Source organism: Sphingomonas sp. (assembly GCF_026460985.1).
Taxonomy (GTDB): Bacteria; Pseudomonadota; Alphaproteobacteria; order Sphingomonadales; family Sphingomonadaceae; genus Sphingomonas.
Window position 1 is genome coordinate 1 of sequence record NZ_JAPKNM010000039.1, and the last position, 53,045, is coordinate 53,045.

33 protein-coding genes are annotated in these 53,045 nt (G+C 68.8%); 20 read left to right on the plus strand and 13 right to left on the minus strand.

Annotated features, from left to right (window positions below):
- Positions 1 to 162: 162 nt before the first annotated feature.
- A complete protein-coding gene (locus MT490_RS06820; RefSeq protein WP_297385463.1) occupies positions 163 to 1,302 on the minus strand; it encodes an endo-1,4-beta-xylanase in 1,140 nt (379 codons plus the stop codon).
- Positions 1,303 to 1,407: 105 nt separating this feature from the next.
- Positions 1,408 to 2,631, minus strand: a complete 1,224-nt coding sequence (manD, locus tag MT490_RS06825; protein WP_297385465.1) for a D-mannonate dehydratase ManD — start codon at positions 2,629 to 2,631, stop codon at positions 1,408 to 1,410.
- A gap of 115 nt (positions 2,632 to 2,746) precedes the next feature.
- Between manD and MT490_RS06830 the strand changes: the two genes are divergently transcribed.
- On the plus strand, positions 2,747 to 4,900 hold the full coding sequence (locus tag MT490_RS06830; RefSeq protein ID WP_297385466.1) for an alpha-glucuronidase family glycosyl hydrolase: 2,154 nt from the start codon (positions 2,747 to 2,749) through the stop codon (positions 4,898 to 4,900).
- A gap of 192 nt (positions 4,901 to 5,092) precedes the next feature.
- On the opposite strand, the gene MT490_RS06835 is transcribed toward MT490_RS06830, so the two are convergent.
- Positions 5,093 to 6,109 (minus strand): cupin-like domain-containing protein, encoded by a 1,017-nt coding sequence (locus MT490_RS06835; RefSeq protein WP_297385468.1) that lies wholly within the window; start codon positions 6,107 to 6,109, stop codon positions 5,093 to 5,095.
- Between the two features lie 389 nt (positions 6,110 to 6,498).
- Positions 6,499 to 9,873 carry a TonB-dependent receptor gene (locus MT490_RS06840; RefSeq protein WP_297385470.1) on the minus strand — a complete coding sequence of 1,125 codons (3,375 nt, stop codon included), beginning with the start codon at positions 9,871 to 9,873 and terminating at the stop codon, positions 6,499 to 6,501.
- A 270-nt stretch (positions 9,874 to 10,143) separates the two neighbouring features.
- On the opposite strand from MT490_RS06840, the gene MT490_RS06845 reads away from it, so the two are divergent.
- The 4 genes from MT490_RS06845 to MT490_RS06860 all read left to right on the plus strand — a co-directional run bounded on the left by MT490_RS06845 (position 10,144) and on the right by MT490_RS06860 (position 17,029).
- The gene (locus tag MT490_RS06845; protein WP_297385472.1) at positions 10,144 to 11,670 is read left to right on the plus strand and encodes a tryptophan halogenase family protein; all 1,527 of its coding nucleotides are present in this window, start codon (positions 10,144 to 10,146) and stop codon (positions 11,668 to 11,670) included.
- 8 nt (positions 11,671 to 11,678) lie between these two features.
- Positions 11,679 to 13,181: a tryptophan halogenase family protein gene (locus tag MT490_RS06850; RefSeq protein WP_297385474.1), complete on the plus strand. Its 1,503-nt coding sequence runs from the start codon at positions 11,679 to 11,681 to the stop codon at positions 13,179 to 13,181.
- Between the two features lie 185 nt (positions 13,182 to 13,366).
- Positions 13,367 to 15,058, plus strand: coding sequence for a glycoside hydrolase family 43 protein (locus tag MT490_RS06855; protein ID WP_297385476.1), 1,692 nt, complete (start codon positions 13,367 to 13,369; stop codon positions 15,056 to 15,058).
- Positions 15,059 to 15,217: 159 nt separating this feature from the next.
- A complete protein-coding gene (locus tag MT490_RS06860; RefSeq protein ID WP_297385478.1) occupies positions 15,218 to 17,029 on the plus strand; it encodes a glycoside hydrolase family 9 protein in 1,812 nt (603 codons plus the stop codon).
- Positions 17,030 to 17,073: 44 nt separating this feature from the next.
- On the opposite strand, the gene MT490_RS06865 is transcribed toward MT490_RS06860, so the two are convergent.
- On the minus strand, positions 17,074 to 19,497 hold the full coding sequence (locus MT490_RS06865; protein WP_297385480.1) for a glycoside hydrolase family 3 N-terminal domain-containing protein: 2,424 nt from the start codon (positions 19,495 to 19,497) through the stop codon (positions 17,074 to 17,076).
- Positions 19,498 to 19,660: 163 nt separating this feature from the next.
- Here MT490_RS06865 and MT490_RS06870 point away from each other — a divergent pair, with 163 nt between their 5' ends.
- The 5 genes from MT490_RS06870 (at position 19,661) to MT490_RS06890 (ending at position 25,901) form a co-directional block, all read left to right on the plus strand.
- Positions 19,661 to 20,788, plus strand: a complete 1,128-nt coding sequence (locus tag MT490_RS06870; protein WP_297385482.1) for a LacI family DNA-binding transcriptional regulator — start codon at positions 19,661 to 19,663, stop codon at positions 20,786 to 20,788.
- A gap of 267 nt (positions 20,789 to 21,055) precedes the next feature.
- Positions 21,056 to 22,474 (plus strand): sugar porter family MFS transporter, encoded by a 1,419-nt coding sequence (locus MT490_RS06875; protein WP_297385484.1) that lies wholly within the window; start codon positions 21,056 to 21,058, stop codon positions 22,472 to 22,474.
- Between the two features lie 134 nt (positions 22,475 to 22,608).
- Positions 22,609 to 24,387, plus strand: a complete 1,779-nt coding sequence (locus MT490_RS06880) for an IlvD/Edd family dehydratase (RefSeq protein ID WP_297385487.1) — start codon at positions 22,609 to 22,611, stop codon at positions 24,385 to 24,387.
- A gap of 20 nt (positions 24,388 to 24,407) precedes the next feature.
- A complete protein-coding gene (locus MT490_RS06885) occupies positions 24,408 to 25,019 on the plus strand; it encodes a GyrI-like domain-containing protein (protein ID WP_297385489.1) in 612 nt (203 codons plus the stop codon).
- 258 nt (positions 25,020 to 25,277) lie between these two features.
- Positions 25,278 to 25,901 (plus strand): hypothetical protein, encoded by a 624-nt coding sequence (locus tag MT490_RS06890; protein WP_297385491.1) that lies wholly within the window; start codon positions 25,278 to 25,280, stop codon positions 25,899 to 25,901.
- A gap of 2 nt (positions 25,902 to 25,903) precedes the next feature.
- Here the strand turns inward: MT490_RS06890 and MT490_RS06895 are convergent, their stop codons facing one another.
- Together MT490_RS06895 and MT490_RS06900 are read right to left on the minus strand one after the other, a co-directional pair.
- Positions 25,904 to 26,161, minus strand: coding sequence for a hypothetical protein (locus MT490_RS06895; protein ID WP_297385492.1), 258 nt, complete (start codon positions 26,159 to 26,161; stop codon positions 25,904 to 25,906).
- Positions 26,162 to 26,222: 61 nt separating this feature from the next.
- Positions 26,223 to 26,654 carry a nuclear transport factor 2 family protein gene (locus MT490_RS06900; RefSeq protein ID WP_297385494.1) on the minus strand — a complete coding sequence of 144 codons (432 nt, stop codon included), beginning with the start codon at positions 26,652 to 26,654 and terminating at the stop codon, positions 26,223 to 26,225.
- A 99-nt stretch (positions 26,655 to 26,753) separates the two neighbouring features.
- Between MT490_RS06900 and MT490_RS06905 the strand changes: the two genes are divergently transcribed.
- Positions 26,754 to 27,233 carry a GNAT family N-acetyltransferase gene (locus MT490_RS06905; protein ID WP_297385496.1) on the plus strand — a complete coding sequence of 160 codons (480 nt, stop codon included), beginning with the start codon at positions 26,754 to 26,756 and terminating at the stop codon, positions 27,231 to 27,233.
- A gap of 184 nt (positions 27,234 to 27,417) precedes the next feature.
- Here MT490_RS06905 and MT490_RS06910 read toward each other — a convergent pair whose 3' ends face one another.
- The 4 genes from MT490_RS06910 to MT490_RS06925 form a co-directional block, all read right to left on the minus strand.
- On the minus strand, positions 27,418 to 28,308 hold the full coding sequence (locus tag MT490_RS06910) for an SMP-30/gluconolactonase/LRE family protein (protein ID WP_297385498.1): 891 nt from the start codon (positions 28,306 to 28,308) through the stop codon (positions 27,418 to 27,420).
- A gap of 1 nt (position 28,309) precedes the next feature.
- Complete coding sequence (locus MT490_RS06915) at positions 28,310 to 29,107, minus strand: SDR family oxidoreductase (RefSeq protein WP_297385499.1); 798 nt, start codon at positions 29,105 to 29,107, stop codon at positions 28,310 to 28,312.
- 87 nt (positions 29,108 to 29,194) lie between these two features.
- Positions 29,195 to 30,322 carry a fumarylacetoacetate hydrolase family protein gene (locus tag MT490_RS06920; protein WP_297385500.1) on the minus strand — a complete coding sequence of 376 codons (1,128 nt, stop codon included), beginning with the start codon at positions 30,320 to 30,322 and terminating at the stop codon, positions 29,195 to 29,197.
- A 316-nt stretch (positions 30,323 to 30,638) separates the two neighbouring features.
- Positions 30,639 to 32,705: a bifunctional diguanylate cyclase/phosphodiesterase gene (locus tag MT490_RS06925; protein WP_297385501.1), complete on the minus strand. Its 2,067-nt coding sequence runs from the start codon at positions 32,703 to 32,705 to the stop codon at positions 30,639 to 30,641.
- 168 nt (positions 32,706 to 32,873) lie between these two features.
- Here MT490_RS06925 and MT490_RS06930 point away from each other — a divergent pair, with 168 nt between their 5' ends.
- The 3 genes from MT490_RS06930 (at position 32,874) to nagA (ending at position 35,853) form a co-directional block, all read left to right on the plus strand.
- The gene (locus MT490_RS06930) at positions 32,874 to 33,632 is read left to right on the plus strand and encodes a copper homeostasis protein CutC (RefSeq protein ID WP_297385502.1); all 759 of its coding nucleotides are present in this window, start codon (positions 32,874 to 32,876) and stop codon (positions 33,630 to 33,632) included.
- 83 nt (positions 33,633 to 33,715) lie between these two features.
- Entirely contained in the window at positions 33,716 to 34,723 is a 1,008-nt protein-coding gene (locus tag MT490_RS06935; protein WP_297385511.1) for an SIS domain-containing protein, read from the plus strand.
- On the plus strand, positions 34,720 to 35,853 hold the full coding sequence (nagA, locus tag MT490_RS06940; RefSeq protein WP_297385503.1) for an N-acetylglucosamine-6-phosphate deacetylase: 1,134 nt from the start codon (positions 34,720 to 34,722) through the stop codon (positions 35,851 to 35,853). The genes MT490_RS06935 and nagA overlap by 4 nt, the downstream gene beginning before the upstream one ends.
- Before the next feature lie 186 nt (positions 35,854 to 36,039).
- Here the strand turns inward: nagA and galA are convergent, their stop codons facing one another.
- Together galA and MT490_RS06950 are read right to left on the minus strand one after the other, a co-directional pair.
- On the minus strand, positions 36,040 to 38,949 hold the full coding sequence (galA, locus tag MT490_RS06945) for a beta-galactosidase GalA (RefSeq protein ID WP_297385504.1): 2,910 nt from the start codon (positions 38,947 to 38,949) through the stop codon (positions 36,040 to 36,042).
- Positions 38,950 to 39,197: 248 nt separating this feature from the next.
- A complete protein-coding gene (locus MT490_RS06950; protein WP_297385505.1) occupies positions 39,198 to 39,935 on the minus strand; it encodes a GntR family transcriptional regulator in 738 nt (245 codons plus the stop codon).
- 305 nt (positions 39,936 to 40,240) lie between these two features.
- Between MT490_RS06950 and MT490_RS06955 the strand changes: the two genes are divergently transcribed.
- The 6 genes from MT490_RS06955 to MT490_RS06980 all read left to right on the plus strand — a co-directional run.
- Entirely contained in the window at positions 40,241 to 42,526 is a 2,286-nt protein-coding gene (locus tag MT490_RS06955; RefSeq protein WP_297385506.1) for a family 20 glycosylhydrolase, read from the plus strand.
- A complete protein-coding gene (locus tag MT490_RS06960) occupies positions 42,523 to 45,111 on the plus strand; it encodes a glycoside hydrolase family 2 protein (protein ID WP_297385507.1) in 2,589 nt (862 codons plus the stop codon). The genes MT490_RS06955 and MT490_RS06960 overlap by 4 nt, the downstream gene beginning before the upstream one ends.
- The gene (locus tag MT490_RS06965; RefSeq protein WP_297385513.1) at positions 45,111 to 47,672 is read left to right on the plus strand and encodes a glycoside hydrolase family 3 C-terminal domain-containing protein; all 2,562 of its coding nucleotides are present in this window, start codon (positions 45,111 to 45,113) and stop codon (positions 47,670 to 47,672) included. Before MT490_RS06960 ends, MT490_RS06965 begins: the two co-directional genes overlap by 1 nt.
- Positions 47,669 to 49,093, plus strand: a complete 1,425-nt coding sequence (locus MT490_RS06970) for a glycoside hydrolase family 125 protein (RefSeq protein WP_297385508.1) — start codon at positions 47,669 to 47,671, stop codon at positions 49,091 to 49,093. Before MT490_RS06965 ends, MT490_RS06970 begins: the two co-directional genes overlap by 4 nt.
- On the plus strand, positions 49,090 to 51,408 hold the full coding sequence (locus tag MT490_RS06975) for a GH92 family glycosyl hydrolase (protein WP_297385509.1): 2,319 nt from the start codon (positions 49,090 to 49,092) through the stop codon (positions 51,406 to 51,408). Before MT490_RS06970 ends, MT490_RS06975 begins: the two co-directional genes overlap by 4 nt.
- A gap of 10 nt (positions 51,409 to 51,418) precedes the next feature.
- Positions 51,419 to 53,045 (plus strand): alpha-L-fucosidase (locus MT490_RS06980; RefSeq protein WP_297385510.1); only part of this gene is annotated, 1,627 nt, incomplete at its 3' end.

Genomic DNA, 53,045 nt, shown 5'->3' on the forward strand with positions numbered 1-53,045 from the left:
GATTCAGGCGTGCGAGCCTTTCAATCCTCCCCCGCCAGGGGGAGGGGGCGCCGAAGGCGTCGGAGGGGGAGGTAAGCTGCGTACCCTGCAATGGCTCCGCCCCCTCCGTCACGCGGCGCGCGCCACCTCCCCCTGGCGGGGGAGGATGAAGGCCCCCCCACCTCAAACCCGCACCGCCGCAGCGGCGAAGCGCTTGGCGAAGACGTCGCGCAGCGGCTTGGCGCGGAACTTGTCGTCAAAGGGCGTCGCGCGCTGATGGGTGCGGTCGGCGCGGGGGCTGAAGCCGTTCAGCCAGCCATATTTGTCGCACATCCCCCAGACGAGCACGTCGCGCAGCTGGGGATAGCCGAACATGATCTCGAGATAGGCGTCGGCATAAGCGGCGACGGCGGCGTCGCGGATCTTCGCGTCGCTCGGCAGCGCGCGATCGTTGACGTCGAACTCGGTGATGAGCAGCTTGTAGCCCATCGCGGTCACCGCATCGAGGAAGCGACGCCATTCGCCTTCCTGCCGGGCGGCGGCCTGACCGGGGCTGCCGCCGAAGATCCCGATATGCGATTGCACGCCGAGCGCGTCGACGGGCACGTTCCGCTTGCGGAAGCCCTCGAGCAGCCGGAGCACGCCGGCGCGGTGCTTCTCGTTGCCGGGCTCCCAGCTCATATAGTCGTTGTAGACCAATTCGGCCCTGGGCGCGTGCTGGCGCGCGGTGTGGAAGGCCAGGTCGACCATCGCGTCGGCATCGCCGAACGCCCTGGACAGCGAGGTCTCGCGTTGCAGCCCGGTCTTCTCGTCGATCGTCTCGTTGACCACGTCGAAACTGACGATCCGGTCGCCATAGAGGCGGCAGAGCGTGCGGATATGGCCGGTGAGCAGCTTCTCGCCTTTGGCGCGCGGGTTGGGGCCGAAGTCGTATTCGTTGAGCCATTTCGGGAAGAACTGGGACTTGTGCCACAACAGGGTGTGGCCGCGCATCGCCATGCCCTTGCCCTCGGCATAATCGAGCATGTCGGCGAAGCGCGTGACGTCGAACGTGGCCGGATCGGGCCGCACCCGCTGCCATTTGAACTCGTTCTCGGGGACGAGAATGCCGCAATCGCGCTCCAGCAAGGCGGCGTAGGCGGGGTTGGCGAAGGAGCCGGCATCGGCGCCCGGGGCGCTCCAGGCGAAGCACGAGCCGAAGCGCATGCCCTTGGCCTTGGCGAGCACGTGGAGCGAGGGCTCCGGTGTTTGGGCGAAGGCGGGCGCAGCGGCCGCGCAGGCGGCGGTGGCGGCCAGCATCTCGCGGCGTGTGAGTCCCGTCATGCTCCTCTCCTATTCTATCCCCGTCACCCCGGCGGAAGCCGGGGCCTCAGGCCGCGAGCGCAAGGCTCGCGGAGCGAGATCCCGGCTTTCGCCGGGACGACGGGATCACCAACTGAAGATCGTGCCGTCCTCGAGCCGGGCGACCGGAAGATAGGCGCGTTTGTATTCGTATTTGGCGGCGAGCTCCTCGTCGATCTCGACGCCGAGGCCAGGCGCCTCGCCCGGGTGCATCATGCCGTCGGCATAGCGATAGGCGTGCGGGAAGACCGCTTCCGTCTCCTCGGTATGCGGCATCAGCTCCTGGATGCCGAAATTGGGGACCGACAGGCCGAAGTGCAGCGCCGCCGCCATCGTCACCGGCGAAAGGTCGGTCGCGCCGTGGCAGCCGGTGCGGACCTGGTGGAGATCGGCGAGCGCGGCGATGCGGCGCAGATGCGTCAGGCCGCCGGCATGGACGACGGTGGCGCGGACATAGTCGATCAATTGCTCCTCGATCAGCTGCTTGGCGTCCCAGATCGAGTTGAAGATCTCGCCCACCGCGATCGGCGCGGTGGTGTGCTGGCGGATCAGGCGGAAGCCGGCCTGGTTCTCGGCCGGGGTGGGATCCTCGAGCCAGAAGGGGCGATAGGGCTCGAGCTCCTTGCCGAGCCGGCCCGCCTCGATGGGCGTGAGGCGGTGGTGGATGTCGTGGAGCAGGTGGACGTCCCAGCCGAGTGCGTCGCGGGCCTTCTCGAAGAGCGGCGCCACCGAGCGCATGTACTTCTCGGTCGACCAGAGGCTCTCGCTCGGGAGCGCGGCGTCGGCGGGTTCGTAGCGCTGGCCGGCCTTGCCGACGCCATAGGTCGCCGCGAGCCCGGGAACACCCGACTGGAGCCGGATCGCCTTGTAGCCCTGCTCGCGATGCGCGATGGCGCGCTCGATCGTCTCCTCGATCGTCGTGCCGTTGGCATGGCCGTAGACCATGCAGCCCTCGCGGCTGGCGCCGCCGAGGAGCTGGTAGACGGGGAGGCCGGCAATCTTGCCCTTGATGTCCCACAGGGCCATGTCGACCGCGGCGATGGCGCTCATCGTCACCGGCCCGCGGCGCCAGTACGCGCCCTTGTAGAGATATTGCCAGATATCCTCGATACGATGCGCGTCGCGGCCGATCAGGCAGGGGATGGCATGGTCCTCGAGATAGCTCGCCACCGCCAGCTCGCGGCCGTTGAGGGTCGCGTCGCCGAGGCCGTAGACGCCGTCGCGCGTCTCGATGCGCAGGGTGACGAAGTTGCGTCCGGGGCAGGTGACGATCACGCGCGCGGAAACGATCTCGGCGCGTTGCGCACCCATTTTGCTCTCCTAACCGGGCGCACCGGAGCGTGCGCGTGCTGGTAGCGCTACCATGGGCAAGCTGCTATCGCCTTGTCAACGCACGGCGAAAGATCGGGTCGATGAGAGGATGACGATGCGGCGGTTCCTTGCTTTCTTGCTGCTCCTGTTGAGCGCGATGCTGCCCGCGAGCGCGCGTGCCGAGACCGGGTACGACCTGTGGTTGCGCTACCAGCCGGTCGAGCCCGAATGGCGGGAGCGCTATGGGGCGGCGACGACGCACGTCACCGCGCCGAGCCTCAGCCCGACGATCGATGCGGCGCTCGACGAGCTGCGCCGCGGGCTGGAGGGCATGATCGGCTATGCGCCGGTGCGCCGCCATACGGTGATGCGCGACGGGGCGATCGTGCTCGGCACCGCCAAGTCGCCGCATATCGCCCCGCTCGGCCTGCCGCTCGCGCAGCTCGGGCCCGAGGGCTATCTCATCCGTAGCGCGACCATCGAGGGCAAGCGCGTGACGGTGATCGCGGCGAATCGGGATATCGGCGTGCTCTACGGCGTGTTCCGCTTCCTCAAGCTGATGCAGACGCGCCAGCCGATCGACAATCTCGACCTGGCCGACGCGCCCCGGCTCAAGGTCCGCGTGCTCAACCATTGGGACAATCTCGATCGCCACGTCGAGCGCGGCTATGCCGGCCAGTCGATCTGGGACTGGCAGAAGCTGCCCGACTACAAGGACCCGCGCTACACCGATTATGCCCGCGCCAACGCGTCGATCGGCATCAACGGCACGGTGCTCACCAACGTCAACGCCAATGCCGACGTGCTGCGGCCCGAATGGCTGCAGAAGGTGAAGGCGCTGGCGGACGTGTTCCGGCCCTATGGGATCAAGGTATACCTGACCGCGCGCTTCTCCGCGCCGATCGAGATAGGCGGGCTCAAGACCGCCGATCCGCTCGACCCCAAGGTCGCCGCTTGGTGGAAGGCCAAGACCGACGAGATCTACCGCGTGATCCCCGATTTCGGCGGCTTCCTGGTCAAGGCCAATTCCGAGGGCCAGCCCGGCCCCGCGGACTACAAGCGCAGCCATGCCGAGGGTGCCAACATGTTCGCCGACGCGCTCGCGCCGCACGGCGGCGTGCTGATGTGGCGCGCCTTCGTCTACGCCGCCGAGAATCCCGACGACCGCCACAAGCAGGCGTACACCGAGTTCCAGCCGCTGGACGGCAAGTTCCGCGACAATGTGCTCGTCCAGGTCAAGAACGGCGCGATCGACTTCCAGCCGCGCGAGCCCTTCCATCCGCTGTTCGGCGCGATGCCTCGCACGCCGCTGATGATGGAGTTCCAGATCACCAAGGAATATCTCGGCTTCGCGACGCACCTCGCCTATCTCGGCACGATGTGGGAGGAGGCGCTCCAGGCCGATACCTTCCGGCCGCGCAAGGGCTGGACCGTCGCCCGGGTGCTGGCCACCCCGGTCGAGGCGGGCGCGGCGACGGGGATGGCGGGAGTCGCCAATATCGGCAGCGACTTCAACTGGTCGGGATCGCAGTTCGACCAGGCGAACTGGTACGCCTTCGGCCGCTTCGCCTGGGACCCCGACGCCAAGGCAGAGCCGATCGCGCGCGACTGGGCGGCGATGACCTGGGGCAACGACCCCGCGGTCACCGGCCCGATCGTCGCCATGATGATGGGCTCGCGCGAGGCGGTGGTCGACTACATGACGCCGCTCGGGCTCGCACACCTGATGGCGACCGGGCATCACTATGGCCCGGGGCCCTGGATCGCCGATCTCGCGCGCCCCGAATGGAACCCGGTCTATTACCACAAGGCCGACGCCCGCGGGATCGGCTTCGACCGCACCGCCAAGGGCACCGACGCGGTGGGCCAGTACGCCCCGGAGGTCGCCGCGCAGTTCGGCGACCCGAAGCGCGTGCCCGAGAAGTTCCTGCTCTGGTTCCACCATCTGCCCTGGGACTATCGCACCCGCTCGGGCCGCAACCTGTGGGACGAACTGGTCGTCCGCTACGATCGCGGGGTCGACGCGGTGAGGGCGATGCAGGCTTCGTGGGATGGACTCAAGGGCAAGGTGGACGATGCCCGCTGGGCCGAGGTTCGCGACTTCCTCGCGATCCAGCGGCAGGAAGCGAAGTGGTGGCGCGATGCGTCTATCGCCTATTTCCAGTCGGTCTCGAAGCGGCCGCTTCCCGCGGGCCACGCCGCGCCGCCGCACGACCTCGACTGGTACAAGGCGATCCGGACGCCGTACGCGCCGGGGAGTGGGAAGTAACCGGTCCCCCTCCATGAAAAGGGGAGGTCGTGTCGATATACAAATCCTCCCCCGCCAGGGGGAGGTGGCGCCGAAGGCGTCGGAGGGGGAGGTAAGCAGCGTACTCTGCAATGGAGCGCAGTGATTCCGCCCCCTCCGTCACGCTGCGCGTGCCACCTCCCCCTGGCGGGGGAGGATTAGAGAAGCCGCGACCTAGGGCCGCTGGAGCCCGCGCGTCAGATAGGCCTTGATGTACTGGCGGAGCTGCGGCGTCGGCTCTCCGAGCACGTTGCGGTGCTCGGGCGTGAGATGCGCGGCGGGGTCGCCGTGGCGGCGGAAGACGAAGGTGTCGAACATCGCCGCCCAGGCATCGCGCCGCTCGGGCGGCAGATGGCTGATCATCAGCACGGCATGCACCATCGCGTCGAACCGCGCCGACGCGTCGGGCGAATCGTTCCACCAGTAATTGACCAGCAGGTTGAACGGCGCGAGCGCATCGACCTGGTGCCACCACAAGGCAGGGATGTAGATCGCGTCGCCGGGCTCGAGTTCGGCCGACTGCGCCGCCGCGAGCGCCTCGCGGAAGCGCGGGAAGCGCTCGAAATCCGGATCGTTCAGCTCGACCATGCTCGTCGGCTGCCCCGCCACGGTACGATCGAGCGGGCCGACATAGAGATTGTGGATATGATCGGGCGGGAAGAGCGTGAAGCGCCGCCGGCCGGCCGCGACGCAGGCGACATTATCCGACGCGTCGAAATGGGTGCTGATCGTCGAGCGGTTGCCCAGCCAGACCCGCGGCGGCGCATCGAGCCCTTCGAGCAGGGGCAGGGGATTGGCCTCGGCGAAGCCGGGCAGCATCGCCGCGGTCTCGAGCGCGCCGGCATAGACCGACGGTGCGGATTCCTTGCCGACGATGCCCTGCAGATAGCGCAGCAATTCGGCGAAGCTGCCGCGCCGCCGCTCGAAATTGAAGCCCGTCATGTCGGGCGAATAGAAGAACCGGCCGCCGATCCCGGGCGGCCCGATGAACGCCTCGGCCGCGGCGCCGCGATCGAAGCGCAGCAGATGCGCCGCCGCAGCCTCGACCGAGTCCATGCCCGCGGCGACCACCGGCCAGTCGCGCACCAGCCCGCGGATCACCACCGGCGCATAGCTGCCGACCACGTGGCGGCGGAAGTGCGCGCCGTCCGGGACGGCGATCTCGCGAATGGGGGCGGGGGAGGCGGTCATGGGTGAATCCTAGGACGTATCGACATTCAGGCGAGCGAGGACTTTCAATCCTCCCCCGCCAGGGGGAGGTGTCAGCCACAGGCTGACGGAGGGGGCGGAATCACTGCGCTCAATTGGAGAGTGCGCTGCTTACCTCCCCCTCCGTCACGCTGCGCGTGCCACCTCCCCCTGGCGGGGGAGGATTTGAATATCGGTACGACCTAGAACTTGATCGGGCCACCGCGCTACCCCGGCGAAGGCCGGGGCCCAGCAGCTGCGCAAATGAGGAGCCTCCAACCATCGCGGCCGTCCGGCGACCAGGTTCCCGCCTTCGCCGGGGCGGGAAGGGCAAAAAAATGGCGCCGCGGGTGAAACCAGCGGCGCCAGGGCAGGGTGTAAGCAGGAAACGATCAGAAGCTGAAGCGCATGATGCCCGCGATGCGCCGGTCGTTCATGTACCAGCCGCGCGGCACCTCGATATTCTCGCCGTCGAGGCCCCGGATCACGGCCTTGGTCTTCACCACTTCGTTGAGCAGGTTCGACCCCTGGATACCGATCTTCACATTGTCCGACAGGGCATAGAAGATCGAGGCGTCGAGCTGGCCGGTCGCCTTGTTGATGATCGGGTCGTTGGGCACGATCACGTCGCGGATGGTCAGCAGGAAGTCCGACCGCCACGAATAGGTCGCACGCAGCGAGAGCGGCCCGGCATCGAAGAACGGCGTGATGTTCACCGTGTGCTTCGAAAGCCCCTGCAGCGGCAGGCTGGTGAGATCCACCGTGGTCACGCGGCCGGCGCCGACGTCCGGATCGGTCTCCGAAAGGGTGCTCTGCGGAACGCCCTTGGAGTCGATATAGGTGTAGTTCGCCTGGAGGCCGAGGCCCTTGAGGAAGCCCGGCAGGAAGTCGAAGGTCTGCTGATAGGCGACCTCGACGCCCTTGATCGTCCCCGTCTCCGGAGCGTTGCCCGGCGCGGTGACCACCGCGTCGAAGGTCGCGCCGTTGTTGGTGTAGGCCGTGCGCGTGGTGGTGTTGGTCAGCACGTTCTTGAGCCGCTTGTAGAAGCCCGAGACGGTAAGCTGGCCGACATTGGAGAAATACCATTCCGCGGTCAGGTCGAAATTGTCGGCCTCGACCGGCAGCAGGAAGGGATTGCCGCGGTTGACGGTCGCCTGCAGCCGGTAGCTGTTCGGGATGATGGTGCCGTCGGCGTTGGTGTTCTGCACCGCGTTCACTGCGACCGCGCCATAGTTGCGGATGAGGCCGGTGGCGGGCGGCGCGACGCCCTTGAAATAGGCAGCGCGGAACTGGAGGCCGCCGCCCACTTCGAGCTTCAGGTTAACGCTCGGCAGCCAATAGTCATAATTGGTCTCGCCGGGCGACTCCACGAGCGCGCCGTTCTGGAAGTTCCGCACCGCCGTTCGCGTCGCGAGCGGGAAGGAGCAGAAGCCCTGCACCGCCTGCGAGGCATCGGCCGGCGGCGCGAGGCAGGTCGCCTCGGTGGGCAGATAGGTGGTGCCGTAGGTATATTGCTGCACGCCCTGCGAGTTGCGCTTGGTCGACGTGTAGCGGACGCCGACATTGCCCGTGAGGCGCATGCCGTTGCCGAGCTCGCTGTCGAACCGCGCCATGATGTAGGCGGCCTTGTTGGTCTCGTTGATCGGGTTGATCTCGCCCGGCAGGAACCAGGTGCCCGCGACCACGCCGCAGCGATTGGCCAGCGGGTTCCAGCCGCCGTTGCGCACCACGCTGTCGCTCGGGCAGTTGGCGACCGCCGCCTCCCATTCGCGGTTGGCCAGCGTCGCATAGGCGACGTACTGCGCATAGTTCTTGACCGTGTCCGGGCCGTAGAACAGGCGACCCTGTCCGCCGAGCGGATTGGGCGCCTGGCCCTGGAAGAAATTGTCGAAATAATAGGGTACGTTGTAGCCCGTGAGCTGCGGCGTCCCGCCGCTGCCGCCGGCCACGCCGTCGACATTCTCGTCGAGCCAGACCGGACCGTTATTGCCCCACTGCTCGGAGATGCGCCCCCAATTGTAGGTCGAGAATCGCGCCGTCTGATCGCGATCGGCATAGCGCACGCCCGCGCGGATCGACTTCAGGAAGCCGCTCTCGGGGAAGGCATATTCGAGATCGAGCCGGGCCGCGTCCGAATTGCCGTCGCTGTCCTCGACATGGTCCATCGCGGCGCGCGGGAAGCTGTTGTACGGATCGGTGAAGCTGTTGTGACCCGCACCGAAATAGCTCGGCGCGTATCGCTGTCCCGGGGTGATGCTTTCCGCGGCGCGGCTGCCGAAGCCGGCGCAATCGAAATCGGCGCCCGGCGGGTCTTGCGAATTGGCCGCGGGCCCGTTGCAGACCTGCGGCGCCAGGAACTGGATCGTCGGATAATCGTCGCCGTTCAGCTGGATCGACGCGTTCTGGTAGGTCGAGTTCCACAGCGTGTTGTCGAGGACATAGGTGCTCGACTGGACGTGCTGATAGTCGACCGTGACGCCGAGCCGCTCGTTCACGTCCCATTTGAAGTTGAAGCCGTAATCGTCGGTGACCAGCTTCTCGGTATGGCTGCGCTGGATGTTGTTGCTCTGCAGGCCCATCATCGGCACGCGCGCGGCGCCCGTGAACTGGTCCGCACGCCAGCCTGTCGGGCCGGTGATCGTCCCGCTGGTGAACAGGCCGTCATCGTCGAATTCCAGCGTCGTGCCCGGCACGCGGCGCGAATCGCCGTTGCCGGAGACGTTGTCGGTCGCGATCTCGACGGTGTGCTCGTTCCACGCCTGTCGCGCATCCGAGCGCAGGAACTGGAACACCGCCTCCATCGAGCCGTCGTTGCTGCGCCACTGCGCCGCGGCCGAATAGCCGTAGCGGGTGCGGTCGAACTCCTGGCTGCCGAGCACGGCGCCGCGCGGGAAGACCACGCGGCCGACCTGGGTGGCACCGGGATTCTGGACGACGTCGCCGTCCGAATAGAGGTTGCGGATGCGGAAGCTCGACACCTGCAGTCGGTCGGCGCGGCTCTTGAGGTTCGAATAGGACGCGCTGGCGAGAAGGCCGAACTCGCCGATCCCCGTTTCCCAGCGATTGCTGATCACCACGTTGAGATTGGCGCTCGGATCCTTCTGGAAGTCGCCATAGTTCATCTCGGCCGAGGCGGCGAGGACGAGGCCCTTGGCGTCGAACGGCTTGCGCGTGCGCAGATTGACCACGCCGGCGATGCCGCCTTCGATGCGATCGGCCGAGGGCGACTTGAACACGTCGACGCCGCCCATCAGCTCGGAGGGCACGTCGGCGAAACTCAGGGCGCGGCCGTTATTGGCGCTGAACGCCTCGCGGCCGTTGAATTCGGAGCGGACATAGGTGAGGCCGCGGACGACCACGCCCGAGCCCTCGACCGAGAAGTGGTCCGGATCGACGCCGGCGGCGAAGCGGTTGATCGCGACGCCCGGGATGCGCTGGAGGGTCTCGGTGATCGAGCGGTCGGGAAGGGCGCCGATATCCTCGGCGGTGACCGAGTCGACGATGACGTCGGAGTTCTTCTTGATCTGCTGCGCGCTCTGCAGCGACTGGCGATAGCCCTGGACGACGATCTCTTCCTCGGTCTGGGCAGTCGCTTCGGTGTCCTGGGCCGCGGCGGGCGTGGTCTGGGCCGACGCGCCTTCGGTCTGCGCCCAGGCAGAGCCGGCGCCGAACAGGCACAAGGCCGCGGCGGACACCCCCGCGCGGAGCAGCCCGGCCCTCAGTTTCGCAGCTTCATGAGATGCATCAATAGCGTAATGCTTGCGCATTCAGCGTCCCCCCTCTTAGTGTTACCGCTACCATTGGCTGGCGCGAATTGTTGTAGTTATTTGACAGGGGTAACGGAGATCGGCGGCAAAGATCAAGAGAGATAGTGACAATGCCGTGCTTATGTGCTGATTTTGCAACGGTTTTGCTGCGATGCAACGTGACAAGGGTCCCGGCCTCCGCCGCTGCGGTTCAGGAAGTGGGAGCGCTAACATCGTGGAAGGGGAGGGAAATTTGTTCGTTTTGACCCGTCGCGTCGGCGTCCCCCGCGGATGACGACGCCCCCGATCCGGAGCATCGTCATCGTCGGCGGCGGCACCGCCGGCTGGATGGCGGCCGCCGCGCTCGCCCGCATGGTGCGCGCGGGCGTGCAGGTGACCTTGGTCGAATCGGAAGCGATCGGCATCGTCGGGGTCGGCGAGGCGACGATCCCGCCGATCCGCACCTTCAACGCGATGCTCGGCATCGACGAGAACCATTTCCTCGCCCACACCCAGGGCTCGATGAAGCTCGGCATCGAGTTCGTCGGCTGGGGGCGCCCCGGCGAGCGCTACATGCACCCCTTCGGCGAGTTCGGCTTCGACGTCGAGGGCGTGCGCTTCCACCAGATCTGGCAGAAGCTCCACGCGCTCGGCCTGGCGGCGCCGCTCGAGGAATACAGCCTCTGCGCGACCGCGGCATATCGCAACCGCTACGCCGCCCCGAGCGGCGACCAGGGCTCGCCGCTCGCCTCGATGGTGCAGGCCTATCATTTCGACGCCTCGCTCTACGCCGCCTATCTGCGCGCTTATTCCGAGCAGCGCGGCGTCGTCCGCCGCGAGGGGCGGATAACGCATGTCGCGCTGCGCGGCGAGGACGGCTTCATCGAGGCGGTGACGCTCGAGAGCGGCGAGCGGATCGAGGGCGAATTGTTCGTCGACTGCTCGGGCTTTCGCGGGCTGCTGATCGAGGAAGCGCTCCACACCGGCTATGAGGATTGGACGCACTGGCTGCCGTGCGACCGCGCGGTGGCCGTGCCTTCGGCCAATGTCGGCGCGCTCACCCCCTATACGCGCGCCACCGCGCGCGAGGCGGGCTGGCAATGGCGCATCCCGCTCCAGCACCGCACCGGCAACGGCTATGTCTATTCGAGCGCGCATCTCTCCGACGACGAGGCGGCGGCGACCCTGCTCGGCAACCTCGAGGGCGAGGCGCTCGCCGATCCGCGCCCGCTGCGCTTCACCACGGGGCGCCGCAAGCTCGCCTGGAACCGCAATTGCGTCGCGCTCGGGCTCTCCTCGGGCTTCCTCGAGCCGCTCGAATCGACGAGCATCCACTTGATCCAGTCGGGCATCTCGCGCCTGCTCGCCTTGCTGCCCGACCGCGGCTGGGGCGATGCCGAGCGCGACATGTATAACGACCTCACCCGGACCCAGTACGAGCAAGTCCGCGACTTCGTCATCTTCCACTACAAGGCGAACGAACGCCCGGGTGAACTGTGGCGCCACGTCCGCGAGATGGAGGTGCCCGAGAGCCTGGCGCAGCGCATCGCTTTGTTCCGCAACCGCGGCCGGATCTTCCGCCGCGACGACGAACTGTTCGCCGAGACGAGCTGGATCGCGGTGATGCGCGGGCAGGGCGTCACGCCGCAGGGCTGGGATCCGGTGGCCGACGCGCTCGACGTCAACCAATTGCGCCCGATGATCGAGCGCATCCGCGGCATCTTCGCCCGCGCCGCCGACGCCATGCCCGGCCACGCAGACTATCTCGCCCGCCACTGCCGCGCCGCACCGCCGCCGGCGATGGCGGCCGCCCGTTGAGGACAGGAATGACCGACAATCGCATCCGCAACATCGTCATCGTCGGCGGCGGCACCGCCGGATGGATGACCGCCGCCACGCTCGCGCGCATCCTGGGCCCCGAATACGCCAGCATCACCCTGGTCGAATCGGACGAGATCGGCATCATCGGCGTGGGCGAGGCGACCATCCCGCAGATGGCGACCTTCAACCGCATGCTCGGGCTCGACGAGAACGAGTTCGTCGCCAAGACCAAGGGCAGCTTCAAGCTCGGCATCCAGTTCGTGAACTGGGGGCGGCAGGGGCACACCTATTTCCACCCCTTCGGCAAGTACGGCGTCGACATGCAGGGGGTGTCGTTCCACGCCTATTTCCTGCGGCTGCACCAGCTCGGCGAGGCGCCGGATATCGACGAATGGTCGCTCCAGGCCAAGGCCGGGCAGATGGGCAAGTTCATGCGCTCGATCGACGCGGGGCGCTCGCCGCTTTCCGACATCGCTTATGCCTTCCACTTCGACGCCGGCCTCTATGCGCGCTTCCTGCGCGGCTATGCGGAGGAGCGCGGGGTGGTCCGCCGCGAGGGCAAAATCGTCGACGTGAAGCTGCGCGGCGCGGACGGCTTCGTCCAGTCGGTGGTGCTGCAGGGCGGCAGCGAGATCGAGGGCGACCTGTTCGTCGACTGCTCGGGCTTCCGCGGGCTGATCATCGAGCGGGCGCTGACGGCCGGGTTCACCGACTGGTCGCGCTACCTGCCCTGCAACCGCGCGATCGCGGTGCCGTGCGAGAGTGTCGACGAATGGACACCCTATACCCGCTCGACCGCACACACGGCCGGCTGGCAATGGCGAATCCCGCTCCAGCACCGGATCGGCAACGGCCATGTCTTCTGCTCGGACTACATGTCCGACGACGAGGCGACGTCGATCCTGCTCGGCAACCTCGACGGCAAGCCGCTCGCCGATCCGCGCGTAGTCCCGTTCGTCACTGGGCACCGCAACAAGTTCTGGATCAAGAACTGCGTGGCGATGGGGCTCGCCGGCGGCTTCCTCGAGCCGCTCGAATCCACGTCGATATGGCTGATCCAGAGCGGCCTCTCGCGCTTCCTGACGATGTTCCCGGACCGCAACTTCAACCAGGCCGATGTCGACCGGTACAACCGGATCATGACCACCGATTACGAGGAGATCCGCGACTTCCTCGTGCTCCACTACCACGCCACCGAGCGGACCGATTCGCCCTTCTGGGACTATTGCCGCAACATGGAGATCCCCGAGCGGCTGGCCGAGAAGATGCGCGTCTTCAAGAGCCACGGCCGCTGCTTCCGCGAGAATGAGGAACTGTTCAACGACACCAGCTGGTTCGCGGTGATGCACGGCCAGCTGATGGGCGCGCAGAGCTTCGACCCGGTCGCCGAGGTGATGAGCCTCGAAGAGACGCGCGCGCGGCTCGCGCATATCCGCGAGGCCGTCACCAATTCGGCCGACTACATGCCGAAGCACCGCGACTTCATCCGGGAGAATTGTGCGGCATGAAACTTCCAGCGCGTGCGAAAGCGTCCTTTCCCCTCCCTTCCAGGGAGGGGATCAAGGGGTGGGTTAGCGCCGGGCGGGGCTCGATGCCCCGGCAGGCGCTGTTTTCCGGCCGGCGGGTGAGTCTTTTTGGCGCGCAGACGCGCGCACCCACCCCCAGCCCCTCCCTGCAAGCAGGGAGGGGAGCAATGATTGCGGCCATGCTGGCCTTCGCAACCCCCGCCGTCGCCCAGCCCGTGGCCAGCTTCGACTGGTTCGAATATCGCGGCGAGGATCCGGTCGACCGCGCCAACAAGCCGGGACCCGACCAGTATCGCAATCCGATCCTCCAGGGCTTCTACCCGGACCCCAGCGTCACCCGCGTCGGCAGCGATTTCTACCTCGTCACGTCGACCTTCAGCTATTTCCCCGGCATTCCGGTCTTCCACAGCCGTGACCTCGTCAGCTGGACCCAGATCGGCAATGCGATCGACCGGCCGGAACAGCTCGACTTCAAGCAGCTCGGCCTGTCGCGCGGGGTGTTCGCGCCGACGATCCAGGCGAAGGGCGGGACCTTCTACATCCTCAACACCTGCGTCGATTGCGGCGGCAATTTCGTGATCACCGCGAAGAATCCGGCGGGCCCCTGGTCCGATCCGGTGTGGCTGCCCGATCTGGTGGGCGGTATCGACCCCTCATTGTTCTTCGACGCCGACGGCAAGACCTGGATCCTCAACAACGGCCCGCCCGAGGGGGAGCCGCAATATCAGGGCCATCGCGCGATCTGGATCCAGCAGTTCGATCTCAAGGCGCTCAAGACGATCGGCCCGCGGAAGGTGCTGGTCAACGGCGGGGTCGATTTCTCGAAGAAGCCGATCTGGATCGAGGGGCCGCACATCTTCAAGAAGGACGGGTGGTATTATCTGAGCTGTGCCGAGGGCGGCACCGCAGAAGGCCATAGCCAGGTGATCCTGCGCTCGAAGAGCGTCACCGGGCCGTACGAGGCCAATCCCGACAATCCGATCCTCACCCAGCGGGGCCTGCCGCGCGACCGCGCGAATCCGATCACCTCGGCGGGGCACGCGCAGCTCGTCACCACGCCCGACGGCAAATGGTGGGCGACGTTTCTTGCGGTGCGGCCCTATGCCGACGACTTCTACACGATCGGGCGCGAGACCTTCCTGATGCCGGTGCGCTGGGAGAATGGCTGGCCGCGGATCACCGATCCGGGGCAGGCGATTCCCTGGATCCATGCCCGGCCCGCGCTGCCGGCGCAGCCCGCGCCTTTGGTGCCGACCAATGGCGGCTTCACGGTGCGCGACGAGTTCGACGGCACGAAGCTGCCGCCTTACTGGATGATGCTGCGCAATCCGCGCAGCAACTGGTTCGCGCTCGCGGGCGGCGCGCTCGCGCTCACCGCGCGGCCGGTGGGGCTGGGCGACAATGCCAATCCCTCCTTCCTGGCGCGGCGTCAGCAGCACCAGAATGCGGTCGCCGAGACGGTGGTACGCTTCGCGCCGGGCAAGGACGGCGACCGCGCCGGGATCGCGGTGCTCCAGAACGACGATTACTGGTTCTTCCTCGGATTGAAGCAGGTCGGCGGCAAGCTGGTCGTCGCGCTCGACCGGCGCGAGGGGCCAAAGGCGAGCGCCGCCGGCGAGACGGTCGCCGCGGTCGACGCCGCCACCTTCGGCATCGCGCCCGGCAAGCCGCTGGCGCTGCGCATCGAAGTGCAGGGCAATCGCTACGCCTTCTCCTATGCCCGCGTCCTCGGCAGCCCCGACGTGACGATGCTGGCATGGCGGCCGCTGACGCAGCTGACGACCGACGCGCTGACGACCAAGACCGCGGGCGGTTTCGTCGGCTCGACGTTCGGGGTGTTCGCGGGGAGTGGGGAGTGATGGCTGGCCAAGCCTCAACCACTCAACCGTCACCCCCGCGAAAGCGGGGGCCCATCTCCTACGCCATCCACCAACGCGCCGGCGCGGTTTGTTGCGCCTCCGGGAGATGGGCCCCCGCTTTCGCGGGGGTGACGAAGTAAGGACGGGATGAGGATTTCCATGCGTACAACCTTAGTGGCCGCCACCGCCCTCCTGCTGGGTGCGGCGATCCCGCCGCCATTGCCGATCCATCTCAACCAGATCGGATTCGAGCCCGGCGACGCCAAGACCGCGATCGTCTGGGGCGGATCGGGATCGCTGAGCTGGACACTGGTCGACGCGAGCGATCGCGTGGTGGGGCAGGGCAAGGCGAAGGTCCTGGGCAAGGATGCGGCGTCGGGCGCTGAGCTGCAGCGCATCGATTTCAGCGACTTCCGCGTGCCGGGCGAGGGCTATCGCCTCGTCGTGGGGGGCTCGCCGAGCGATGCGTTCGCGATCCGCGAGGGGATCTATGCGCCGCTCGCCAAGGACGCGCTCGCCTTCTTCTATCATCAGCGCGCGGGCGTGCCGATCGAGGCGCGGCTGGTCGGCGCGGCCTGGGCGCGGCCGGCGGGGCATCCGAAGGAAGTCGCGAAATGCTTCGCCGGGCGCGACGAGCGCGGGACCGACTGGAAGGGCTGCGCCACTGCGCTCGACCTGACCGGCGGCTGGTACGACGCGGGCGACCACGGCAAATATGTCGTCAATGGCGGCATCTCGTTGTGGACCTTGCTAAACGCCTATGAGCGCCGGCCCGGGGCCTTTGCCGATGGCAGCCTGAAGGTCCCCGAAGCCGGCAATGGCGTGAGCGACCTGCTCGACGAGGCGCGCTTCGAGATGGAGTTCCTGCTGCGGATGCAGATCGCCGACGGCACGCGGATGCGCGTTCCGGCAGGGCCGCCCAAGCCCGCCAAGGCCGGCAAGCCCGCCTGGGAGACCGAGCCCGCCGACTTCGCCGAGATCGATGCCGGCGGGATGGCGCACCAGAAGGTCGCCGACCGCAACTGGACCGCCCTGCCCATGCCGCCGCAGGACGATCGCGAGGAGCGGCTGGTCTATCCGCCGACCACTGCGGCGACGCTCAACCTCGCCGCCGCCGCTGCGCAGTGCGCGCGGCTCTGGCGCGGGGTGGACGACGCGTTCGCCGCGCGCTGCCTCGCCGCCGCGACGCGCGCCTGGGAGGCGGCGAAGCGCAACCCGGAAGTCTATGCCACCAACAGCTTCACCGGCAGCGGCGGCTATGGCGACGGCGACGTGTCGGACGAGTTCTACTGGGCGGCGGCCGAGCTGTTCGCCACCACTGGCGGCGGCGAGTATCGCTATGTGGTGACGCACATGCCGCACTTCACCGCGGCGCTGCGCGAGCCCGGCTGGCCGAGCACGGCGCCTTTGGGGACGATCACCCTGGCGACGGTGCGGAACGGCCTGCCCAAGGCCGATATCGATCGCCTGCGCGCGGCGATCGTGGCGGCGGCCGACCGCTTCCTCGCCGACGAGAAGGGCAATGGCTATGGCATTCCCTATGTCGCGCGCGACTATCCTTGGGGTTCGAACGCCGCGTTGCTCAACCGGGCGATGCTGCTCGGGCTGGCGCACGACTTCACCGGCGCGCCGAAGTATCGCGAGGGCGTGGTCGCGGCGATGGACTATGTGCTGGGCCGCAACCCGCTCGGCCAATCCTATGTCAGCGGTTACGGCGTGCGGCCGATGCTGAACCCGCACCATCGCTTCTGGGCGCCCAGCCTGAACCCGAAGCTGCCCGGGCCACCGCCGGGGGTGCTCTCGGGCGGGCCCAATTCGACGGCGATGAGCGACGACGTCGCCAAGACGATGCGCGGCAAATGCGCCCCGCAGCGCTGCTGGGTCGACGACATCCACGCCTTCTCGATGAACGAGGTGGCGATCAACTGGAACGCGCCGCTGTTCTGGGTGGCGGCGTGGCTGGATAGCTAGCCCGCACTCCCCTCCCTGCATGCAGGGAGGGGAGTTTGTGCGGGTTACTTCACCGTCAGCGTGGTGCTCTTGAGCTTCACCGAGTCCGGGCCGGACGAGATGGTGAAGGTGCCGGGCTCGACGACGCGCTTCATGTCGACGTTCCACAGCGACAGGTCGCGCGGGGTGAGCGTGAAGGTGACGGTCTTCTTCTCGCCGGGCTGGAGGCTGACGCGCTCGAAGCGCTTCAGTTCCTTGACCGGCCGGGTGACGCTGGCGAGGTCGTCGCGGACATAGAGCTGGACCACTTCGTCGCCGGCGCGGCTGCCGGTGTTGGTCACGTCGACGCTGACGTGCACGCTGTTGTACCGCCCGATCGTCGGCGTCGCGAGCACAGGGGCGGCGATGTCGAAGCTGGTGTAGGAGAGGCCGTAGCCGAAGGGATAGAGCGGGCTGGTCTCGGCGAAGAGATAGCCGCGCCGCGCGCTCGGCTTGTGGTTGTAGAACATCGGCAGCTGGCCGACGTCGCGCGCGATCGTCACCGGCAGCTTGCCGCCCGGATTGGACCGGCCGAACAGGACGTCGGCGACGGCGTTGCCGGTCTCCTGGCCGAGATACCAGCCCTCGATCAGCGCGGGGGCGTTCTCCGAGAGATACTTGACCGAGAGCGGCCGGCCGTTGAGGAGCAGCACCACCACCGGCTTGCCGAGCGCCAGGATCTCCTTCGCGAGCTGGTTCTGCGGGCCGATCAGCTCGAGGCTGTTGCGGTCGCCGAGATGGTTGTCGGCCCAGGCCTCGCGGCTGAGCTGTTCGTTGTCGCCGAGCACCAGCACGATCGTGTCGGCCTGCTTCGCGGTCTCGATCGCCTCGGCGCGGAGGCGGTCGTTGGTCGCGTCGTCGACCAGCTCGACCGCGTCGGCGGCCCAGGCGCGGCTCTTGGTGAGCTTCACGCCCTCGGCGAAATCGACTTCGAACTTGCCCTTGCCCTCGGCCTTCAGCCCCTCGAGCACGCTGACGACGTGGCGGGGCACGTCGCTGTAGCCGCCGATCGGGGTGTCGCTGGCATGCGTGCCGATCACCGCCAGGCGCTTGATCCTGCCCGCGTCGAGCGGGAGCAGGTTCTTGTCGTTCTTGAGCAGCACCATCGCCTGGCGCGCCGTCTCGCGGGCGAGGGCGATCGCGTCGGGCGTCTCGGTCTTGGCCGCCGCCGCCTTGGCGTCGACATAGGGGTTCTCGAACAGTCCGGCGTTGAACTTGAGCTTGAGGATGCGGCGCACCGATTCGTCGATCTGCGCCTCGCTCACCCGGCCCTCGCGAACCAGCTGGGGCAGCAGCGCATAGGCTTCGGCGTCGGGGGTCTCGAAATCGACCGTGGCGTCGAGCGCGCGGACGGCGGCGTCGCCGAGATTGTCGAACATCTTGTGGCGCGTCATCAGCTCGCGGATCGCGAAATAGTCGCTGAGCACCACGCCGTTGAAGCCCCATTCCTGGCGCAGCACGTCGTGGAGCAGCCAGCGATTGGCGTGGCTCGGGATGCCGTCGATCTCGTTGTACGAAGGCATCACCGACATGACCGGCAGCTCGGTCACCGCGCGTTCGAAGGGCGGGAAGAAGACCTCGCGCAGCGTGCGCTCGGAGACCGTCGCGGGGCCGATATTGGTGCCGCTCTCGGGTTGGCCGTGGCCGGTCATGTGCTTGAGCGTGACATAGACCTTGTCCTTGGCGAGCGGCAGCGTGGTGCCCTGGAAGCCGCGGATCGCCGCGAGGCCCATCTCGCCGACGAGGTACGGATCCTCGCCATAGGTCTCCTCGATGCGGCCCCAGCGCGGATCGCGCGCGACGTCGACCACGGGGGCGAGCGCGAGGTTGGCGCCGCGGGCGCGCATCTCGCGGGCGGCGACCGAGAAGACCTGCTCCTGTAGCTTGGGGTTCCAGGTGCTGGCGAGCGCGATCGCCTGGGGGAAGGCAGTCGCGCCGGGGGCGACATAGCCGTGCAGCGCCTCCTCGTGCATGATCAGTGGGATGCCGAGCCGGGTCTTCTCGACCGCCCAGCGCTGCGCGGCGTTGATGTAGCGCGCGGTGTCCTCGGCGTTGCGGTTGACCGTGCCCGCGGCGGCGCCGGCCGCCGGGCCCTGGGTGATCGCGCGGCGGTCATAGGGGCGCGAGATCTGGCCGAGGCCGGCGGGGAAGTTGCGGCTCGCCTTCACGGGATCGAACTCGCCCTCGGGGGTCTGGATCTTCTCCTTGTGGAGCCAGATCGCGACCATCTGCTGGACCTTCTCCTCGAGCGTCATCCGCTTGAGCAGGTCCTCGACGCGCGCGTCGATCGGCTGCGAGGCGTCCTTGTAGAGCGGCTTGTCGGCGCGGGCGGTCTGGGCATGCGCGACCAGGGCGGGCGCCGGCGTCAGCGCGGTCGCGGCCAGCACGGCGAGCGCGGCCAGGCGGAACCGGCGGGCGGGCATGCCCGGCAAGCGGCGGGAAACGATCATCGGGCTCTCCTGAGTCCGGCGCTGACGGCGCGCCTTTTGTATGGGTTTTGGTAGCGCTATCAGCTATCGTCGCGCGGCGGCGGGGTCAACCGGGCCGCAACCGGTTTCATGTCGATTGCATTCCAAGAAACCGCACCCTATGCCTCGGGAACAAAGGACGGGGATGAGCAAACCTAGCCGAAGAAGCCGCGGTACGGTAACCGTGCAGGACGTCGCACGCGCCGCTGGCGTGTCGGCGATGACGGTGTCGCGCGTCGTCAACGGGGGCACCAATGTGCGCGAGACCACGCGCGCCGCGGTGCTCGCCGCGATCGAGCAGCTCAATTATTCGCCGAACAGCGCCGCGCGCAGCCTCGCCGCGGGCGACGCGACGCAGATCGGTCTGCTCTATTCGAACCCGTCGGCCGCCTATCTCTCGCAATTCCTGATCGGCGCGCTCGCCGCCGCGCGCCGCGCGGGATGCCATCTCGTGCTCGAGGCGTGCGAGAGCGAGCGGCCGGACGAGCAGGCCGAGGCGACGCGCAGCTTCGCCTCGACCAGCGTCGAGGGCGTGATCCTGCCGCCGCCGCTTTCCGAGGCCGCGCCCGTGCGCGCCGAGCTGGAGGCGGCGGGCATCCCCTGGGTCTCGGTCGCGATGGGGCTGCCGCCCGCGCGCAGCCTCAACGTCCGCATCGACGATTTCGAGGGCGCCGCGGCGATGACCCGGCATTTGCTCGACCTCGGCCACCGCAGGATCGGCTTCATCCGCGGCAATCCCAACCAGACCTCGAGCGCCGAGCGCTATCGCGGCTTCGCGGCGGCGCTCGAAGAGGCGGGGATCGACGTCAAGTCGGTGCCGGTGGAGCAGGGCTATTTCACCTTCCGCTCGGGGATCGTCGCGGCCGAGCGGCTGCTCGACCGGCCCGAGCCGCCGACCGCGATCTTCGCCAGCAACGACGACATGGCCGCCGCCGCGGTGGGCGTCGCGCACCGCCGCGGCCTCCATGTGCCGCAGGATCTGAGCGTGGTCGGGTTCGACGACACCTCGCTCGCCACCACCGTGTGGCCCGAGCTCACCACCGTGCGCCAGCCGATCTCCACCATGGCCGAGGAAGCGCTGACTTTGCTCCTCGCGCGCATCCGTGCGCATCGGTCGTCGGAGACGGACAAGCTCGAGGAGCAGGTGCTCGACCACGAGTTGATCGTCCGCGAGTCCTCCGCGCCGCCCGGAGCGGCGCATGCGGCGGCTCCGGGACGCGGCGCGGGGGCCGGGCGCCGGAGTTCCGGCACGACCGGTCCGGGACTGCGCTAGGGTGGATCGGCGTTCAGGCGCGCGAAGCCTTTCAATCCTCCGCCGCCAGGGGGAGGTGGCACGCGCAGCGTGACGGAGGGGGCGGAATCACGGCGCTCCATTGGAGAGTGCGCCGTTTACCTCCCCCTCCGACGCCTTCGGCGCCACCTCCCCCTGGCGGGGGAGGATTTGAATTAGAGGCGCTTGCATTTGCCCGGCGTCCGGGCCACCGTTACCGCTAACACGCCGTGCCGGGTCGCGCACGGGTGACCAGGAGAGGAAGTGGGGATGAATCAGACCGCCGAGAGGGCCAATATCGGCCTGATCAGCGCCATCGTCGCGGTCGCGACGATCGGCGGATTGCTTTTCGGATATGACAGCGGCGCCGTGAACGGCACCCAGCCGGGCCTCAAGGCGGCGTTCGCGCTCGACGAGGCCGGGCTCGGCTTCACCGTCGGCTCGCTGCTGATCGGCTGCTTCATCGGCGCCTTCTTCGCCGGCACCCTCGCGGACCGCATGGGCCGCCGCAACGTGATGCGGCTCGCCGCGGTGCTCTTCCTCGTCGGCGCGCTGATCCAGGGCCTGTCGCACGACCACAACATCTTCGTCATCGCCCGTATCCTGGGCGGCATGGCGGTGGGCGCCGCATCGGTGCTGTCGCCGGCCTACATCTCCGAAGTCGCCCCCGCGAACATCCGCGGGCGGATGACGACGGTGCAGCAGATCATGATCATCTCCGGCCTCACCGCCGCGTTCGTGGTCAATTACTACCTCGCCGGGGCGGCCGGTGCCTCGACCAACAAGTTCTGGCTGGGCATCGAAGCGTGGCGCTGGATGTACCTGATGCAGGCGATCCCGGCCGCGGTGTTCCTCGTCGCTTTGTTCTTCATTCCGGAGAGCCCGCGCTATCTCGTCTCCAAGGGGCGCAACCCCGAAGCGCTCACCGTGCTGACGTCGCTGTTCGGCACCACGCAGGGCGCGCTCAAGCTCGCCGAGATCCAGGCGAGCTTCTCGACCGACCACCGTCCGCAGCTCTCGGACGTGCTGACCCCGAAGGGCGGCCGCGGCTTCCTCGGCATCCGTGCGATCGTCTGGGCGGGCCTGCTGCTCGCGGTGTTCCAGCAGCTCGTCGGCATCAACGTGATCTTCTATTACGGCGCGACCCTGTGGCAGCTCGCCGGCTTCACCGAGGGCGACGCGCTGCTGATCAACATCGTCTCGGGCGCGGTCTCGATCGCGGCCTGTTTCGTCACCATCGCGGTGATCGACAAGATCGGCCGCAAGCCACTGCTGCTGATCGGTTCGGCGGGCATGGCGCTGACCTTGTTCGTGATGGTCTACGCCTTCAGCCAGGGCTCGCTCGACGCCGAGGGCAAGCTGGTGCTCTCGGTCCAGCTCGGCACGATCGCGGTGATCGCCGCCAATCTCTACGTGATCTTCTTCAACGTCTCCTGGGGCCCGGTGATGTGGGTGATGCTCGGCGAGATGTTCCCGAACCAAATCCGCGGTTCGGCGTTGGCGGTGTGCGGCTTCGCGCAGTGGTTCGCCAACTATCTCATCGCGCAGAGCTTCCCGGTGATGGCCTCGGGGATCGGCCTTGCCGCGAGCTATACGTTCTATGGGCTGTGCGCGGTGATCAGCTTCTTCCTCGTCCAGCGTTTCATCCATGAGACCAAGGGCAAGGAACTGGAGGCGATGGAAGGATAAGGGAGGGGAGGGCCTACTCCTCCCTTCTTTCGTCATCCCCGCGCAGGCGGGGATCCAGAGCCAAGGGCGATATCGCTTGTGACCCTGGATCCCCGCCTGCGCGGGGATGACGCGTATTTTGTTTGGAGTGACCGATGACGACCCGTACGCCTGCCCGCCCGTTCCGTTCGCGCGAATGGTTCGCCGCGCCCGGCCGCAGCGACATGGCGGCGCTCTATCTCGAGCGCTTCATGAACTACGGCATCACGCCCGACGAGCTGCGCTCGGGCAAGCCGATCATCGGCATCGCGCAGTCGGGCAGCGATATCGCGCCGTGCAACCGTATCCATCTGGAGACGGTCAAGCGGGCGCGGGAGGGCATCCTGGCGGCGGGCGGCGTGCCGATGGAATTCCCGCTCCATCCGATCTTCGAGAATTGCCGCCGCCCCACCGCGGCGCTCGACCGCAATCTCGCCTATCTGGGGCTGGTCGAGATCCTCAACGGCTATCCGATCGACGCGGTGATCCTCACCACCGGCTGCGACAAGACCACGCCGAGCTCGCTGATGGCGGCCTCGACGGTCGACATCCCGGCGATCGTGCTCTCGGGCGGGCCGATGCTCGACGGGTGGCACGAAGGCGAGCTGGTCGGTTCCGGTACCGTCATCTGGCGGAGCCGGCGGAAAATGGCGGCGGGCGAGATCGACGAGGAGGAGTTCCTCAAGCGCGCGATGGAGAGCGCGCCGTCGCCCGGCCATTGCAACACCATGGGCACCGCATCGACGATGAACTCGATCGCCGAGGGGCTGGGGATGAGCCTGCCCGGCTGCGCGATGATCCCGGCGCCGTATCGCGAGCGCGGGCAGATCGCGTACGAGACCGGCAAGCGCATCGTCGAGATGGCCTATGAGGACCTTCGCCCCTCGAAGATCCTGACCAAGGCGAGCTTCCTCAACGCGATCAAGCTGCTGACCGCGATCGGCGGCTCGACCAACGCCCAGCCGCACCTCGTCGCGATGGCGGCGCATGCGGGGATCGAGATCACGCCGGACGACTGGCGTTCGGGCTACGACCTGCCGCTGATCGTCAACATGCAGCCCGCGGGCGAATTCCTCTCCGAGCGCTTCCACCGCGCGGGCGGCATTCCCGCGGTGCTGACCGAGATGCTTGCCAATGGCGCGCTCGACGGCAGCGTGATGACCTGCACCGGCAAGACGCTGGCCGAGAATGTCACCGGCCGCGCGGCGAGCGATGCGGCGGTAATCTTCCCGTGGGACAAGCCGCTCAAGGAGAAAGCGGGCTTCCTCGTGCTCTCGGGCAATCTCTTCGACATGGCGATCATGAAGACCAGCGTGATCGGGCCCGACTTCGCGGCGCGCTATCTTTCGCGGCCGGGGCAGGAGGGCGTGTTCGAAGGCCGGGCGATCATCTTCGACGGATCGGACGACTATCACCACCGGATCAACGATCCGGCACTGGGCATCGACGCGAACTGCATCCTGGTGATCCGCGGCGCGGGCCCGATCGGCTGGCCCGGCTCGGCCGAGGTGGTCAACATGCAGCCGCCCGATCACTTGATCCAGCAGGGCATCATGAGCCTGCCGACGCTCGGCGACGGGCGGCAATCGGGAACGTCGGACAGCCCGTCGATCCTCAACGCCTCGCCCGAGAGCGCGGCGGGCGGGGGGCTTTCCTGGCTGCGGACCGGCGATGTGATCCGCGTCGATCTCAACGCGGGTACCTGCGACGCGCTGGTCGCGCCGGACGAGATCGCGCGCCGGAAGGCCGAGCCGGTGCCGCCGGTCCCCGAGAGCAACACGCCCTGGGAGGAACTGTACCGCGAGAAGGTGGGGCAATTGGGCGAGGGCGGGGTGCTCGACTTCGCGCTGAAGTACCGGCGGACCAGCGAGAAGGCGCCGCGGCACAATCATTGATCCGGGGGACGGCGGGGCGGATGGAGAAGCTGGACCTGAAGAAGACCCGGAAGGCGCTCTTCACCGCGCCGCGCGGCCGCTTCGTGCCGATCGACGTGCCGCGGGTCTCCTATCTGATGGCGGACGGCCATGGCGACCCGAACACCGCCCCGGCCTATCGGCTGGCGGTCGAGAGCCTCTATGCGACGGCCTATACGATCAAGTTCGCCTGCAAGGCGGAGGAGAGGGACTTCGTCGTGGCGCCGCTGGAGGGGCTCTGGTCGGCGCCTGACCCGGAAAGCTTCACTGCGCGGCGCAAGCACGAATGGGATTGGACCATGATGATCATGGTGCCGGACTTCGTGGACGAGACGGCGTTCCTGGCTGCGAGGGAGAAGGCACGGGAGAAGCGTGGCGCCCTCGCCGAGACCTTGCGGCTGGAGAGCCTGGAGGAAGGCCTTTGCCTCCAGGCGTTGCATGTGGGCAGCTATGACGACGAAGGGCCGCTGCTCGCGACGCTGCACCGGGAGGTCATGCCCGCGGGCGGCTACGACTTCGCGGGCCGGCACCACGAGGTCTATCTCGGCGACCCGCGCAAGGTGGCGCCCGGGAAGCTCAGGACGGTGATCCGGCAGCCGGTGCGGAAGGGGTGAGGGTTCGCATCCTACTCCCTCTTCCCTTGTGGGAGAGGGAGGGAGCCGACGAAGTCGGCGGAAGGGTGAGGGGGGAGTGAGACTCAGTCCCCCTCATCCTTCCCACTCGCTTCGCGAGCGGGCCCCTTCCTTCTCCCACAAGGGGAGAAGGAGATTGTTCGAGGGACGCGTAGGGACATCGATAGCCAATCGCCACGATCCGTCGGTTCCCTAAGCCGCTGGAGCCGGATATTGCAGGGTGAACCGGAGGAGGCGCTGATGCTGGGGCATGGACATGATCGTCGCGAACGATTCGGTGGGGCGGTTCGGCCAAAGTGGGCCGCCGCGGCGGGCGCGCTCGCTCTGGCAGCCGTCCTCCTGGCCTGTCCCGCCCCAAGTTTCGGACAGACAGCAGCCCCGGCACCGGCGCAGGCGCGCGACGGGAGCCGGGACTTCGACTGGGAAATCGGAAGCTGGACGACCCAACTGCGCTATCTGCCCGAGCCGCTGACCGGATCGACCCGGTGGGTCGAGTATCGCGGCACGACCGAGGTTCGCCCGGTGCTGGGCGGCCGCGCCAACCTCGTCGAGCTTTCGGTCGAAGGCGCGTCGGGGAAGATCGAGGGCATGTCGCTCCGGCTCTACGACCCCAAGGCGCGGCAATGGACGCTCAACTTCGCGAGCGTCCGCAGCGGCCGCCTCACGCCGCCGGTCACCGGCGCGTTCGACGCGAAGGGGCGGGGGACCTTTTACGGCGTGGACAGCGTCGACGGCCGCACCGTGCTCGTCCGCTTCATCATCTCGGACGTCACGCCCAATTCGGCGCGCTTCGAGCAGGCGTTCTCGGCCGATGGCGGGGCGAATTGGGAGACGAACTGGATCGCCGTCGACACCAGGCGCTGACCTCACTCCTGGTCGGCGGCGAGCAGGTCCATGAAGTTGCGGGCGGCCTCGCGGTCGGCTTCCTCGGCGAAGGTCACGTCGAGGTCGGGCGCGTTGCCGAGGATGTGGAGCAGCGCCCAGAGCGCGAAGCGGCGGTTGCGGTCGGTCTCGAGGCCGAGGTCGACGCCGATCCGGTCGGTGCCGGCGGTGAGGGCGTCGGGGTTCAGCGCGGCGAAATCCGTGGTGCCGAAATAGCGGCGGAGTTGATCGTCGAAGTCCATTCCCCGGCCCCTAGACCAGCACCGGGCCGCGCGCCATATCCTCTCGGCGGCCGGGCGCCGCTCAGTTCTTCGCGGGCAGGCGCGTCACCTGGATGTGTACGGCGCGCCAGCGGCCATCGACCCGCCGGAAGGTATCGGTGAAACGGAAGGCGCTGGCGAAGCGCTTGCCGTCGGAAGTGCCCGACAGCGTGGTCTCGGCGCTGACCAGGAAGGCGTCGGGGCCGAGTGGCACCAGGCGGCGATCGACGAGCACGATCGGGTCGAAAGCGTCGCCGGGGGCGGTCCAGCCATGGATGAAGGCCTGCTTGCCCAGGCGCTTGCCGCTGCCGTCGATGAAGATCAGGTCGTCGGCGACCATGCGCTCCAGCGCTGCGGCGTCCTTGGCCAGCTGCGCGCGGTCGAACGCGTCGGCGACCTGCAACAGGCTCTCCGCCGTGGGCTGAGCTTGCGGGGACAGGAACAAGGCGGCGGCGATCGTCATTCCCTGGATCATTCGCTTGCCCCCTGTGCTGCGCTTCCGTCGAGCTTAGGGGCGGCACACGATACCCGCAACGCCATTGCGGCGGCGCTGCCGGATCCCCAGATCGTTACGGTGGCGGACGGCATTCGGATAAAGCAGGCGGAGAGCGCGGCGGAACTGCGGACGGCGGCAACGCTGTTCCGGGGCTATGCGGATTCGCTTCCGGTCGACCTCGACTATCAGGATTTCGGGAGCGAGCTCGCCGGGTTGCCGGGGAAATACGCTCCGCCCCGGGGAGCGCTGCTGCTCGCGCAGGACGCCCACGGCGCGGCACTCGGCTGCGTGGGGCTGCGGCCGCTCGACGCGGACGGGGTGTGCGAGATGAAGCGGCTCTATCTGCTGCCCGAGGCACGCGGGCTGGGGCTGGGGCGGACGCTGGCCGAGGCGGTGATCGCCGAGGCGCGGCGGCTGGGCTATCGCGAATTGCGGCTCGACACCCTGGCTTCGATGGCGCGGGCGATCGCGCTCTACGAGGCGATGGGGTTCGTCCGGATCGACCCCTATTACCGGCCGACGCCGCCGGGGACCGTGTTCATGGCGATGAGGCTTTAGGCCGAAGCGACATTCATCAACAGAGACTCCCCTCCCTGCAAGGGAGGGGGCGGGGGTGGGTGCGAGCGCAGCGAGCCCATCGAGCTGCGTGGAATGAAGAAAAGGCCGGGCATCGAGCCCGACCTTTTCTTACCCACCCCTAACCCCTCCCTTGCAGGGAGGGGAATCTGAATGCCGCTTCGACCTAAACGCCCACGCGGATCGGCGTGCCGGGCTGGCCGGGGACGCTGACTTCGAAGCGGAACAGGTCGCCGGCGTGCGGCTCCTTGGCGAGGTCGCCGGGGGCGAGGTGCTTGTTGGCGGTGGTGGCGTAGACGGTCTTGAGGTCGGGGCCGCCGAATGCGATCTTGGTGATCGCGCTGACCGGGAACCTGACTTCCTCGAGCAGCTCACCGCCAGGCGAATAGCGGCGCACGCCCCAGCCCATGTAGAGGCCGATCCAGACGCAGCCTTCGCTGTCGACGGTGGGGCCGTCGGGATAGCCTTCCGCATTGGGGATGCGGGCGAATTCGCGGCGGTTCGCCAGCATGCCGGCATCGTCGACGTCGCAGGCATAGACCACCCCGCCGAGCGTATCGACATGGTAGAGCGTCTTGCCGTCGGGCGAGACCGCGGGGCCGTTGGTGATCGAGACCTGCGGGCTGACGGGCACGCAGGCGCCGTCGCCGCCGAGGCGGTAGATCGTGCCGGTGATCGCGCTCTCGCCGTCGTCCATGCTGCCGAACCACAGCCGGCCCAAGGGATCGACGGTGGCGTCGTTGAGGCGGTTGGTCGGCAGGTCGGGCTCGGGCGCGCAGATATGCGTGAAGCTGCCGTCGCGCTCGTCGAAGCGGGCGAGGCCGGTCTGGAGCCCGGCGACGAAGCCGCCGCTCTCGACCGGCAGGATGAAGCCGACCTGGCCGGGCGCGTTCCAGCTGCGCGTCGCGCCGCTCGCCGGATCGTAGCGGTGGATCTGGTAGCCCTTGATGTCGACGAACCAGAGCGCCTGGTCGCGCTCGACCCAGACCGGACCTTCGCCGAGCGGCGCTCCGAGCTGCCAAATGCTGACCGGCTCGGAAATCGCCACCTTGCTCATCTTATCGCCACCCTGCGTCCACGAAATATTCGTGGCCCGTTACCAGCCGGGCGTCGTCCGAGGCAAGGAACAACGCCATGGCGGCGATGTCGTCGGGGACGAGGCGGCCCTTGAGGCACTGCGCCTTGACGATCTCGGCCTCGCCCTCGGGCGTGTACCACTTCATCTGGCGCACCGTCTTGACGTTGCCGGGGACGATGCAGACCGAGCGGATATTGTCGGGGCCGAGCTCGCGCGCGAAGCTGCGGGTGAGGCCCTCGATGCCGGCCTTGCAGGTCTGGTAGAGGGCGAGCTCCTCGAGCGCCAAGTGCCACGAGATCGAGCCGAGATTGACGATCACGCCGCCGCCCTGGGCCTTCATCCCCGGGATCACCGCCTGCGCGGCGAAGAACAAATGCTTGAGGTTCACCGCGATGCGGTTGTCCCAATATTCGGGCGTGACCTGCTCGATCGTGTGGCGATCGTCGTTGGCGGCGTTGTTGATGAGGATGTCGAACGCGCCGTGCTCCGCGATCAGCGCGGCGATCGCGGCCTGGACCGCGACGACGTCGGTGAGGTCGCAGCGCTGGAACACCGGAGCGATCGCGGCGCCCTTCAGGCTCTCGACGAGCGTGGCCGAATCCTCCTCGGCGATGTCGAAGAAGGTGACCTGCGCGCCCTGGCGGACGAAGCCCTCGACCAGGCCCGCGCCGATGCCAGAGCCGCCGCCGGTGATCAGCACGCGCTTGCCCTTGAGGCTGGGATAGATCGCCCGCTGATCGCGCGCGAGCGGCAGGTGCGTGGGATCAGCTTCGGCCATGGAGATTGCAAGTTCCTGTGAGCGCGCAGGGCGCGTGAGCGTGGTTGCCATGATGGTAAAGGATCAATTCGCTAATGAAAACGGTTTTCACGCGAGCAGGCCGCGCGCGGCGAGATTGCGCATCAGGTCGCGGATGCCGAATTCCCAGGGCGCAGCGGCCTTGGAGGTCGTCACGCGATTGACCAGCGCGCCGAGCTTGGGCGTCGCGATGCGGACGATATCGCCTTCCTTGTGGGTGAAGCCGCGGCCGGGATGGTCGCGGTCCTGCACCGGTGCGAAGAGCGTGCCGAGGAACAGCGCGAAGCCGTCGGGATATTGATGTTCGCTCAGCGCCTGGCGGACGAGCTCGGTCGGATCGCGGCTGATCTCGCTCATCTTGTTGGTGCCGCTGAGCTTGTAGCCCTCGGGCCCATGGATCTCGAGGTCGACCACCGCGGCGCGGACATCGTCCATCGTGAAGTTCGCGTCGAACAGGCGGATGAACGGGCCGAGCGCAGTCGAGGCGTTGTTGTCCTTGGCCTTGCCGAGGAGCAAGGCGCTGCGGCCCTCGAAATCGCGCAGATTGACGTCGTTGCCGAGCGTCGCGCCGCGCGGGGTGCCGTGGCGGTCGACGACGAGCACGACCTCGGGCTCGGGATTGTTCCAGTCGCTGTCCGAGCGGATGCCGATATCGTCGCCCCAGCCGACCGCCGAGAGGACGGGGGCCTTGGTGAACACCTCGGCATCGGGGCCGATCGCGACCTCGAGATATTGCGACCACATGCCCGCGTCGATCAGCGCGGCCTTGAGACTGGCGGCCTCTTGCGAGCCGGGGACGACCGAGCGGATGCCGGAACCGACCTTGGCCTCGAGATCGCCGCGGATCTCGGACGCCTTGTCGGCATCGCCGCGCGCGCGCTCCTCGATCACGCGCTCGATCGCCGAGAGCGCGAAGGTGACGCCGCACGCCTTGATGCACTGGAGGTCTACGGGCGCGAGCAGGCGGGGGCCGGCGTCGGTGCCGAGCGCCTCGACGCCGCAGACGGGCGTGCCGGTGAGCGTGGCGAGATCGTCGCGCTCGAGCAGATCGGCGACGGTGGGCGCGGCGGCAGAGACGTCATGGACCACGCCGTCGCGGACGAGGACGGGGGTGGGGCCGGCTTCGAGCAGGATGCGCCCAATCAGGGTCGCCTGCGCATGATCGGCGGGCAGCAATTCGGCAGGAGACGCTTTCAAGATCACTCGCCTTACAGAGATTCTGGTTTTGATAGCGCTACCATTGAGTTGCGACGGCAGCGCTGTCAAGCCGGGCAAGGTGCCTAGAGCATCAAAATATCGGATAAATCGCAGGATTCCGTACCGGATCGGCGCGGAGGGGGAGGGGGTGTTCAGTTCCTAGATCCTCCCCCGCCAGGGGGAGGTGGCGCCGAAGGCGTCGGAGGGGGAGGTAAGCAGCGCACTCTCCAACTGAGCGCAGTGATTCCGCCCCCTCCGTCAGCCTGCGGCTGACACCTCCCCCTGGCGGGGGAGGATAAAGAAGGCTGAAGGCGTCCTAAGCCGCGTCGCTGACCGGGTTCGCGGGCGCCGGGTCGGCGTCTCCGGTCAACGCCGGCTGGTCATATTCGGCGCGGGCCTGGGGATAGCCGAGCAGGAAACCCTGGACCTCGTCGCAGCCCTCGCGGCGCAGCACGCCCAGCTGGCGCTCGGTCTCGATGCCCTCGGCGAGCACCGGGATCGACAGGCTCTTGCCCAAGGCGAGCACGGCGCGGACGATCGCGACCGCCTGGGGGCTGTCCTCGAGCTCGGAGACGAACAGCCGGTCGAGCTTGATCTTGTCGAAGGGGAAGGCGCGCAGCGTCTCGAGCGAGGAATAGCCGGTGCCGAAATCGTCGAGCGCGACGCCGATGCCCATCGCCTTGATCTGGCGCAGCACGTGCAGCGCGCGATCGCGATCGGCGATGATCGCCGATTCGGTCAGCTCGATCTCGAGCCGGCGCGGCGGCAGCCCGGTATCGAGCAGCACCTGGTGGAAGAGGCGCGGCAGATCGACATGGGCCAGCTGCATCGGCGACACGTTGACCGCGACCTTGCTCTCATGGACCCAACCCGCCGCGTCGGTGCAGGCGCGGCGCAGGACCCACTCGCCCAGCGGCAGGATCAGTCCGTTCTCCTCGGCGATCGGGATGAACAGGCTGGGCGGGATCGCGCCGCGCACCGGGTGCGTCCAGCGCAGCAGCGCCTCATAGCCGGTCACTTCGTGCGTCGTGACCGAGGTCTGCACCTGGTAGTGGAGCTCGAGCTGGCCCTGCTCGATCGCGAAGCGCAGGTCGTTCGCCAGCTCGCGCCGGTCGCGGATCGCCTCGTCGAGCGGCGCATCGTAGAAGCAGGGCAGCACCGCCCGCCGGCTCTTGGCGCGATACATCGCCAGATCGGCATTGTTCATCAGCGTCTCGGCGTCGCGCGCGTCCGCCGGATAGACGGCGACGCCCAGGCTGGCGCCGACGCGCGCCTCGAACGTGCCGAGCGCGAGCGGCGCCTCGAGGACGCCCTTGAGGCGATCGGTGAAGTTGGACAGCTGGACGCGATGGTCGAAGCAGATCAGCGCGACGAACTCGTCGCCGCCGAAGCGCGCGACCATCTCGTTCCGGCCGAGCTGGCCCGCCATGCGCTGGGCGAGGAGGGTCAGCACCTGGTCGCCGGCCTTGTGCCCGTGGACGTCGTTGATTTCCTTGAAGCGGTTGAGATCGATCGCGACCACGCCGAGCTGGGTCCCGGCGGCGCGCGCGACTTCGATCTGGTGCTTGAGCTCCTGCTGGAAGCTGATGCGGTTGGGCAGGCCGGTGAGCGAATCGTTCATCGCCATGTGGTGCAGCCGCTCCATCGCGTCCGAGCGCGTCCAGCGATCGATCAGCGCGGCGAACACGCCCGCCGCGATCACCACCAGCCCGACCATCGCGGTCGCCAGTCCAAGCGCCTGCATCTGCTCGGGCTCGAGCGGCGACGCGCTGAGGCGGAGCGGGGTGATGCGCAGCGCGGTCATCGCGACGAAGTGCAAAGTCGCGATCGCGGTGACCAGCAGCCCGGTGCCGGCGGCGATCCGGTAGCGGCCGAGCGCGCGCGAGCCGATCGCGGCGAGGGCCGCGCCGCCGAAGACCACCGAGCACAGCACCGACGCGGCGACATAGGGCAGGCGCCACTCGACCAGGCCGTCGACGCGATAGGCGGCCATGCCGGTGAAGTGCATGCCCGAGATGGCGAGCCCGACGAGGCCCCCCCCTAGGATCGAGCTGAGGAGATTCCTGTGCAGGACCGCGACGGCGAAGCCGATGCCGGTCCCGGCGATCGCGGCGATCAGCGACACGATGGTGAGCACCGGATCGAGCCGTACCGGCACCCCGGCGCGATAGGCGAGCATGGCGACGAAATGGGTGCACCAGATCGTGGCGCCCGCCCCGACGGCGGTGAGGAACAGCCAGGCGACGCGGTGCGCGCCGCTGGTGACCTGCGCGCGGCCGAACATCTGCATGATGGCGAATGCGCCGGTGCAGCAGACGAATACGGCGAGCAGGACCAGCCAGGGATCATGGTCCCGGCCGATGCACAAGGCGACGTCGATCATAAGGTGCGACCCAGCAAATTGTGGCCCGGCCTGACACCGGTACCACTCGATCCCCCTAAGTGGGCGACGCAGGTTAAAAGGAGATGAAGTTGCGCGGGCGGACGGTGCGCGGGTTCCGGTCCCGCGAATTGGCCCTATAGGACCTTTCTTATGACCTGGAGGGTGGGGATGCTCGAAGTCTGTGTCGAAAGCGCCGAGGGGGTTGCCGCCGCGGTCCGGGGCGGGGCCGACCGGATCGAGCTGTGCGCCGCGCTCGCGCTGGGCGGGCTGACCCCGCCCGCCTCGCTGATCCGTGTCGCCGCCGACGCCCCGATCCCCACGCACTTGCTCGCGCGGCCGCGCGAAGGCCATTTCCGCTACGATGCGGCCGAGGCGGCTTTGGTGGCGTCGGACATCACCGCCGCGGCGGAGGTGGGCCTGGCCGGCGTCGTGCTGGGGGCCAGCCGCGACTCGGGCGTGCTCGATACCGATCTGCTCGCCGCATGGGTCGACCATGCCCGCCGCGAAGGCGCGCGGCGCGGGCGGCCTTTGTCATTGACGCTGCACCGTGCCTTCGATCTCTGTCCCGATCCGTTCGCGGCGCTGGAGACCGCGGTCGCGCTCGGCTTCGAGCGGATCCTCACCTCGGGCGGGACGCTGCGGGCAGTCGACGGAGTCGCGACGCTGGGCGAACTCGTCCGGCGCGCGGGCGACCGCATCACTATCCTTGCCGGGAGCGGGGTGGACACGGCGACGCTGCCGCCGATCCTGGCGACGGGCGTGCGCGAGGTCCATGCGTCGTGCCGCAGCGCGACGGACGACAGCGGCGAGGCGGAACGGCGCTTCGGCTTCCAGTCCGGGCCCTTGCTGCGGACCGATCCGGCCAAGGTGGCCGCGCTTCAGGATATGCTGCGGACCTATAGGACATTGAACAATACCAATATGTGACTTATCCCGTCCTTCCTATACAGGAGTCGAGCGGGGTGACGGTGGTTGTGGACGAGCAGGTGAGAACCGAGGGCGTCACGCTGATGGAGAGCGAAGCGTCCGAAGCTGCGGAAGCGGTGCGGCGGCTGATCCATGCCAATGCGCCCGCCTTCGCGCAACTGGCCCGGATGCTGCGCGCGAACCCGCCGACGCGGGTCGTGACCTGCGCGCGCGGCTCGTCCGATCATGCGGCGACCTATGGCAAATATCTGATCGAGACCATGCTCGGCATTCCGGTGGCGTCGGCGGCGCCGTCGGTGGCGTCGGTATTCTCGGCTCCGGTCGCGCCCGGCGCGGCGCTCTGCATCGCCGTCTCGCAGAGCGGCCGCAGCCCGGACCTGCTCGCCGCGGTGAAATCGCACCAGGAAGCGGGCGCGCATGTGCTCGCTCTGGTCAATGACGAGAGCTCGCCGCTGGCGGCGATGGCCGATACGTGCATCGGGCTCAAGGCGGGGCCCGAGCGATCGGTGGCGGCGACCAAGTCGTACATCGCCGCGCTGGCCGCCTTCGCCGCGCTGGTCGCGGAATGGGCGCGCGACGATGCGCTGGGCGCGGCGCTCGCCCGGCTGCCCGACCAGCTCGAGATCGCCAGCGCCTTCGACTGGAGCGGCGGCGTCCGGATGCTGCGCGATGCGAACAACCTGTTCGTGATCGGCCGCGGCTATGGCTTCGGCATCGCGCAGGAAGCGGCGCTCAAGCTCAAGGAAACCTGCGGCCTCCACGCCGAGGCGTTCAGCGCCGCCGAGGTGCGGCACGGGCCGATGGCGATCGTGGGCGAAGGTTTCCCGATACTCGCCTTCGCCACGTCCGACATGGCGGGCGACAGCGTGCGCGAGGCGGCGGCCGAGTTCGAGGCGCGCGGGGCGCGGGTCTGCCTGGCCGATGCGCGCGCGGAGGGCGCCTGCCTGCTGCCGGCGCTGCTGGATCACCCGGCGCTCGAGCCGATCCTCATCATCCAGAGCTTCTATCATATGGCGAACGCGCTCGCGCTGGCACGCGGGCACGATCCCGATCGCCCGCTCCATCTGAAGAAAGTAACCGAAACACGATGACTTCGCTTCGTTTCACCAACGGGCATGTCGTCACGTCCGCCGGCACGTTCGAAGGCGCCGCGATCGAAGTCGAGGCGGGGCGCATCGTCGCGCTCGCGCCGGACGCGGGCGCTTCGGACGCGATCGACCTGGAGGGCGGGTGGATCGTCCCCGGCTTCATCGACACGCAGGTGAACGGCGGCGGCGGCGTGCTGTTCAACGACGCGACCAGCGTCGAGGGCATCGCGGCGATCGGCGCGGCGCATGCGCCCTTCGGCACCACCGGCTTCCTGCCGACCCTGATCAGCGACCGGGCCGAGGTGATCGAAGCGGCGCTCGACGCGGGCGACGCGGCGATCGCGGCGGGCGTGCCCGGCTGCATCGGCGTGCATATCGAAGGGCCGATCATCAATGTGCGCCGCAAGGGCATCCACGACCCGGACAAGTTCCGCCGGCTCGACGAGGCGCTGATCGCATTGCTCGCGCGGCCCCGGCGCGGCAAGGTGATGCTGACGCTCGCGCCCGAGATGGTGGCGCTCGAGGACATCAGGCGGCTGCATGCCGCGGGGGTGATCCTGAGCATCGGGCATAGCGACGCCGACTATGCCACCGCCGTCGCGGCGTTCGATGCCGGGATGACAGGGGTCACGCATCTGTACAATGCGATGTCGCCGCTGGTGCACCGCGCGCCGGGCGTGGTCGGCGCCGCGCTCGACGACCAGCAGGTCTATTGCGGGGTGATCATCGACGGCCACCACGTCCATGACGCGCCGCTGCGCATCGCGATGCGCGCGCGGCCGCACGACCGGTTCCTGCTCGTCACCGACGCGATGCCCTGCGTGGGATCGGGGCTGACCGAGTTCACGCTGCACGGGCAGCATATCCGCGTCGAGGACGGCTGCTGCGTGGGCGAGGACGGCACGCTTGCCGGATCGGCGCTCGACATGGCGGGGGCGTTCCGCAACGCGGTCGCGCGCATCGGGCTGTCGCATGCCGATGCCGCGGCGATGGGCGCGACCAACCCGGCGGCGTTCCTCGGCCTCTCAGGCGAGCGCGGCGCGCTGGCGCCCGGGCTGCGCGCCGACTGGGTTCGGCTGACGCGCGACCTGCGGCCGGCAGGCACCTGGATCGGCGGCACGCGCGTCGTTTGATCCTGGGGGGCGACATTTATGTTTCCCCTCCCTGCAAGGGAGGGGATCAAGGGGTGGGTAGCGCCGGGCGAGGCTCGATGCCTCGTCCGGCGCTTCGATACTGGGCAACGAGTCTTTTAGGCGCGCAGACGCGCGCACCCACCCCAACCCCTCCCTTGCAGGGAGGGGCAAGCTGCAGTCCGATTCTCAGCGCCCAGTGATCGCCACCGGGCCCAATATGCCGGAGGGCTGGCCCGCCGGGGCCTCGACGAGCAGCACGATTGTGCGCTGGCCGGCGCCGGGCACGATCGGCGCGCGGAGCGGGGCGGTGGCGGCGTTGTCCTTGGCGGCCACGCGGACGCCGTCGATCCACAGCTCGGCGCGGCCGCCGAGCGCGTCGAACGCGACCATGCCCCCTTCGGCGGCGACGCGCTTCCAGGGCGTGACGCGCGTCCGGTAGATGCGCCAGCCCGGCTGGGCGTCGGCCGGCGTGGGCTGGCCGCTGCGGACGAAGTCCCAGCTGTTATTGTCGCCGTCGGCGGGGGCGAGGCCGGGATCGGGACGCGCGGGGAAGGCGGCGGAGCGGCGCCAGTCGCGCACGCGCAGCACCGCGGGAGTCGCGGCGACCTGCGCGCGCGGGGCGATATCGGTGCGGTCGATCACCAGCGTGGCGGGCTTGAGCCCCGGCGCGGTGGCGCGGACGGTGATGCGCCCGCGGCCGGCGCCGGCGCGGACGATCAACTGCGCGAGGCCGTTGAAGAGCGAGCGCCCGCCCTCCGGCCCGGCGAACTGCTCGGGCTCGTGGCTGTTGGGATCGCCATTGCCGACGCCGAGCAACGTCGCGCCCTCGACGGTGAAGCGCGTCGCCAGGTTGGCGGTGGGGACGTGGCGGCCGAGGGCGTCGATCGCATGGATGGTGATCGGCTGCGCATCCTCGTCGTCGCCGGCCATGACCGTGCGCGCGGGGGTGAGCCGCAGCGCCACCGGTGCGCCCGCGGTCTCGTGCACCGCGGTCGCCACCAATTTGCCGCCGCGCATCGCGCGCGCCTCGATCCGGCCGGGGGCATAGGGCACGGTCCATTCGTTGCCCATGATCCGGTCGACCCGCTGCACGCCGAGATCGCGGCCGTTGAGGCGCAGCATCACGGTCTCGGCATTGCTGGTGACGAAGACCTTGATCGGTTGGCCCTCGCGGCCCGGCCAGGTCCAGTGCGGCGCGATCGCCACCACGGGACGATCGTCGATCCAGTGCGCGCGGTGGATATCGAACGCGGTCTTGGGAAAGCCGCACAGATCGAGGATGCCGAAGAAGCTCGAGACGGTCGGCCATTCGTGCGGCGTCGGCTCGCCATGATAGTCGAACCCGGTCCAGACGAAGCCGCCGGCGACGAAGGGGCGCTCGACGATGTTCTTCCACGAATCGCGGTGCGTGCCGCCCCAGCTCGCCGCGTCGGTGTCGTAGGACGTGATGACGTGCCCAGCCGAATCGGTGGCGAAGGCGCCGCGCGTCTCGAAGGCGCTGGTGTCCTCCGAGCTGGTGGTCGGCTTGGTCGGGTTCAGCCGGTGGAACTTGTCGTAATCGGCCTGGTAATAGTTGAACCCCATCACGTCGACGACGCTCGACACGTTCACGGGCGTGTAGAAGGAGCCGTTCATCGCGGCGGTAACCGGGCGGCTGTCGTCGAGCCGGCGGACCGCGGCGGACATGCGGCGCACCATCTCCACCCCGGCCTCGGTGCCCTGCATCGGCTCCTCGTTGAACACCGACCAGAGGATCACGCTGGGATGGTTGCGGTCGCGCCGCACCAGCCATTCGAGCTGGGCGAGATACTCGGGCGCCGGATTGAAGTTGCGGTTCTCGTCCATGACGAGGAAGCCCATCCGGTCGCACCAGTCGAGCAGCTCGGCATTGGGCGCGTTGTGCGACATGCGGATCGCGTTGCAGCCCATCGCCTTCAAGCGCTCGAGCCGCCAGGCGAGCATCGAATCGGGTATCGCGACGCCGATCCCGGCATGGTCCTGATGGATGCAGACGCCCTTGAGCTTGACCGGCTTGTCGTTGACGAACAGCCCCTTGTCGGCATCGAAGCGCACCGTGCGGAAGCCGATCGCGATGCGGCGCTCGTCGATGGTCTCGCCGCCGCGCAGCACGCGGGTGCGCACGGTGTAGAGCGTCGGCGTCTCGACCGACCAGAGCGACGGCGTGCCGGCATCGAGCGTGAGCGCGGCGTCCGCCCGATCGAGCGACGGGACGCGCACTTCGGTCCGCTGCGTCGCGACTTCGCGGCCGTCAGGAGCGAGCAGGGTGGCTTCGACCGTGACGCTTGCCGCGGCGCGTTCGATGTTGGTGAGGGTCGCGGTGACGGGCACGCGCCAGCCGCCGCCGGGCGCCTGGCGCGGATCGCAGTGGACGCCGTCGCTGACGATCGCCACGGGCGCGCGGCGGACCAGCCAGACGTGGCGGTAGATCCCGGCGCCTTCGTACCACCAGCCTTCCTTGGCGTCGGCATCGGCGCGGACGACGATCATGTTCGTCTCGTCGCCGAAGCGCGCGAAGGGCGTCAGATCGGCATAGACGCTGTTGTAGCCCGACCAATTGTGCGCGGCGAGGCTGCCATTGACCCAGATCGTCGCATTGGTGGCGATGCCGTCGAAATGGAGCTCGATCGTCTTGCCGCGATCGGCAGGATCGAGCCGCAGCGCGCGCCGATACCAGCCGATGCCGCGCGGGCGATAGCCCTGCGAGACGTTGGCGGTGCGGACGAAGGGCTGGGCTGCGGCCCAGTCGTGCGGCAGCCGTATCTCGGCCCAGTCCGAATCGTCGTAGAGCATCGCCGCCGCGCCGAGCGCGTTGCCGGCCTTGACGCTGACATAGGTCGCCTCGTGCCCCTGCGGCTCGGCCGTCGGGATGTCGCCTTCATGGAAGCGCCAGCCGAGCTCGAGCCGCGTGCGCGAGGGATCGGGCTCGGGGAGCCGGGGCAGGGGGCTCCGCCGGGGCGCCGGCATCGGGAAACCGTCGCCGTCGCCGGCCGCCGGTGCAGCGGCCGCCGCGTGCCCTGGTACCGCGAGCAGCGCGCCGGCGCCAGCGCCTCCCAGGAGAAGTTGGCGGCGGTTCATTGGGGATACTCCGGTTGGGGGCGTGCTGTCAGAGGGAAACGCATGCGATTCGTGGAGGCCTGGGGCCGATAGACATATCGGCGAGCGAGAACATTCAATCCTCCCCCGCCAGGGGGAGGTGGCGCCGAAGGCGTCGGAGGGGGAGGTAAGCAGTGCCCTCTCCAATTGAACGCAGTGGTTCCGCCCCCTCCGTCACGCTACGCGTGCCACCTCCCCCTGGCGGGGGAGGATTTGACAGCGCCCGCAACCTAGATGTCGCTGAGCTCGGCGACGAAGTCGTAGGCGTCGCCGCGGTAGTAGGAGCGGGTGACTTCGGCCGGGCGGCCGTCGCGCAGGAAGGCGCGGCGCTCGATCAGCAGGCCGGCATGGCCGGGATCGACGCCGAGCATCCGCGCATGCTCGGCGCCGAAGGGCACCGCGCGGAGGCGCTGCAATGCGCGCACGGGGCGATTGCCGGCCTTTTCGAGCGCGCTGTAGAGCGAGTCCTCGACCACGTCGACCGAGGCTAGGCAATAGCCGGCGATGGTCGAGAATTCGAGCGCCATCGGCTCGTCGTCGGCATAGCGGATGCGGGTGAAGCGCAGCACCGGGGCGCCGGGCGAGAGACCCAGCATCATCGCTTCCTCGGGGTTCACCTGGCCCGGCGCGCGCGAGATCCAGCTGCTGCTGGCCTTGCGCCCGCGCGCCGCCATGTCCTCGGTGAAGGAGGAGAGCTTGGAGAAGCTCTTCTCGACGCGCCCGGCGACGAAGGTGCCGGCGCCGCGGCGGCGCGTGAGCAGGCCTTCCTCGACGAGCCCGCCGATCGCCTTGCGCACGGTGATGCGCGACACGTCATATTCGGTGGCGAGATCGCGCTCCGGGGGGATCGCATTGCCGGGCACGAGGACGTTGGCGCCGATCGCATCGCGGATGAGCTGCTGGAGCTGGAGATAGAGCGGGGACGGATTGTCCTCGCGGAAGCGCCCGATCTGATCCGAAAATGCCATCCATTCCTCCCCCGGGGAGGCCCCTTGCCGCCGTCGATGCCCCGCTTGCGGCGGGACGCTATCCCAACATGTCCGCGCGGGCAATGGGACTGCGGTGGATTTATATTGGTATTTGCCGTCCGCCAAGGCCCCGCATGCCGATTTCAATCTGCACGAACGCGCAAAAGGCGAAGGCGGCGATGGTGCCTATTGTGCCACAGGACCTATATTGGTTACACCCTCGCCGACAGCGTCCGGAGACGCCAGCGGGAGGATAGACGATGCGGATTGTCGGGGCACGGCGGGTACGTCATCTGGGTTGGGCAATGCTGCTCTGCAGTTCCGCGGCGGTGGCGCAGGCTTCCGATCCGCTTCCGCTGACTCCGCTTCCGCAATCGGTGGTGCGCGGGACGGGCAGCTTCACGGTGCAGGACGGCGCGGCGATCGGCACGGCGGCGGGCGACCAGGGCGCCGCGGCGGCGGCGCGCGTGCTGGCGGCGCATGTGAAGACCGAGCGCGGGCTGACGCTGGCCCCGCGCGAAGGCAGCGGCGCGATAACGCTGACGCGCGACGCTTCGGTGCGCGGCGACGAGGCCTATCGCCTCGTGGTGGACGGGAAGGGCATCCGCGTCAGCGCCTCGGGCGACCGCGGGCTGCTCTATGGCGCGATGACGGTGGCGCAGCTGCTGAGCCCCGATCGCGGCATCGGCAAGCCGGTCAAGGTGCCGGCGGTGACGATCGAGGACGCGCCGCGCTTCGGCTGGCGCGGGCTGATGATGGACGTGGCGCGCCACTACCAGCCGATCGAATCGATCCATGCGGTGGTCGACCAGATGGCGTCGGTGAAGCTCAACACGCTGCACCTGCACCTGACCGACGACCAGGGCTGGCGCTTTGAAGTGAAGCGCTATCCCAAGCTCACCGAAGTGGGTGCGTGGCGCACGCCGCCCTCGTCCGGCGGCGCGCCCGGGGCGAAGGTGGGCGGCTTCTACACGCAGGAGCAATTGAAGGCGCTGGTCGCCTATGCCGCCGAGCGCGGCATCACGATCGTTCCCGAGATCGACCTGCCGGGCCATGCCCAGGCGCTCGTCGCCGCCTATCCCGAGCTCGGCGTGTTCGGCGACCGGCCCGAAGTGTCGCACGATTGGGGGATCAATCCCTATCTGCTCAACCCGGGGCCCAAGGGTGTCGCCTTCGTCAAGGAAGTCCTCGACGAGCTGATGGCGGTGTTCCCGGGAACCTATATCCATCTGGGCGGCGACGAGGCGATCAAGGACCAGTGGCAGCGCTCGGCCGAGGTCCAGGCGCAGATCAAGAAGCTGGGGCTCAAGGACGAGAACGAGCTGCAGAGCTGGCTGATCGACGAATTCGGCAATTATCTGGCGGGCAAGGGCCGGCGGCTGATCGGCTGGGACGAGATCCTCGAGGGCGGGCTGCCCCCCTCAGCCTCGGTGATGTCGTGGCGCGGCGAGAAGGGCGCGGTCGACGCGGCCAACCAGAATCACGATGTGGTGCTGAGCCCCGCGCCGACGCTCTATCTCGACAGCCTGCAGAGCGACCGCGGCGACGAGCCGCCGGGGCGGCTTTCGATCCAGACGCTCGCCGACGTCTACAAATACGAGCCGATGCCCGCGGGGATCGACGGCGAGAAGGCCAAGCACGTGCTCGGCGCGCAGGCCAATGCGTGGAGCGAATATCTCGTCACGCCCTATCAGGTGCAGCACATGATCTTCCCGCGCGCCGCGGCGCTCGCCGAGATCACCTGGTCGGCCAAGGAGAAGCGCGACTTTACGAGCTTCCTCGCGCGGCTCGATCCGCAGATCCAGCGCTGGCGGCGCTCGGGCCTGGAGGTCGCGGACAGCGCCTTCGCGGTGGGCTTCCAGCTCCAGGGCACGCGCGGCGACGCGCTGCGCGCCAACCGGGCGCGCGTCGCGCTCGCGACCCAGGCGCCTTATGGCACGATCCGCTACACGCTCGACGGCAAGACGCCCACGGCCAGGTCGTCGGCGTTCAAGGCGCCGCTGGACCTGAAGCCCGGCGTGACGATCCGCGCCGCAGCGTTCGACGCGGCGGGCAACGTCACCGCCCAGCCGCGCAGCTTCGATACCAGCCGGGCGGCTTTGCTTACCCGCACCAGCTCGGAGCTGATCACCTGTCCGCGTGGCGCCTATGGTCTCCGCGTGCCGCTGACCTCTGAGGCGACCGACAATGCGCCGGTGTTCAACGTCAACCTGTTCGACACGTGCAGCGTCTATCCCGCCGCGCCGCTCGACATCGCGAAGAGCTTCACGATCGATGTCGCGCGGCTGCCGCGGCATTATGGGCTCGCGCACGATACCAAGGCGCTGCGCGAACATTACAACGTGACCGCGCATGGCGAGCTCGTCATCACCGCGCGCTGCATCGCGGCGGAGAAGGACAAGACGATCAAGCCGATCGTCGTCGCCAGCTTCGCATTGCCCGATCCGGCGACGGCGCCGGCGCGGTTCAGCTTCTCGGGCGCGCTGCCGGCGATGGCGGGGGACGAGGATCTGTGCTTCCAGTTCACTTCGCCGCTTTCCGACCCCTTCTACGCGGTCGAGCGCGCCACCTTGCGTGAGGCCGCGCAGTGAGGGCAGGCGCGCTCGCGCTGCTGCCCGCGCTCCTCGCCAGCGTCGCCGCCTGGGCCGCGCCGCGCGAGACGGTGTCGCTCGACGGCGCCTGGGAAGTGCGGATCGATCCCGCCGACGCGGCGGCGAAGGCGCATCCCAAGGAGGCAGGCTGGTTTCCCGCGCGGGTGCCCGGCAGCGTCCAGCAGGACCTGATCGCCGCCGGCCGCGTCCCCGATCCGTTCAAGGGGATCAACGAGGCGCCGATCCAATGGGCGGGGCTGACCAGCTGGCAGTTCCGGCGGGTGATCGACGTGACCCCGGCGATGCTGGCGCGCGACCATGTCGAACTGGTGTTCGACGGGCTCGACACCTTCGCGACGGTGACGCTGAACGGCAGGCAGCTGCTGACCGCCGACAATGCCCATCGCCGTTGGCGAGTCGACGCCAGGGCGGCGCTCAAGCCGGGGCGCAACGAGCTGATCGTCCGCTTCGCCTCGCCGATCCGGACGCTCCAGCCGATGGTGCTGGCCGAGGTCAATCCGCTGCCGGGCGAATATGATTCCGCGTTCGGCGACGAGCCCAAGGGCAAGCAGACCTCGCCTTATATCCGCAAGCCCAAATATCATTACAGCTGGGACTGGGCGCCGCGGCTGGTGAATATCGGGCTGTGGCGGCCGGTGCGGCTCGAGGCGTGGGACGAGGCGCGGATCGACGGCTTCCGCGTCGACCAGGAAGCGATCAACGATGCGGAGGCGCGGCTGGTGGCGCGCTGGCGGATCGTCGCGGGCGGTCCGGCGAACGTGACGCTGCGCGCGCGCGTTACCGGGCCGGACGGCCGGCAGGTCGAGGTGAGTCGCGCCGCCAGCCTTGTCGCGGGCGAGAATTGGGTGAGCGCGCCGCTGGCGATCGAGAAGCCGCAGCGCTGGTGGCCCGTCGGCTATGGCGCGCAGCCGCTCTATGCGGTCGAGGCGTTGCTGAACACCGGGGGCGAGACCAGCGACCGCGTGACCCAGCGGATCGGGCTGCGCACCACCGAGTTCATCCGCAAGGACGGCAGTTTCGGCTTCCGGATCAACGGCGTGCCGATCTTCGCCAAGGGCGCGAACCTGATCCCCTTCGACAGCTTCCCCGCGCGCGTGCCCGAGGCGCAGATGCGTGCGATCCTGGAAAGCGCGCGCGACGCCAACATGAACATGATCCGCGTCTGGGGCGGCGGTTATTATCTCGACGACGCTTTCTACCGGATGGCCGACGAGATGGGCCTGATGATCTGGCAGGACTTCATGTTCGGCGGGGCGGTGACGCCGCCCGACGCGGCGTTCCGCGACAATGTGCGGGTCGAGGCCGAGGAGCAGGTCGAGCGGCTCCAGCCGCACCCGGCGGTGGTCGGCTGGGCCGGCGGCAACGAAGTGCTGTCGGGCTGGGAGAACTGGTCCGATCGCAAGGCATTCAAGAAACGCGTCGGCGCCGACGAGCAGGAGCGGATCGGCGCGGGCATGGCGGTGCTGTTCGATCGGGTGCTGCGCGACGCGGTGCTGACCCGCGCGCCGGGCACGCCCTATTGGCCGGGCTCGCCCTCGACCGACTATGAGGGCCCGACCGACACCGACAAGGACGGCGACCGGCATTTCTGGGACGTGTGGTCGGGATCCAAGCCGGTCGAGCGCTATCTCGATACCTGCCCGCGCTTCATGTCCGAATATGGCTTCCAGGCGATGCCCGACCTGTCGACGATCCGCGGCTTCGCGGGCAAGGGCCCGCTCGCGATCGACAGCCCGGTGCTCAAGGCGCACCAGAAATTCCTGGCGGGCGAGGGCAATGCACGGCTCCAGCTCTATCTCGACCAAAGGCTGCGCAAGCCCAGGGACTTCGCCGACCTGGTCTATCTGACCCAGGTCAACCAGGCGCAGGCGATCGAGATGGCGGCGCGCCACCATCGCGCCTGCCGCCCGGTGACGCTCGGCTCGCTCTACTGGCAGCTCAACGACACCTGGCCGGCGATCTCCTGGGCGAGCGTGGATTACAACGGCCAGTGGAAGCTGCTCCATTATGCGGCGCGGCGCTTCTTCGCGCCGCAGGCGATCGTCGCCGAGCACAAGGACGGCGCCACGCGCGTCGCGCTCGTCTCCGACGCGACCACGCCGATCGCTGCCGAGTGGCGCATCCGCGCGTTCGACATGGCGGGCAAGCCGCTCGGCGCGAAGGGCGCGCAGGTGACGCTCGAGCCTTTGGCCGCGCAGGAGGCGGCGAGCGTGGCCGACGCCGATCTGTTCGCGGGCGCCGATCCCAAGGCGAGTTTCGCCGTGGCCGAACTGCTGGTCGACGGGCGCAGCGTCTCGCGCAGCATCGTCGAGCGCGTGCTGCCCAAGGACATGGCCTATCCGGCGCCGGGGCTCACCGCGCGCTGGGAGGGCAAGCGCGTGACGGTCACTGCGAGCGCGCTCGCCCGCGTGGTGATGCTCGACTTCGGCGAGCTGGCCGCGCAGCCGAGCGACGACGGCTTCGACCTCCTCCCCGGCGAGAGCGTGACGGTCGACGTCCGCTCCGACGCCTCCGCCGCGGCGCTCCGGCGCGCGCTGACGCTCCGTACCTTGGGACCGCAATGATGATCCCCCTGATCCTGCTCGCCGCCGCCGAGCCCGACCCCGATGCCGTGGCCAGGGCGGTGGCGACGATGACCGTCGAGGAGAAGGCGGCGCAGCTCCAGAGCACCGCGCCCGCCGATGCCGAGGCGGGCATCCCCGCCTATGACTGGTGGAACGAGGGGCTGCACGGCCTCGCGCGCAACGGCCATGCGACGGTCTTCCCCCAGGCGATCGGGCTGGCCGCGACCTGGGACACCGGACTGATGCAGCGCGTCGGCGACGTGGTCGCGACCGAGGCGCGCGCCAAGTTCAACGCGCGGCCCATCGGCGCCGACCGGCGGATCTACGAGGGGCTGACGATCTGGTCGCCCAACATCAACATCTTCCGCGATCCGCGCTGGGGCAGGGGCCAGGAGACCTATGGCGAGGACCCGTACCTCACCGGGCATCTCGGCGTCGCCTTCGTCCAGGGGCTGCAGGGCCCCGACCCCGCGCACCCCAAGGTGATCGCCACGCCCAAGCATTTCGCCGTGCACAGCGGGCCCGAGGCGGGGCGCGACGGCTTCGACGTCGATCCGAGCCCGCAGGATCTGGAATCGACCTATCTTCCCGCCTTCCGGCTGACGGTGACCGAGGGCAAGGCGCGCTCGCTGATGTGCGCGTACAATTCGATCCACGGCGTTCCCGTGTGCGCGCTGCCGTCGCTGATGATCGAGCGGCTGCGCACCGACTGGGGCTTCACCGGCCTCACCGTCTCGGACTGCGACGCGGTCGCCAATATCCACCTGTTCCACCATTACCGGCTCGACGGCGCCGCCGCGGCGGCCGCGGCGATCCGGGGCGGCAACGACCTCAATTGCGGATCGGCCTATGCCGCTTTGCCCCAGGCAGTGAAGCGCGGGCTGGTGACCGAGGCGGAGATCGACACCGCGCTGATCCGCGCGCTCTCCGCCCGGGAGGCGCTGGGCACCTTGTTCGGCGCGCAGAGCCCGTGGAACCGGATCGCGCCGAGCGAAATCGGCACGCCCGCGCACCGGGCGCTGGCGCTCGAGGCCGCGCGCAAGGCGATCGTATTGCTCAAGAACGACGCGAACCGGCTGCCGCTCGCCAAGGGCAGCCGCATCGCGGTGATCGGCGCCGATGCCGACGATCTCAACGTGCTCGAGGCCAATTACCACGGCACCGCCAGGGATCCGGTGACGCCGCTGGAGGGCATCCGCCGCCAGTTCGGCGCGGCCAATGTGCGATACGCGCAGGGATCGATCCTCGCCGACGGCGCGCCCGTGGTGGTGCCCGAGACGGCGTTCACGGCGGAGGGCAAGCCCGGGCTGAAGGCCGAGTATTTCGCGAGCGCCACCGTGGCGGGCGCGGCGATCGCGGTGCGGCAGGATCGACGGATCGACTTCAACTATACCCGCGTCGCGCCGCTGCCCGGGCTGGACGCCAGGGGCTTCGCGGTCCGCTGGACGGGCGAGCTCGTGCCGCCGGGGCCGGGCCGCTACACGCTGGCGATCGACATCCCGGCGTGCTGGAAGGATTGCACCCGGCACGACGCCGTGCGGCTGTGGATCGACGGCAAGCCGCTCCATCAGGGGCCGCTCGGCAAGGCGCGCGTCGAGGTCCCGCTCGCCAGCGACGGACGGCGCCACGATTTCCGCCTCGAGCTCGACCATCACGGCGAGGACGAAGGCATCAGGTTGCTCTGGCTTCCCCCGGCCGAGCCCCTGCTCGAACAGGCGGTGGCGGCGGCGCGGGAATCGGACGTGGTGGTCGCAATGCTCGGCCTCTCGCCCGATCTCGAGGGCGAGGCGCTGCAAGTGAGCGTGCCCGGCTTCGTCGGCGGCGACCGGACCGACATCGCCTTGCCGCTGGTGCAGCAGCGGCTGCTCCAGGCGCTTCGCGATACGGGCAAGCCGGTCGTCCTCGTGCTGACCAGCGGCAGCGCGGTGGCGGTCGATCCGGCGATGGCCGACGCGATCCTCGCCGCCTGGTATCCGGGCGAGGCGGGCGGCACCGCGATCGCCGAGACGCTGGCGGGGCTCAACAACCCCTCGGGACGCCTGCCGGTCACTTTCTACAAGACCACGTCGGACCTGCCGGCGTTCGTCGATTACGGGATGAAGGAGCGCACCTATCGCTTCTTCACCGGCACGCCGCTCTGGGGCTTCGGCCATGGGCTCAGCTATACCAGCTTCGGCTATGCGGGCCTGACGGCCAAGGCGACGAACACCGCCGCGCCGATCGAAGTGCGGGTGACGGTGCGCAACAGCGGGGCGCGGGCGGGCGAGGAGGTGGTGCAGGCGTATCTGGTGCCGCCGGCCGCCAAGGGCGCGGGCTTCACGACGCCCGTGCTCCAGCGCCAATTGGCCGGCTTCCGCCGCGTCGCGCTGGCCCCGGGCAAGGCGCAGGCGCTGCGCTTCACGCTCGATCCGCGCAGCATCAGCGTGGTCGCGCGCGACGGCACGCGCAGCGTGGTGCCGGGCGCGTACCGCCTCTGGGTGGGCGGTGGACAGCCGGGCACGGCGCCCGGCCAATGGGTCGACTTCACGCTGGGCGGGGAGGCGCAGGAGCTGCCGAAATGATCGACCGCCGCACCCTCATGGGCGCCGGGCTCGCGCTCGCCGCGGCACCCGCCTTCGCGCAGACCGCGCCGGTGCCCGCCAGCCGGCGGCCCGCGCCCGGCGACCGCCGCTTCACGAGCAAGGCGGTGGAGCGCGAGATCGATCGGATTTCGAAGCGGATCGCCGATCCCAAGCTGCGCTGGATGTTCGGCAATTGCTATCCGAACACGCTCGACACGACGGTGAAGATGTCCATGGTCGACGGCGCGCCCGACGCCTTCGTCATCACCGGCGACATACCCTGCCTGTGGCTGCGCGACTCCTCGGCGCAGGTGAAGCCCTATCTGCACCTGGCGAAGCAGGATGCCGGGCTGCGCACGCTCTATCGCGGGCTGATCGCGCGCCAGAGCCGCTCGATCCTGATCGACCCCTATGCCAACGCCTTCATGGAAGACCCGTCGGCGAAGACCAATCTCAGCTGGGCGCTCAAGGACCAGACCCAAATGCTGCCCGGCGTCGCCGAGCGCAAATGGGAAGTGGATTCGCTCTGCTATCCGATGCGGTTGGCGCACGGCTATTGGCAGGCGACGCGCGACGCCGCGCCGTTCGATGCGCGCTGGGCCGAAGCCGCGCGGCTGAGCATCCGCACCTTCCGCGAGCAGCAGCGCAAGCATGACAAGGGCCCCTATCGCTTCCTGCGCGAGAGCAATCGCCCGACCGAGACGATGATGCTCGACGGCTATGGTGCGCCGAGCCGGCCGGTGGGGCTGATCCACAGCGGTTTCCGACCTTCGGACGATGCCTGCGTCTTCCCCTTCCTGATCCCCGCCAATTATTTCGCCGTCACCGCGCTGCGCGAGCTCGCGGTGGTGGCGAAGGCGGCGCGCGGCGATGCGGCGCTCGCGGGCGAGGCGGTGGCGCTGGCCGACGAGGTCGCGGCGGCGCTGCGCGAGCATGCGACGATGCGCCTGCGCGACGGGCGCGAGGTGATCGCCTATGAAGTCGACGGCATCGGCAATGCGCTCTTCATGGACGACGCCAACGTGCCGTCGCTGTCTAGCCTGGCCTATCTCGGCTGCCTCGACGTGTCCGACCCCTTGTGGCGGCGCACGGCGGAGGCGGCGTGGAGCGAGGCCAATCCCTATTGGTCGCGCGGGCGCGCGCTCGAGGGCATTGGCGGCCCGCATGTCGGGCTGGGCCAGGTCTGGCCGATGTCGCTGATCATGCGCGCGCTTTCGACGCGCGACGCCACGACGATCCGCGCCTGCCTGAAGATGCTGCGCGACAGCGACGCCGGGACGGGCTTCATCCACGAGGCGGCGGACCAGGACGACCCTGCTAAGTTCACGCGCGACTGGTTCGCCTGGGCGAACGGGCTGTTCGGCGAGCTGATCGTTCATCTTGCCGACACCCAGCCTCAGCTTCTTTCGGAACCGCTATGAACCCCACGCGCCGTCAATTGCTCGCCACCACCGCGCTCGGGCTCGCCGCATCGGCGCTGCCCGCCGCGGCGCGCGGCCGCGCGGCGGGCGGGTCGCCCAACCTGTTCATCGGCACCGGCGGGACCGGCCACACCTATCCCGGGGCGACCTTGCCCTTCGGGATGGTGCAACTGAGCCCCGACACCGGAGTCGAGCGCTGGGAGACGTGCTCGGGCTATCACCGCGGCGACACGACGATCCTGGGTTTCTCGCACACGCACCTTTCGGGCACCGGCATCGGCGATCTGCTCGACATACTCGTCGTGCCCGGCACGGGGCCGGTGCGGCTCCAGCCCGGATCGCCGGAAGCGCCCGGGTCCGGCTATCGCCAGCGCTTCGGCGCCGAGCATGCCGAGCCGGGCTATTATCGCGTGGCGCTGGAGAATGGCGTCGCGGCCGAGCTGACCGTGACCGAGCGCACCGGCTGGCACCGCTATCGTTTCCCAAAGGGGGCGGGGCATCTGCTCGTCGACTTGTCGCACCTCGTGCTCGACAAGTCGGACTCGCCGCCGCTGATCGACGAGGCGCTGCTCGCGCTCGAGGCCGACGGCACGCTCACCGGCACGCGGCGCACCTTCCGCTGGGCCAAGGGGCGGCGGATCTTCTTCGCGATGCAGCTGTCGCGCCGGCCCGATCGCGTCACCCTGTTCGGCGACGACGATGCCGAGCAGCCCGGCGCGACGCGCGTGGCGGGAAAGCGGCTCAAGGCGCTGCTCCATTATGACGATGCCGGCGCCGCGCCGCTGCTGGTGCGCTGCGGCATCTCCGCGGTCGACGCCGCGGGGGCGCGCGCCAATCTCGCGGCCGAGGCGCGGCACTGGGACTTCGATCGCGTGCGCCGGGACGCCGCACGCCGCTGGCGCCCGGCGCTCGAGGCAGTGACCGTCGAGGGCGGCACGGCCGACCAGCGCACGATCCTGTCGAGCGCGCTCTATCACGCCCAACTCGCGCCGACGCTCTTCTCCGACGTCGACGGCCGCTATGTGGGCATGGACGGGCAGGTGCATCGCGTGCCCCGGGGCGGGGCGGCGTTCAGCACCTATTCGCTGTGGGACACCTATCGCGCGCTGCACCCGCTGCTGACGCTGATCGCGCCCGAGCGGACCAGGCAGCTGGTCGACGACATGATCCGCCAGACCGCGCAGTCGCCCTACGGTCCCCTGGTCTGGCCGCTCCAGGGCAAGGAGACGGGGACGATGATCGGCTGGCACGGCGTGGTGCCGCTGGCCGAGGCGCAGGCCAAGGGGATCGAGGCGGACTACGCCGCGGCCTGGCCCGCGATCCGCCGCCGCAGCTTCGATTTCGCCGCGCCGGACAAGGACAACAGCCTGGGCCGCGACCTTTACGATCGGCTCGGCTATGTTCCCGCCGACAAGGTCTTCGAGAGCGTCAGCCGCACCCAGGAATATGCCTATGACGACTGGGCGTCGTCGCGCCTCGCCCGGGCTATCGGCGAGACCGGCGATGCGGCGCGGCTGGCCAGGCGCGCGGAGAATTGGCGCAACGTGATCGACGGCACGATCGGCTTCGCGCGGCCGCGCTTCGCCGACGGCAGCTGGTGGAAGGACTATGATCCGATCCAGCTGGGGCACATGCCCAAGCCCTGGTGGCGCGACTATACCGAGGCCAATGGTTGGCAGGCGACCTTCCTCAACCAGCACGATATCTACGGCCTGATCGCGCATATGGGCGGCGACGCGAAGTTCGAGGCGAAGCTCGATGCGCTGTTCGACGCGCCCTCGACCCTGCCCGCCAATGCCCCGCCCGACATCTCCGGCCTGGTCGGGCAATATGCGCACGGCAACGAGCCGGACCAGCACGCTCCCTATCTCTACGCCTATGCCGGCGCGCCGTGGAAGACGCAGGCGATGGTGCGGCGGCTGTGCGGGGAGATGTACAAGAACGATCCCGACGGCATCATCGGCAACGACGATTGCGGGCAGATGAGCGCCTGGTTCGTCTTCTCGGCGCTCGGCTTCTATCCGGTCGATCCGGTCGAGGCGGCCTATGTCCTCGGCTCACCGCTGTTCGCGCGCGCCGTGTTGCAGCTGGGCCAGGGACGCAGGCTGGTGATCGAGGCGCCGGGCAACGGGCCCGACACCCCCTATGTCGCCGCAGTGACCTGGAACGGCCGTCCCTGGACGCGCAGCTGGATCGCCCATAGCGAGCTCGCCAAGGGCGGCACGCTGCGCTTCACCATGTCCCGCACCCCCAATCGCGGCTTCGGCCGCGCGCCAGCCGACCGGCCGCCGTCGTTCGGCCGCGCTCCTGCCTGAGAGGATCCGCATGACCGAGCTTTCCCGGCGCAGCCTGATCGCAACCGGCCTGGCGGCGAGCGCCGTGCCTGCGCTCCCGGCGCTGGCCGGCGCGCGTCAGGCGACGCCCAGGCCCCATGGCGCGGTGCCGAGCCCGCGGCAGTGGCGCTGGCACGGGCGCGAGCAATACGCCTTCGTCCATTTCTCGATCAACACCTTCACCGACAAGGAATGGGGCTTTGGCGACGAGGATCCCAAGCTCTTCAACCCCAGCGATTTCGACGCGGACCAGATCGTCGCGGCGGCCAAGGCGGGCGGGCTGGAGGGGGTGATCCTCACCGCCAAGCACCATGACGGCTTCTGCCTGTGGCCGACCAGGCTCACCGAGCATTGCATCCGCAACAGCCCGTACAAGGGCGGCAAGGGCGATATCGTGCGCGAGATGGCCGATGCCTGCCGCCGGGCGGGCCTCCCCTTCGGCGTCTATCTCTCGCCCTGGGACCGCAACCATCCCGAATATGGCCGCCCGGCCTATGTCGAATATTATCGCGCCCAGCTGACCGAATTGTGCACGCGCTACGGCAAGCTGTTCGAGGTGTGGTTCGACGGCGCCAATGGCGGCGACGGCTATTATGGCGGCGCGCGCGAGGCGCGGAAGATCGATGCGCCGCGTTATTACGACTGGCCGTCGATCGTCGCTTTGGTCCACAAGCTCCAGCCCGACGCGTGCACCTTCGATCCGCTGGGTGCGGACATACGCTGGGTGGGCAATGAGGACGGCGTCGCGGGGGACCCGTGCTGGCCGACTATGCCGAACGAGCCCTATGACCAGAAGAACGGCAATGCCGGGGTGCGCGGCGGCGCGCTCTGGTGGCCGGCGGAGACCGACGTGTCGATCCGCCCGGGCTGGTTCTACCATGCCGACGAGGATTCGAAGGTGAAGAGCCCCGAGCGGCTGATCCGGCTCTACGACGAGTCAGTGGGCAGGGGGACCAACCTCAACCTCAACATCCCCCCCGATCGCCGCGGACGGATCCCCGACCAGGACGTCAGGATCCTCAAGTCGTTCGGCGACGCGATCCGCGCCACCTTCGCGCGCGATCTGGCGCAGGGAGCGGTCGCGCATGCAAGCCACAGCCGCGGGCCGGGTTTCGAGCCCGCGCGCGTGCTCGACGGCAATCGCGAGACCTATTGGGCGAGCCCCGACGGCGTGGCCAATCCGGTGCTGACGCTCGACCTGAAGCCGGGCACGCGCTTCGACGTGATCCGCCTGCGCGAATATCTGCCGCTCGGCGTGCGCGTGACGCGCTTCGCGGTCGACGCCGAGATCGACGGCGCCTGGCGCACGCTCGCCGAGCATGAATGCCTCTCGGCGCAGCGCGTGATCCGGCTCGACGCGCCGATCGCGCCGCGGCGCGTGCGGCTGCGCGTCCTGGAAGCGCCGGCCTGCGCGGCGATCAGCGAGTTCGCATTGTTCCGTGCGGTCGCGCCGGTGCCGGTGCCGGCGATCGTCTCGACCGATCCCACCGTGCTCGACGTGACCAAATGGACGATCGTCTCTGCCAGCGCGCCCGGCGCGGAGAAGCTGCTCGACAACGAGGCGGGGACGATCTGGGTGCAGGCGCGCCCGACGTCCGCGGCGCCGGCGCAGGTCATGG

What these genes read in the sequence shown, in the direction of transcription:
- MT490_RS06915 (WP_297385499.1), bottom strand. Translation starts at nt 29,107, where the DNA reads ATGGCCGAAGCTGATCCCACGCACCTGCCGCTCGCGCGCGATCAGCGG.
- MT490_RS06970 (WP_297385508.1), top strand. Translation starts at nt 47,669, where the DNA reads ATGATCGACCGCCGCACCCTCATGGGCGCCGGGCTCGCGCTCGCCGCG.
- MT490_RS06925 (WP_297385501.1), bottom strand. Translation starts at nt 32,705, where the DNA reads ATGATCGACGTCGCCTTGTGCATCGGCCGGGACCATGATCCCTGGCTG.
- MT490_RS06935 (WP_297385511.1), top strand. Translation starts at nt 33,716, where the DNA reads ATGGAGAGCGAAGCGTCCGAAGCTGCGGAAGCGGTGCGGCGGCTGATC.
- galA (WP_297385504.1), bottom strand. Translation starts at nt 38,949, where the DNA reads ATGAACCGCCGCCAACTTCTCCTGGGAGGCGCTGGCGCCGGCGCGCTG.
- MT490_RS06865 (WP_297385480.1), bottom strand. Translation starts at nt 19,497, where the DNA reads ATGATCGTTTCCCGCCGCTTGCCGGGCATGCCCGCCCGCCGGTTCCGC.
- MT490_RS06975 (WP_297385509.1), top strand. Translation starts at nt 49,090, where the DNA reads ATGAACCCCACGCGCCGTCAATTGCTCGCCACCACCGCGCTCGGGCTC.
- MT490_RS06910 (WP_297385498.1), bottom strand. Translation starts at nt 28,308, where the DNA reads ATGAGCAAGGTGGCGATTTCCGAGCCGGTCAGCATTTGGCAGCTCGGA.
- MT490_RS06855 (WP_297385476.1), top strand. Translation starts at nt 13,367, where the DNA reads ATGATTGCGGCCATGCTGGCCTTCGCAACCCCCGCCGTCGCCCAGCCC.
- MT490_RS06870 (WP_297385482.1), top strand. Translation starts at nt 19,661, where the DNA reads ATGAGCAAACCTAGCCGAAGAAGCCGCGGTACGGTAACCGTGCAGGAC.
- MT490_RS06875 (WP_297385484.1), top strand. Translation starts at nt 21,056, where the DNA reads ATGAATCAGACCGCCGAGAGGGCCAATATCGGCCTGATCAGCGCCATC.
- MT490_RS06845 (WP_297385472.1), top strand. Translation starts at nt 10,144, where the DNA reads ATGACGACGCCCCCGATCCGGAGCATCGTCATCGTCGGCGGCGGCACC.
- MT490_RS06820 (WP_297385463.1), bottom strand. Translation starts at nt 1,302, where the DNA reads ATGACGGGACTCACACGCCGCGAGATGCTGGCCGCCACCGCCGCCTGC.
- manD (WP_297385465.1), bottom strand. Translation starts at nt 2,631, where the DNA reads ATGGGTGCGCAACGCGCCGAGATCGTTTCCGCGCGCGTGATCGTCACC.
- MT490_RS06850 (WP_297385474.1), top strand. Translation starts at nt 11,679, where the DNA reads ATGACCGACAATCGCATCCGCAACATCGTCATCGTCGGCGGCGGCACC.
- MT490_RS06880 (WP_297385487.1), top strand. Translation starts at nt 22,609, where the DNA reads ATGACGACCCGTACGCCTGCCCGCCCGTTCCGTTCGCGCGAATGGTTC.
- MT490_RS06950 (WP_297385505.1), bottom strand. Translation starts at nt 39,935, where the DNA reads ATGGCATTTTCGGATCAGATCGGGCGCTTCCGCGAGGACAATCCGTCC.
- nagA (WP_297385503.1), top strand. Translation starts at nt 34,720, where the DNA reads ATGACTTCGCTTCGTTTCACCAACGGGCATGTCGTCACGTCCGCCGGC.
- MT490_RS06955 (WP_297385506.1), top strand. Translation starts at nt 40,241, where the DNA reads ATGCTGCTCTGCAGTTCCGCGGCGGTGGCGCAGGCTTCCGATCCGCTT.
- MT490_RS06860 (WP_297385478.1), top strand. Translation starts at nt 15,218, where the DNA reads ATGCGTACAACCTTAGTGGCCGCCACCGCCCTCCTGCTGGGTGCGGCG.
- MT490_RS06900 (WP_297385494.1), bottom strand. Translation starts at nt 26,654, where the DNA reads ATGATCCAGGGAATGACGATCGCCGCCGCCTTGTTCCTGTCCCCGCAA.
- MT490_RS06830 (WP_297385466.1), top strand. Translation starts at nt 2,747, where the DNA reads ATGCGGCGGTTCCTTGCTTTCTTGCTGCTCCTGTTGAGCGCGATGCTG.
- MT490_RS06930 (WP_297385502.1), top strand. Translation starts at nt 32,874, where the DNA reads ATGCTCGAAGTCTGTGTCGAAAGCGCCGAGGGGGTTGCCGCCGCGGTC.
- MT490_RS06835 (WP_297385468.1), bottom strand. Translation starts at nt 6,109, where the DNA reads ATGACCGCCTCCCCCGCCCCCATTCGCGAGATCGCCGTCCCGGACGGC.
- MT490_RS06885 (WP_297385489.1), top strand. Translation starts at nt 24,408, where the DNA reads ATGGAGAAGCTGGACCTGAAGAAGACCCGGAAGGCGCTCTTCACCGCG.
- MT490_RS06895 (WP_297385492.1), bottom strand. Translation starts at nt 26,161, where the DNA reads ATGGACTTCGACGATCAACTCCGCCGCTATTTCGGCACCACGGATTTC.
- MT490_RS06890 (WP_297385491.1), top strand. Translation starts at nt 25,278, where the DNA reads ATGCTGGGGCATGGACATGATCGTCGCGAACGATTCGGTGGGGCGGTT.
- MT490_RS06965 (WP_297385513.1), top strand. Translation starts at nt 45,111, where the DNA reads ATGATCCCCCTGATCCTGCTCGCCGCCGCCGAGCCCGACCCCGATGCC.
- MT490_RS06840 (WP_297385470.1), bottom strand. Translation starts at nt 9,873, where the DNA reads ATGCGCAAGCATTACGCTATTGATGCATCTCATGAAGCTGCGAAACTG.